Origin of the sequence: Pseudomonas sp. GL-B-19, from assembly GCF_019956415.1 — a bacterium.
In the GTDB taxonomy this organism is placed as follows: domain Bacteria; phylum Pseudomonadota; class Gammaproteobacteria; order Pseudomonadales; family Pseudomonadaceae; genus Aquipseudomonas.
In genome coordinates this window covers 1-57,081 of record NZ_JAHBDK010000034.1, presented here as the reverse complement: position 1 = coordinate 57,081, position 57,081 = coordinate 1, and the positions used below count along the sequence as shown (strand labels likewise).

The 57,081-nt window shown below is 60.1% G+C and carries 52 protein-coding genes and 1 pseudogene; 26 read left to right on the top strand and 27 right to left on the bottom strand.

What is annotated here, in order from left to right:
* Positions 1 to 125: 125 nt before the first annotated feature.
* Both mgtA and KGB06_RS15000 read right to left on the bottom strand, forming a co-directional pair.
* Positions 126 to 2,846, bottom strand: a complete 2,721-nt coding sequence (gene mgtA / locus KGB06_RS15005) for a magnesium-translocating P-type ATPase (RefSeq protein WP_223516994.1) — start codon at positions 2,844 to 2,846, stop codon at positions 126 to 128.
* Between the two features lie 304 nt (positions 2,847 to 3,150).
* Positions 3,151 to 3,414: a hypothetical protein gene (locus KGB06_RS15000; RefSeq protein WP_223516993.1), complete on the bottom strand. Its 264-nt coding sequence runs from the start codon at positions 3,412 to 3,414 to the stop codon at positions 3,151 to 3,153.
* A 430-nt stretch (positions 3,415 to 3,844) separates the two neighbouring features.
* On the opposite strand from KGB06_RS15000, the gene KGB06_RS14995 reads away from it, so the two are divergent.
* On the top strand, positions 3,845 to 4,975 hold the full coding sequence (locus tag KGB06_RS14995) for an NAD(P)/FAD-dependent oxidoreductase (protein WP_223516992.1): 1,131 nt from the start codon (positions 3,845 to 3,847) through the stop codon (positions 4,973 to 4,975).
* A gap of 281 nt (positions 4,976 to 5,256) precedes the next feature.
* On the top strand, positions 5,257 to 5,853 hold the full coding sequence (locus KGB06_RS14990; protein ID WP_223516991.1) for a DinB family protein: 597 nt from the start codon (positions 5,257 to 5,259) through the stop codon (positions 5,851 to 5,853).
* Here KGB06_RS14990 and KGB06_RS14985 read toward each other — a convergent pair.
* Positions 5,765 to 6,694, bottom strand: a complete 930-nt coding sequence (locus KGB06_RS14985; RefSeq protein WP_223516990.1) for a LysR substrate-binding domain-containing protein — start codon at positions 6,692 to 6,694, stop codon at positions 5,765 to 5,767. The two genes, KGB06_RS14990 and KGB06_RS14985, sit on opposite strands and share 89 nt — an antisense overlap.
* Before the next feature lie 405 nt (positions 6,695 to 7,099).
* On the opposite strand from KGB06_RS14985, the gene KGB06_RS14980 reads away from it, so the two are divergent.
* Positions 7,100 to 7,465, top strand: coding sequence for a DUF6124 family protein (locus KGB06_RS14980; protein ID WP_223516989.1), 366 nt, complete (start codon positions 7,100 to 7,102; stop codon positions 7,463 to 7,465).
* Positions 7,466 to 7,552: 87 nt separating this feature from the next.
* On the opposite strand, the gene KGB06_RS14975 is transcribed toward KGB06_RS14980, so the two are convergent.
* Positions 7,553 to 8,449, bottom strand: coding sequence for a LysR substrate-binding domain-containing protein (locus KGB06_RS14975; RefSeq protein WP_223516988.1), 897 nt, complete (start codon positions 8,447 to 8,449; stop codon positions 7,553 to 7,555).
* A gap of 117 nt (positions 8,450 to 8,566) precedes the next feature.
* On the opposite strand from KGB06_RS14975, the gene KGB06_RS14970 reads away from it, so the two are divergent.
* From KGB06_RS14970 to KGB06_RS14960, 3 genes are read left to right on the top strand one after another with little or no spacing between them, the layout of a single operon-like run.
* A complete protein-coding gene (locus KGB06_RS14970) occupies positions 8,567 to 9,583 on the top strand; it encodes an aldo/keto reductase (protein ID WP_223516987.1) in 1,017 nt (338 codons plus the stop codon).
* A 2-nt stretch (positions 9,584 to 9,585) separates the two neighbouring features.
* Complete coding sequence (locus KGB06_RS14965; protein WP_223516986.1) at positions 9,586 to 10,383, top strand: SDR family NAD(P)-dependent oxidoreductase; 798 nt, start codon at positions 9,586 to 9,588, stop codon at positions 10,381 to 10,383.
* A 27-nt stretch (positions 10,384 to 10,410) separates the two neighbouring features.
* Positions 10,411 to 10,821: an SRPBCC family protein gene (locus tag KGB06_RS14960; protein ID WP_223516984.1), complete on the top strand. Its 411-nt coding sequence runs from the start codon at positions 10,411 to 10,413 to the stop codon at positions 10,819 to 10,821.
* Between the two features lie 158 nt (positions 10,822 to 10,979).
* Here KGB06_RS14960 and KGB06_RS14955 read toward each other — a convergent pair whose 3' ends face one another.
* From KGB06_RS14955 to KGB06_RS14935, 5 genes are all read right to left on the bottom strand, one after another.
* On the bottom strand, positions 10,980 to 12,377 hold the full coding sequence (locus tag KGB06_RS14955) for a sensor histidine kinase (protein ID WP_223516982.1): 1,398 nt from the start codon (positions 12,375 to 12,377) through the stop codon (positions 10,980 to 10,982).
* Positions 12,355 to 13,038 (bottom strand): response regulator transcription factor, encoded by a 684-nt coding sequence (locus KGB06_RS14950; protein ID WP_223516981.1) that lies wholly within the window; start codon positions 13,036 to 13,038, stop codon positions 12,355 to 12,357. The genes KGB06_RS14955 and KGB06_RS14950 overlap by 23 nt, the downstream gene beginning before the upstream one ends.
* A 465-nt stretch (positions 13,039 to 13,503) precedes the next feature.
* Entirely contained in the window at positions 13,504 to 15,315 is a 1,812-nt protein-coding gene (locus KGB06_RS14945) for a monovalent cation:proton antiporter-2 (CPA2) family protein (RefSeq protein ID WP_223516979.1), read from the bottom strand.
* A 313-nt stretch (positions 15,316 to 15,628) separates the two neighbouring features.
* Positions 15,629 to 16,234 (bottom strand): DJ-1/PfpI family protein, encoded by a 606-nt coding sequence (locus tag KGB06_RS14940; RefSeq protein ID WP_223516977.1) that lies wholly within the window; start codon positions 16,232 to 16,234, stop codon positions 15,629 to 15,631.
* Between the two features lie 136 nt (positions 16,235 to 16,370).
* Positions 16,371 to 17,444, bottom strand: a complete 1,074-nt coding sequence (locus KGB06_RS14935) for a sensor domain-containing diguanylate cyclase (RefSeq protein ID WP_223516975.1) — start codon at positions 17,442 to 17,444, stop codon at positions 16,371 to 16,373.
* A 214-nt stretch (positions 17,445 to 17,658) separates the two neighbouring features.
* Here KGB06_RS14935 and KGB06_RS14930 point away from each other — a divergent pair, with 214 nt between their 5' ends.
* On the top strand, positions 17,659 to 17,997 hold the full coding sequence (locus KGB06_RS14930; RefSeq protein WP_223516973.1) for an FKBP-type peptidyl-prolyl cis-trans isomerase: 339 nt from the start codon (positions 17,659 to 17,661) through the stop codon (positions 17,995 to 17,997).
* Positions 17,998 to 18,053: 56 nt separating this feature from the next.
* On the opposite strand, the pseudogene KGB06_RS14925 reads toward KGB06_RS14930, so the two are convergent.
* Positions 18,054 to 19,084 (bottom strand): annotated as a pseudogene (locus KGB06_RS14925) (D-cysteine desulfhydrase family protein).
* A gap of 199 nt (positions 19,085 to 19,283) precedes the next feature.
* Here KGB06_RS14925 and KGB06_RS14920 point away from each other — a divergent pair.
* Positions 19,284 to 19,757, top strand: coding sequence for an MEKHLA domain-containing protein (locus KGB06_RS14920; protein ID WP_223516972.1), 474 nt, complete (start codon positions 19,284 to 19,286; stop codon positions 19,755 to 19,757).
* Positions 19,758 to 19,801: 44 nt separating this feature from the next.
* Here KGB06_RS14920 and KGB06_RS14915 read toward each other — a convergent pair whose 3' ends face one another.
* Positions 19,802 to 20,908 carry a cytochrome P450 gene (locus tag KGB06_RS14915; RefSeq protein WP_223516970.1) on the bottom strand — a complete coding sequence of 369 codons (1,107 nt, stop codon included), beginning with the start codon at positions 20,906 to 20,908 and terminating at the stop codon, positions 19,802 to 19,804.
* Positions 20,909 to 20,990: 82 nt separating this feature from the next.
* Between KGB06_RS14915 and KGB06_RS14910 the strand changes: the two genes are divergently transcribed.
* Positions 20,991 to 21,746, top strand: a complete 756-nt coding sequence (locus KGB06_RS14910) for an ArsR/SmtB family transcription factor (protein WP_223516968.1) — start codon at positions 20,991 to 20,993, stop codon at positions 21,744 to 21,746.
* A 96-nt stretch (positions 21,747 to 21,842) separates the two neighbouring features.
* Here KGB06_RS14910 and KGB06_RS14905 read toward each other — a convergent pair whose 3' ends face one another.
* The 5 genes from KGB06_RS14905 to KGB06_RS14885 all read right to left on the bottom strand — a co-directional run bounded on the left by KGB06_RS14905 (position 21,843) and on the right by KGB06_RS14885 (position 28,115).
* Complete coding sequence (locus KGB06_RS14905) at positions 21,843 to 22,862, bottom strand: branched-chain amino acid aminotransferase (protein ID WP_223516966.1); 1,020 nt, start codon at positions 22,860 to 22,862, stop codon at positions 21,843 to 21,845.
* A gap of 299 nt (positions 22,863 to 23,161) precedes the next feature.
* On the bottom strand, positions 23,162 to 24,544 hold the full coding sequence (lpdA, locus tag KGB06_RS14900) for a dihydrolipoyl dehydrogenase (RefSeq protein WP_223516964.1): 1,383 nt from the start codon (positions 24,542 to 24,544) through the stop codon (positions 23,162 to 23,164).
* Between the two features lie 3 nt (positions 24,545 to 24,547).
* The gene (locus KGB06_RS14895; protein WP_223516962.1) at positions 24,548 to 25,819 is read right to left on the bottom strand and encodes a dihydrolipoamide acetyltransferase family protein; all 1,272 of its coding nucleotides are present in this window, start codon (positions 25,817 to 25,819) and stop codon (positions 24,548 to 24,550) included.
* On the bottom strand, positions 25,820 to 26,878 hold the full coding sequence (locus tag KGB06_RS14890) for an alpha-ketoacid dehydrogenase subunit beta (protein WP_007948485.1): 1,059 nt from the start codon (positions 26,876 to 26,878) through the stop codon (positions 25,820 to 25,822). It lies immediately after the preceding gene.
* 1 nt (position 26,879) lies between these two features.
* Positions 26,880 to 28,115 (bottom strand): 3-methyl-2-oxobutanoate dehydrogenase (2-methylpropanoyl-transferring) subunit alpha, encoded by a 1,236-nt coding sequence (locus KGB06_RS14885; protein ID WP_223516960.1) that lies wholly within the window; start codon positions 28,113 to 28,115, stop codon positions 26,880 to 26,882.
* 185 nt (positions 28,116 to 28,300) lie between these two features.
* Here KGB06_RS14885 and bkdR point away from each other — a divergent pair, with 185 nt between their 5' ends.
* Positions 28,301 to 28,789, top strand: a complete 489-nt coding sequence (gene bkdR / locus KGB06_RS14880; protein WP_223516958.1) for a Bkd operon transcriptional regulator BkdR — start codon at positions 28,301 to 28,303, stop codon at positions 28,787 to 28,789.
* 242 nt (positions 28,790 to 29,031) lie between these two features.
* Here bkdR and KGB06_RS14875 read toward each other — a convergent pair whose 3' ends face one another.
* The gene (locus KGB06_RS14875; protein WP_223516956.1) at positions 29,032 to 29,895 is read right to left on the bottom strand and encodes an MBL fold metallo-hydrolase; all 864 of its coding nucleotides are present in this window, start codon (positions 29,893 to 29,895) and stop codon (positions 29,032 to 29,034) included.
* A 162-nt stretch (positions 29,896 to 30,057) separates the two neighbouring features.
* On the opposite strand from KGB06_RS14875, the gene KGB06_RS14870 reads away from it, so the two are divergent.
* The 3 genes from KGB06_RS14870 (at position 30,058) to nahK (ending at position 34,749) form a co-directional block, all read left to right on the top strand.
* Positions 30,058 to 30,864 (top strand): sulfite exporter TauE/SafE family protein, encoded by an 807-nt coding sequence (locus KGB06_RS14870; RefSeq protein WP_223516955.1) that lies wholly within the window; start codon positions 30,058 to 30,060, stop codon positions 30,862 to 30,864.
* A gap of 158 nt (positions 30,865 to 31,022) precedes the next feature.
* Positions 31,023 to 32,186: a nitric oxide-sensing protein NosP gene (nosP, locus tag KGB06_RS14865; RefSeq protein WP_223516953.1), complete on the top strand. Its 1,164-nt coding sequence runs from the start codon at positions 31,023 to 31,025 to the stop codon at positions 32,184 to 32,186.
* Positions 32,116 to 34,749, top strand: a complete 2,634-nt coding sequence (nahK, locus tag KGB06_RS14860) for a hybrid sensor histidine kinase/response regulator NahK/ErcS' (RefSeq protein WP_223516951.1) — start codon at positions 32,116 to 32,118, stop codon at positions 34,747 to 34,749. The genes nosP and nahK overlap by 71 nt, the downstream gene beginning before the upstream one ends.
* A gap of 141 nt (positions 34,750 to 34,890) precedes the next feature.
* Here the strand turns inward: nahK and KGB06_RS14855 are convergent, their stop codons facing one another.
* The 6 genes from KGB06_RS14855 to KGB06_RS14830 form a co-directional block, all read right to left on the bottom strand.
* Complete coding sequence (locus KGB06_RS14855; protein ID WP_223516949.1) at positions 34,891 to 35,556, bottom strand: response regulator; 666 nt, start codon at positions 35,554 to 35,556, stop codon at positions 34,891 to 34,893.
* Between the two features lie 56 nt (positions 35,557 to 35,612).
* Positions 35,613 to 36,170, bottom strand: coding sequence for a PQQ-dependent catabolism-associated CXXCW motif protein (locus KGB06_RS14850; protein WP_223516947.1), 558 nt, complete (start codon positions 36,168 to 36,170; stop codon positions 35,613 to 35,615).
* Between the two features lie 226 nt (positions 36,171 to 36,396).
* Entirely contained in the window at positions 36,397 to 37,188 is a 792-nt protein-coding gene (locus KGB06_RS14845) for an ABC transporter permease (RefSeq protein ID WP_223516945.1), read from the bottom strand.
* Positions 37,185 to 37,916: an ATP-binding cassette domain-containing protein gene (locus KGB06_RS14840; protein ID WP_223516943.1), complete on the bottom strand. Its 732-nt coding sequence runs from the start codon at positions 37,914 to 37,916 to the stop codon at positions 37,185 to 37,187. The genes KGB06_RS14845 and KGB06_RS14840 overlap by 4 nt, the downstream gene beginning before the upstream one ends.
* Complete coding sequence (locus KGB06_RS14835) at positions 37,913 to 38,872, bottom strand: YVTN family beta-propeller repeat protein (protein WP_223516941.1); 960 nt, start codon at positions 38,870 to 38,872, stop codon at positions 37,913 to 37,915. The genes KGB06_RS14840 and KGB06_RS14835 overlap by 4 nt, the downstream gene beginning before the upstream one ends.
* 40 nt (positions 38,873 to 38,912) lie before the next feature.
* A complete protein-coding gene (locus KGB06_RS14830; RefSeq protein ID WP_223516939.1) occupies positions 38,913 to 40,097 on the bottom strand; it encodes an ABC transporter substrate-binding protein in 1,185 nt (394 codons plus the stop codon).
* Positions 40,098 to 40,392: 295 nt separating this feature from the next.
* Between KGB06_RS14830 and pedF the strand changes: the two genes are divergently transcribed.
* The 13 genes from pedF (at position 40,393) to KGB06_RS14765 (ending at position 53,737) form a co-directional block, all read left to right on the top strand.
* Positions 40,393 to 40,854: a cytochrome c-550 PedF gene (pedF, locus tag KGB06_RS14825; RefSeq protein WP_223516938.1), complete on the top strand. Its 462-nt coding sequence runs from the start codon at positions 40,393 to 40,395 to the stop codon at positions 40,852 to 40,854.
* Between the two features lie 4 nt (positions 40,855 to 40,858).
* On the top strand, positions 40,859 to 41,734 hold the full coding sequence (locus KGB06_RS14820; protein ID WP_223516936.1) for a substrate-binding periplasmic protein: 876 nt from the start codon (positions 40,859 to 40,861) through the stop codon (positions 41,732 to 41,734).
* 9 nt (positions 41,735 to 41,743) lie between these two features.
* Positions 41,744 to 42,505, top strand: coding sequence for a quinoprotein dehydrogenase-associated SoxYZ-like carrier (locus KGB06_RS14815; protein WP_223516935.1), 762 nt, complete (start codon positions 41,744 to 41,746; stop codon positions 42,503 to 42,505).
* A gap of 16 nt (positions 42,506 to 42,521) precedes the next feature.
* A complete protein-coding gene (locus KGB06_RS14810) occupies positions 42,522 to 43,460 on the top strand; it encodes a quinoprotein relay system zinc metallohydrolase 1 (RefSeq protein WP_223516933.1) in 939 nt (312 codons plus the stop codon).
* A gap of 143 nt (positions 43,461 to 43,603) precedes the next feature.
* Positions 43,604 to 45,379: a PQQ-dependent methanol/ethanol family dehydrogenase gene (locus tag KGB06_RS14805; protein WP_223516932.1), complete on the top strand. Its 1,776-nt coding sequence runs from the start codon at positions 43,604 to 43,606 to the stop codon at positions 45,377 to 45,379.
* Positions 45,380 to 45,581: 202 nt separating this feature from the next.
* Positions 45,582 to 47,102 carry an aldehyde dehydrogenase family protein gene (locus KGB06_RS14800; RefSeq protein ID WP_007949298.1) on the top strand — a complete coding sequence of 507 codons (1,521 nt, stop codon included), beginning with the start codon at positions 45,582 to 45,584 and terminating at the stop codon, positions 47,100 to 47,102.
* 223 nt (positions 47,103 to 47,325) lie between these two features.
* Entirely contained in the window at positions 47,326 to 47,397 is a 72-nt protein-coding gene (gene pqqA, locus KGB06_RS14795; protein ID WP_003253598.1) for a pyrroloquinoline quinone precursor peptide PqqA, read from the top strand.
* Positions 47,398 to 47,451: 54 nt separating this feature from the next.
* Positions 47,452 to 48,366, top strand: coding sequence for a pyrroloquinoline quinone biosynthesis protein PqqB (gene pqqB, locus KGB06_RS14790; RefSeq protein ID WP_223516930.1), 915 nt, complete (start codon positions 47,452 to 47,454; stop codon positions 48,364 to 48,366).
* 117 nt (positions 48,367 to 48,483) lie between these two features.
* Positions 48,484 to 49,236: a pyrroloquinoline-quinone synthase PqqC gene (gene pqqC, locus KGB06_RS14785; protein ID WP_223516928.1), complete on the top strand. Its 753-nt coding sequence runs from the start codon at positions 48,484 to 48,486 to the stop codon at positions 49,234 to 49,236.
* A complete protein-coding gene (gene pqqD / locus KGB06_RS14780) occupies positions 49,233 to 49,505 on the top strand; it encodes a pyrroloquinoline quinone biosynthesis peptide chaperone PqqD (RefSeq protein WP_223516927.1) in 273 nt (90 codons plus the stop codon). Before pqqC ends, pqqD begins: the two co-directional genes overlap by 4 nt.
* On the top strand, positions 49,483 to 50,625 hold the full coding sequence (pqqE, locus tag KGB06_RS14775; RefSeq protein ID WP_223516925.1) for a pyrroloquinoline quinone biosynthesis protein PqqE: 1,143 nt from the start codon (positions 49,483 to 49,485) through the stop codon (positions 50,623 to 50,625). The genes pqqD and pqqE overlap by 23 nt, the downstream gene beginning before the upstream one ends.
* A gap of 237 nt (positions 50,626 to 50,862) precedes the next feature.
* On the top strand, positions 50,863 to 52,026 hold the full coding sequence (gene ercA, locus KGB06_RS14770; RefSeq protein ID WP_223516924.1) for an alcohol dehydrogenase-like regulatory protein ErcA: 1,164 nt from the start codon (positions 50,863 to 50,865) through the stop codon (positions 52,024 to 52,026).
* Positions 52,010 to 53,737, top strand: a complete 1,728-nt coding sequence (locus KGB06_RS14765) for a NahK/ErcS family hybrid sensor histidine kinase/response regulator (protein ID WP_223516922.1) — start codon at positions 52,010 to 52,012, stop codon at positions 53,735 to 53,737. The genes ercA and KGB06_RS14765 overlap by 17 nt, the downstream gene beginning before the upstream one ends.
* A gap of 5 nt (positions 53,738 to 53,742) precedes the next feature.
* Here the strand turns inward: KGB06_RS14765 and KGB06_RS14760 are convergent, their stop codons facing one another.
* The 4 genes from KGB06_RS14760 to KGB06_RS14745 all read right to left on the bottom strand — a co-directional run.
* Positions 53,743 to 54,615, bottom strand: coding sequence for an aldose 1-epimerase (locus KGB06_RS14760; protein WP_223516921.1), 873 nt, complete (start codon positions 54,613 to 54,615; stop codon positions 53,743 to 53,745).
* Positions 54,616 to 54,827: 212 nt separating this feature from the next.
* The gene (locus KGB06_RS14755; RefSeq protein ID WP_223516919.1) at positions 54,828 to 55,715 is read right to left on the bottom strand and encodes an SMP-30/gluconolactonase/LRE family protein; all 888 of its coding nucleotides are present in this window, start codon (positions 55,713 to 55,715) and stop codon (positions 54,828 to 54,830) included.
* A gap of 53 nt (positions 55,716 to 55,768) precedes the next feature.
* A complete protein-coding gene (locus KGB06_RS14750; RefSeq protein ID WP_223516918.1) occupies positions 55,769 to 56,593 on the bottom strand; it encodes an NAD-dependent epimerase/dehydratase family protein in 825 nt (274 codons plus the stop codon).
* 309 nt (positions 56,594 to 56,902) lie between these two features.
* Positions 56,903 to 57,081: OprD family outer membrane porin (locus KGB06_RS14745; protein WP_223517017.1), on the bottom strand; the 179-nt coding region annotated here is incomplete at its 5' end.

The window sequence follows — 57,081 nt, the reverse complement described above, 5'->3', positions numbered from 1 at the left end:
GCCGCGCCCAAAAACCTGTAGGAGCTGAGCTTGCTCGCGATAGCGGCAGACCAGCCGATATTGGTGTCGACTGACACACCGCTATCGCGAGCAAGCTCGGCTCCTACAAGGGGGTGTTCAAGCCATCAGAACCACTGCTTGAAGCGGCGGATGTAGATCGTTTTCATGACCTGCGCGAAGACGCAGTAGCTGAGCAAGGTGCCCACCAACCAAGGGAAGTACGCCCACGGCAATGGCTGCAAACCGACCAGCGTGCCCAGCGGCGAGAACGGAATGTAGATGCCCAGCACCATCACCAACCCGGTCATCAGAGTCACCGGCAACGCCGCCGTGCTCTGGAAGAACGGGATCTTCTGTGTGCGCAGCATGTGCACCACCAGCGTCTGGGACAGCAGCCCTTCGATGAACCAGCCGGACTGGAACAGGCTCTGCATTTCCACGCTATTGGCAGCGAACACGTACCACATCAGCGCAAACGTGGTGATGTCGAACACCGACGAGGTCGGCCCGATCCACAGCATGAAACGGCCGATGTTCTTCGCGTCCCACTTGCGCGGTTTGCTCAGGAACTCCTTGTCCATCTTGTCCCAGGGCAGCGCCAGCTGAGAGATGTCGTACATGAGGTTTTGCAGCAGCAGGTGAATCGACAGCATCGGCAAAAACGGGATGAACGCACTGGCCACCAGCACCGAAAACACGTTGCCGAAATTGGAACTGGCGGTCATGTTCAGGTACTTCATGATATTGCCGAAGGTTTCACGGCCCTTGAGCACGCCTTCTTCGAGCACCATCAGGCTCTTTTCCAACAGGATGATGTCGGCCGACTCCTTGGCAATGTCAGTGCCACTGTCCACCGAAATACCGACGTCGGCATCGCGCAGGGCAGGGGCATCGTTGATGCCGTCACCGAGGAAACCCACGGTGTGACCGTTGGCTTGCAACGCCTTCAGCACCCGGGACTTTTGCAGCGGCGTCAGCTTGGCAAACACCGTACGTTCTTCGACACGCAGCTTGAGGGTGGTGTCGTCCATGTTTTCGATGTCCTGGCCGAGCAGCGGGGTGCCCGGTTCCAGGCCGACGTCGCGGCAGATCTTGCAGGTGACGACAGCGTTGTCGCCGGTCAGCACCTTGACCGTCACGCCCATGTCCCGCAGCGCCGCAATGGCCGGGCCTGCGGTTTCCTTGGGCGGATCGAGGAAGGTCAGGAAGCCGCGAATCACCAGCTCGCGCTCATCCTCGGTGGTGTACTGGTTTTTGCTCTGCGCTTTCGGGATCTCGCGGGTGGCAACCAGCAATACGCGGAAGCCGTCCTCGTTGTATTCGTTGGCCAGGGCCAGCAGGTCTTTGCGGCGCTGATCATCGAGGGCGACGACGCTGCCGTTTTCATGGAGGTGACTGGCGATGGACAGCATTTCCTCGACCGCGCCTTTGCACACCATCAGGTGATCGTCGCGGCTGTCCTTGACGATGATCGACAGGCGCCGACGGACGAAGTCGAACGGCAACTCATCAACCTTGCTGTAGGCAAACGGCACCCGAAACTTTGGGTTGCTGTTGGCGAATTGAACCACCGCCTGGTCCATCAGGTTTTTCAGGCCGCTTTGGTGATGACTGTTGAGCCACGCCAGTTCGAGGATCGCGTCGTCGCGCCGGCCGTGGCTGTCGACGTGGTGCTCCAGAATGATCTTGTCCTGGGTCAGGGTGCCGGTCTTGTCCGTGCACAGCACGTCCATCGAACCGAAGTTCTGGATCGCATTGAGTCGCTTGACCACCACTTTGCGCTTGGCCATGGCCATCGCGCCTTTAGCGAGGTTGGCGCTGACAATCATCGGCAGCATTTCCGGGGTCAGCCCGACCGCCACAGCCAGTGCAAACAGAAACGCGTCGCTCCAGTCGCCCTTTGAGAAGCCGTTGAGCAGGAACACGATCGGCACCATCACCAGCATGAAACGGATCAACAGCCAGCTGACACTGTTCACCCCACGGTCGAACGCCGTTTGTACCCGCGAGCCGACAATGGCTTTGGCCAGCGAGCCGAAGTAGGTGCGCGAGCCGGTCGCGACCACCACGGCATTGGCGGTGCCGCTGACCACGTTGGTGCCCATGAAGCAGATGTTCGGCAGGTCGAGCAGGTTCGACTGATCGGCTGCGTTACCGGTCGCGGATTTCTGTGCGACGTTACCCAGCGTGTCGTATTTCTCCACCGGCAAGGCTTCACCGGTGAGTACCGCCTGACTGATGAACAGGTCGCGGGATTCGATCAGGCGAATGTCCGCCGGGATCATGTCACCGGCGCTGAGTTGCACGATATCGCCGGCCACCAGCTCGCGCATCGGTACTTCACGCGGCACCGCACGGCTGCCGCTTTGCTCGCGCCGCAGCACGGTCGCGGTGGTGCGCACCATGGCCTTCAACGTTTCGGCAGACTTGGCGGAACGGTATTCCTGCCAGAACCGCAGCAGGCTGCTCAAGGTGACCATGGTCATGATGATAATGACCTTGGTCAGGTCGGCTTCGTCGCCTTCGCCCTGACTGATCGGCAGCCAGTAATCGGTGAAGAAACTGATGCCGGCCAGAGTCAGCAGGACATAGATGAAGGGATTGTGCAGGGCTTTGAGCAGTTGGACGAGGGCGTGAGGCGGCTTGTCGTGGGCCACTTCGTTGTAGCCCCCACGCGCCAGCCGGCCTTCGGCTTCCAGTTCGGTCAGGCCGTCAGCGGTTGCATTGAGGTTGGCGAGGGTCACGGCCAGGCCATTTTGGGCTTCTCGTGCGGCGCGCATCGACAGTTTGGCGATGTCGCTGCTGGCACCTTTGGCGCGGGTATTCGGGGATTTTACTGTGGTCATCGCGTGTGCTCCTGCCGCTGACTTGCGGCACGACACACAGCCGGCTCACCCAACTACAGGCGAGCGAATGTATGTCGAGCCGCAAACAAGCGATCGATGTCAGAAGTAATGTTTTGTTGTTTTAACGTTCGCTGGCTATCAATGGAAAAGTGATAGGCAGCGAACCGTCTACTGGCTTCGTCCATAACTAACTCCAATTAACTGGTGTTTTAAAAGGCAATAAGAAGTTGTCAGTTTCCATTCTCGGGGAACCGTTATAGGAAGGACTTTAAAGTGCCTTCAAATCAACTGAATGTGCGGCCTGTCAGGCTCGGCTTCGCAGCCGGAAGCGGCGCGCGATGCGTCGACTCGGTGGTTCCGGGCTGTCGTCCAGGCTCCAGCGTTGCTGAAGCCTACCCGTCATCGGGCAGACGCGCCAGTTGGCACGCGGGAGTGCCCTGGCAGGGGAAGAAGGGCTGGAAAGCGGCGCAATGGCGCGGTTCGCGAGCGTAGGCTCACGGCTGGGCTTGACCCGCATGGTCGAAGCAAAGGCGCGTACGCCGGGCATTACAGTGGTGGTGAAGTTCATAACATGCCTCTGGACCGGACGGACGCCGGTGAGGCAAGTTACGGTGGAGCATCAAGCTCTAGCGCAGCTCACCCGACCGAAAAGTCGAGTCCCGTCATTTTCTGGGTTATGTGCCAGATTCTGCAGTTTCGCAGTAACCCGACAGCGACTAGATACTGTGTCCATTGGATTCTTTTGTGAGTTGAAAAAAGGCCTTCGTCGAAGGCCCGGGCAATTTACTCAGGGTGGTTGGATACGTCAACCTTAAATGCCCGATTAGTAGTGTATTAAATGGAAAAAGCGGCGGGCTCTATGATTGATTCAGCTAAATGACAGAGAGTTGTCGTTCATGTGACGGAAGCGGAAGAACTTGCTGGCGGCCGATAACAAGTTTCCGTCGGCTCCCTTCAATGCAGTGCTAACGTTAGGGCCTTCGCAAAGTCAGGAGCAATTGAGCGTGGATATCGAGTGCGTGGTGGTCGGCGCCGGTGTGGTCGGGTTGGCGGTGGCCAGGGCGTTGGCCCGTAGTGGTCGGGAAGTGATCGTGGTCGAAGCGGGCGAGGGCATTGGGGGAGGGATCAGCTCACGTAACTCGGAAGTGATTCACGCCGGAATCTACTACCCGACTGGCAGCCTCAAGGCGCAGTTGTGCGTGGAGGGCAAGCAGCGTTTGTATGCCTTCTGCGATGAACACGGGGTTGATTATCAGCGTTTGGGCAAACTGATCGTGGCCACCGATGACCGCGAGTGTGCGGCCTTGCGCGTGTTGTTGGAGCAGGGCCGGCGCAATGGCGTCGATGACTTGCAATGGCTGGATGCGGCGCGAGCCCGGACGCTTGAACCGGCGCTGTCCTGCGTGGCTGCGCTGTGGTCGCCTTCCACCGGGATTATCGACTCTCATGCGCTGATGCTCGCACTTCAGGCCGATGCTGAGGCCGGCGGCGCGTCGGTTGTCTTGCGCACACCACTGGAGTCAGTCCGTTGCACCGGGCAAGGTTTCGAGTTGCAGTTGGGCGGCGTACAGCCGATGACCCTGAGCTGCCGTGAGTTGATCAATTGCGCTGGATTGTCCGCGCCGCCGTTGGCGAGTCGCATCGAAGGCCTGGCGCCGCAGCACGTTCCAACCGCCCGGCTGTGCAAGGGCAGTTATTTCAGCTTGAGTGGCCGGGCGCCGTTTCGGCATCTGGTCTATCCGGCGCCGGAAAGTGCCGGGCTGGGTGTGCACATGACCCTCGACCTTGGCGGTCAAGCGCGCTTCGGCCCGGACGTCGAATGGGTCGACCATATCGATTACCGCGTCGACCCGCGCCGGTCCGAGGGTTTTTATGAGGCCATTCGACGTTACTGGCCTGGTCTGCCCGATAACAGTCTGCAACCCGCGTACAGTGGCATTCGCCCGAAAATAAATGGCCCTAATGAACCGGCCGCCGACTTCACTATCAGCGGCCCGGCCGAGCATGGCGTGCCGGGGCTGGTGAACCTGTTTGGCATCGAATCACCGGGCCTGACCAGTTGCCTGGCGCTGGCCGATCGGGTGGTGGAGCGCCTTTCCCCCAAGTCAGTCGACGACACAATCCTGTAGCAGCTGCCGAGCACCGCGAGGCTGCGTCCGGCTCGGTCCGCGCTCGGGCGAAGCAGTCGTAAACCCTGCACACGCGGCCTTTCTGAAACACCGCGTCGCCTGATTTCACGACTGCTTCGCCCGAGCGCGGACCGAGCCGGACGCAGCCTCGCGCTGCTCGACAGCTGCTACACGGCGGCTACACAGAACGCATCGCGAAGGTGCCGGTTATCAGCCTTTGCGATGCCGCCCGCCGAGCGGGCTATGCTTTGCAGTGCGCCCATCACCATGGGAGATCTCTCATGATCAACGTACGCACTGCCCGCATGCTTGCCGATTACAAAAACTGGGCCGACCAGCGCCTCTTTGACAGCCTGGCCGCATTGCCGGCGGGGGAGGTCAGTAAAGAACGCGTCTCGGTGTTCAAAAACATGATCGGCACCCTGAACCACATCTACGTGGTGGACTGCATCTGGCAAGCTCACCTCGAAGGCCGAGGGCACGGCTTCAAAACCTCACATGATCTGTTGCATGCCGACCTTGGCGAACTGCGCATGGCACAACGGGAGATCGATCACTGGTACTGTGACTGGAGCGAACGGCAGACCGAGGCGTCGCTGGATAAAACCGTCGAGTTTTCGTTTGTGTCGGGCGAAAGCGGCACCATGAGCGCAGGCGCGATACTGATGCACGTGGTCAATCACGCCAGCTATCACCGTGGTTGGGTGATCCAGATGTACTTCGAAATCCCGGCCATGCCACCGGTCACGGACCTGCCGGTGTACCTGCGCGAGACCCAACCGACAGCGTTCACGTTGCTGCATGCCCCGGCAGTGGAGCCGACATGTAGTGTGCAATTTTCGAACGCAACCAGCGTTCTGCCGGATCGTTATCGTTGACGCCGTTCCAGACCATGGACAGCTCGGACAGCACGATGTCAAACGGCGGGTCGTCGGCACGCAACTGGCTACTGCCTTCGATCAACGCACACGCGGCGTAATCCGGCACCGTGGCCAGCATGTCGGTGCCGGCCAGCAGCGCCCTTAACCCAGCGAATTGCGGCACCGCCAATACCACCCGCCGTGAGCGACCGATACGGGCCAGGTCGTTGTCGATGGCCCCGGTCAAGTCCCCGGAAAACGACACCAGTGCATGCGGCCGGTCGCAGAACTCGTCCAGCGTCAGGGGCCCGGGCCGGTTATCACCGCGCAAAATCTTCACACTCAAGTCGCGCAACTTCTTGCGCTTGGCGTTGGCCGGCAGCTCCGTGGTGTAACTGATCCCGACAGAAATTTCGCCGCTGGCGAGCATCGATGACATCAGCAGATAATTCACCCGGCGCACCACCACCACAACGTTCTGCGCCTCCTCGCGAATCTGCTTGAGCAGCGGCGGAAACAGGCCGAACTCGGCGTCATCGGACAGGCCGATGCGAAACACATCACGGCTGGTGGCCGGGTCGAAATCCTTGGCCCGACTGACCGCACCGGAAATGGTGTCCATCGCCGGTTGCAACTCCTTCAGAATCACCAGCGCACGCGGGGTTGGCTCCAGTGTGCGACCGTTGCGCACCAGCAACGGGTCGTCGAACAGGTCGCGCAATTTCGCCAGTGAGGCACTGACGGCGGGCTGGCCGAGGAACAGCTTCTCCCCGGCGCGGGTCAGGTTTTTCTCGAACATCAGGGTTTCGAAAATCACCAACAGGTTCATGTCCACGCGGCGCAGGTCGTTGCGGTTCATGTTGGAGGCTCGCAGGATTTGAGGGTCTGTTCAGTAAAGCATCAAACCTGAGAGGGTCATTAAACGGCGATGTTTAACACACATCTCCAGACACTCTGTGAGGCTACACAACCTTGCGCCGTTGCCTACGACTGCGCCAGAATCCGCCGGCTTGTGCGCCTTGGGCCGGGACTTTACTGTTTGCCGGTCGCTGAAAAACAGCGATCGGGTTTGGTAGCCCGGCTGACTTAGTGCATAGCACACCTGATGCAGCCCCTGCGGTCTGCGTCTTTATGGTGGCCATGCGCAGGGCGCTTTCGAGCGCGCCGGTTTCCAAGTCACCGGTCTACCAACCCGCGTATGGTCACCACCTCTTCGTTTGGTAGCGAAAGTGATGGCTCCTCTGTTCTGATTTGGAGTTTCACTATGTTCAAGATCACACCTAACCCGCCAGAAACCGACACCGACGACGTTTCCCCCTACGAATCCACCGATTCCAAAAAGCTCAACACCGCCGCCGACCGCGCCCTCGATTACTACCTCAAACCGGTCATCCCCAAAGACACGCCACGCAAACCCAGCACCATCTACTTCGTCGGCCCCGACACCGATAACGAATCCCTGCTGGTCAACGCCTGTGAGACGTTGGCGTCAGCGAGTGTCATGTTGAGCGATTTCGCGGGGCAACTGAACGGTACACAGCGCCACACCTTGCTTGGCATTCAACATTCCGTGATGTTGGGTGAACTGGCGGTGAACCGGATGCTGGATAACTTCGATCCGCAAAGCTAAGGCCACAACTGCATGGCTGATAGCTGAGTTTTGCGGTGCTTGTCCGGGCCTTATCGCGAGCAGGCTCACTCCTACACTGATCTCGGCTCAAGCCGAATCCGGTTCCGTCAGCACCTTCCTGAACGTCTCCACCAACGGCCGCAAATTAATCCGGTGCCACGCTGCCCACAACGGCGTGGTAAACGAAATCCACGGCACTTCCCGCAGCACTACACCCGGTGGTGCATTGCGGCTCAGGCCTTTCTGAATCATCGCTATCCCCAACCCTGACGCCACCAGCCCCAATGCGGTGAACGGTTCGGTGGCTTCCATGCGGATGTCCGGGGTGAAGCCGGCGCGGATACAGGCGCTGACGAAGTCGTCGCGGCTGGTGACGTTCTGGCGGTGTTGCACGCCGATCCATTCCTGATCGGCCAGGTCGGCCGGGGTCAGTTCCGACTGGTGGGCGAGGGGATGGTGCTCGGGCAGGGCCAGCAGCATCGGATCGTCCAGCACCTGAAAACCCAGAAGATCCGGATCATCAGCGACGGGCGGTTCGCCGACCAGGGCGATATCCAGACTACGCTGGCGCAGTCCTTCGAGTTGCTCGACGGAGCTCAGGTTGTACAGCGCGACATGCACGTTCGGCCGGTCGACGCGCAACACGCGCAAGGCATTCGGCAGCACGCCGGCATGCATGGCGTTTTCGATGTAGCCGATGCATAAGCCGCCTTCTTCGCCGCGACCGAGGCGTTTGCCGAGGGATTCGAGGCGATTTGCATGGGTCAGCAGGGCACGGGTTTCAGCGAGAAACGTCTGGCCGTCGCGGGTCAGGCGGATGCGTTGCTGGCTGCGTTCGAACAGGGTCAGGCCCAGGCGTTCTTCGAGCTGGGCGATCTGCCGGCTCAGCGGCGATTGGGAAATGTGCAGGCGTTCGGCGGCGCGACCGACGTGTTCTTCTTCGGCGACGGCGAGGAAGTAGCGCAATTGGCGAATGTCGATCATGTCAGACCTATAGGGACTCAAGTGCTGCGCATTATGTCTTGGACGGTCCGACTGTCGCAATCTAGGATCTGCTCAACGGTCAGGCAACTGACCACTGAAACTGACGAGGATTGAATCATGAGCTTGAAAGACAAACTGCCCGGCGCGCTGGGTTTCGGCACGGCGCCATTGGGCAATATGTTTCGCGCCATTCCTGAAGAAGAGGCGCTGGCCACTGTGCACGCCGCCTGGGATGCCGGCGTACGTTACTTCGACACCGCGCCGTTCTACGGTTCGGGCCTGTCGGAAATCCGCTTGGGCAACGCGCTGGCCCAGTACAACCGCGACGACTATGTGCTGAGCAGCAAAGTCGGCCGGGTCATTCTTGATGAGGTCGAAGACGCCGCGGCCCGTGATCTGGGTGAGAAGAGCGGGGTGTTCGAACACGGTCGCCCGAACAAGATCGTCAACGACTACAGCGCCGACGCCACACTGCGCTCCATCGAAGACAGCCTCAAGCGTCTGCAAACCGACCGTCTGGACATCGTCTGGGTGCATGACATCGCGCAGGACTTTTATGGCGATCAATGGCTGGAATACTTCAATCAGGCCCGCACCGGCGCGTTCAAAGTGCTAACCCGTTTGCGCGAAGAAGGCGTGATCAAGGGCTGGGGGTTGGGCGTGAACAAGGTCGAGCCGTGCGAGCTGACCCTTGATCTGACCGAAGCCCAACCCGACGGCTTCCTGCTAGCGGGTCGCTACACTCTTCTCGACCACGATCGAGCGTTGCAACGTTTGATGGACGCCGCCCTGGCGCAGAAGGTCGAGATCGTGGTCGGTGGTCCTTACAGTTCGGGCATTCTGGCTGGCGGTGCGCACTTCGAATACCAGAAGGCCAGCCCGGCGATCATCAACAAAGTCGAGCACATCAAACGCATCGCCGCCGCTCATGGTGTCGACATCAAGGCTGCGGCGTTGCAGTTCTCGTTGGCCAACCCGGCCGTGGCGGCGGTGATTCCGGGGTCCAGCCGTCCGGAGCGAATTGCTGAAGACGTGGCGGCGCTGTCGGCGGTTATTCCCGCAGCTTTCTGGCAGGCGATGCGCGACGCAAAACTGGTGTCCGACCGCGCGCCATTGCCGATCACAGGAGTTTGAGCATGAAGATTGATCTGAGTGGAAAACTCGCCATTGTCAGCGGCAGCACCGCCGGCATTGGCCTGGGCATCAGCAAGGCGCTGGCCGAATCCGGCGCCACGGTGGTGGTGATCGGCCGTGAGACGGTCAAGGTCGAGCAGGCGCTGGCGAGCATTCGTCAGAGCGTGCCGGGTGCGCAATTGCGCGGCCTGACCGCCGACCTGGGTACTGCCGAAGGCGCCGAGCTGTTGTTTGCTGCCGAACCGCGCGCCGACATTTTGGTGAACAACCTCGGGATCTTTAACGAGGTGGATTTCTTCGACACGCCAGACAGCGAGTGGACGCGGTTTTATGAGGTCAATGTAATCTCCGGCGTACGCCTGTCCCGGCATTACGTGCCGGACATGGTCAAGCAGGGCTGGGGCCGGGTGATTTTCCTGTCCTCGGAATCCGGGATCGCGATCCCGGCCGACATGCTCAACTATGGCGTGACCAAAAGCGCCAACCTGGCGGTGTCCCATGGCCTGGCCAAACGCCTGGCGGGCACTGGCGTGACGGTCAATGCGATTCTGCCCGGCCCGACGCTGACCGATGGCCTGGAGCAGATGCTCAAGGACGCTACTGCCGAATCCGGCCGCAGTGTTCGCGAAGAAGCTGATGCGTTCGTGCGCAAGGCGCGGCCGACGTCGATTATCCAGCGAGTGGCGAATGTCGAAGAAGTCGCCAATTTGGTGGCTTACATCGCTTCGCCGCTGTCCTCGGCCACGACCGGCGCGGCATTACGCGTCGATGGCGGTGTCGTCGACAGCATGGCGATTTGAAAACTATTCATTTAGAGAGAGCTTTACATGGCGACTGCATCAGCGTTTATCGATATCCCGGCCTCGGCCGATGAAGTGTGGCAATTGATCGGCGGCTTCAACTCGCTGCCGGACTGGCTGCCGTTTATTCCCAAAAGCGAGTTGAGCGAAGGCGGGCGCGTGCGCAGTCTGCAAACCGCGGACGGCGCGGTGGTGGTTGAGCGGCTGGAGGTGTTTGACAACGCCGGGAAGACGTACAGCTATTCGATTCTGCAGGCGCCGTTTCCGGCTACTGAGTATCTGGCAACTATCCGTGTTGAAGCGCAGGGGCAGGGGGCTCGGGTTACGTGGTCGGGGCGGTTTGAACCGGTGGGTGTGAGTGAGGAAGAAGTGGTGGCGTTGTTCAACGGGATTTATCAGGGCGGGCTGCAGGCACTGCGGGCCAATTACCCGGCCTAGAAATACGAGTTGACCTTGTAGCAGCTGCCGAGCCTGCGAGGCTGCGTTCGGCTGCGAAGCAGTCGTGAAATCAGGCAACGCGGTGTATCTGACAGACCGCGTGCTCAAGTTTTACGACTGCTCCGCAGCCGAACGCAGCCTCGCAGGCTCGGCGGCTGCTACAAGGGTTGTGTCAGGGCTGAGTTTTTGCAATCAAGCACCAACCGCGCGCCACCGAGTTCGCTGCTACCCACCTCCAGCGCAAACCCATGCAGGCTGGCAATCGCCGCGACAATCGACAATCCCAAACCAAACCCGCTTTTCTGATGGCCCCCCTCAGCACGATAGAAGCGTTGAAACACCGCCTCGCGTTCGGCCTCTGGAATGCCCGGGCCGGAGTCGAGCACTTCGATTCGCGTAAATCCACCTTCACGGACCCCGCGCAATATCACCTCGCCCCCCGGCGGTGTGAACTTGATCGAGTTACTCAGCAAATTCGCCACAGCTTCGAACAACAGCGCTCGATCCCCGTTAAGCGCTGGCAAGCTCGCTGGCAATTGCAGGGTGAAATTCAGTTCGCCTTCTTCTGCCAGCGGCAGGTAAAAGTCGTGCAGCTCTTGCAGCAACGGCACCGGGTCCAGTTGCACAAAACCTGACCGACGCTGGCGATCTTCCAACTCGGAAATCCGCAGCAACCCGCGAAAGCGCGCCATCAGTGTGTCCGCTTCACCGAGCACGGAATCCAGTTGCACGGCCAGCGTCGAGCCGTCTTCAGCCTGTTGCTGAATCCGGTACAGCTGCGCCCGCAGGCGTGTCAGCGGGGTGCGCAGGTCGTGGGCGATGTTGTCGCAGACACCCTTGACCTCGTGCATCAACCGCTCGATGCGTTCCAGCATGGCGTTGACGATGGCGGCGAGCATGTCCAGTTCATCGCGGCGATTGGACAAGGGCAGGCGTCGGGTCAAATCACCGGCGACGATGGCTTCGGCGCTGGCCTGGATCGCACGGATACGTCGCAGGGGGCGGCGCCGCAACAAGTGCCAACCGACAATGCCAGGAATGATCGTCAGCGTGACGCCCCAGAGCAACGCATGAAGGATGATCCGGGTGACAGCGAACAACGAACCGTTGTCGCGCACCAGCACTAGCCAGCGACCGTCCCGGGTCTGGGTCGCGACCGCGTCGCAGCTGTCGGCGGGCAGGGTCGGGTCGTCGGAGTCGGCGCAATCGCTGAGCATGTGGATCTTGCCGTCCAGCGGCAGGCCTTCGGGCATTTGGCGAAGTGCACCGCTGAGGTAGCGGTGCTGAGCATCGAACAGGCCATAGGCGTCGATGCCGCGAATGTCGAAGGTCATGCTGACGGCGAGGGCGTCCGCCAATTGTTCGCCCTGAAAGTGCGAAAACAAATGCTGACGTTGCATCAGCGAATGCTTGGCCAGGTTGTCCAGGTAAGCGGACACCTCGTAGTACATGACGCCCATGAGGATCGCGCTCCAGACCACAAACAGCGAGCTGTAGAGCGCCAGCAAGCGGCTGCTGGAGGAACGCCAGCCGTTAGACGGGTTCGGCAATGACATAACCCGAGCCTCGCACGGTCCGAATCAGTGGGGCCTGGCCTTGTGGGTCAATTTTCTTGCGCAAACGGCCGATGTGCACGTCGATCAGGTTGGTGCCGGGGTCGAAGTGGTAGCCCCAGACTTCTTCAAAGATCATCATGCGCGACAGAATCTGCCCGGTGTTGCGCATCAGGAATTCGAGCAATTTGTACTCGGTCGGCAGCAGCGTCAGCAGCAGGCCGGCGCGGCTGGCTTCGTGGCTGATCAGGTTGAGTTCCAGGTCAGCCACTCGCAGTGTGGTGGCCTGGGCGGTCACGGTGTTCTGACGGCGCAGCAGCACTTCAACGCGGGCGGCCATTTCATCGGTGGCGAACGGCTTGGTCAGGTAATCGTCACCGCCCGCGCGCAAGCCCCGCACCCGCTCATCGACGTCGGAGAGGGCGCTGATCATCAGGATCGGCGTGGCCACGCCCATGGTCCGCAACGTGGTGACAATCGCCAGCCCATCGAGCTCCGGCAGCATTCGGTCGAGGGTGATCAGGTCGTAGTCGCCACTGACCGCACGCTCCAGGCCTTCACGGCCATTGTCGACCCAATCGACATCGAGGCCGTGGCTGCTCAATTCGGCGACGATTTCCCGGGCGGTCACGGCGTCGTCTTCGATGGTCAAGATGCGGGTCATAGGGCTGGCCTGATTAGCGGTTCTCAATGATGTGCAGCATTTTGCCAAGAAATGATTGAAGGCTTTCTAAATAAAACTTCATGCACTTATTATTTCATTCAATGCAGAAAACCCGTCGTGTTGACGTGTTCCTTGCAAATCGCATGAGAAATAGAAGTTAAATCTTTATAGGCTATTGAAAAACAACGATTTATTTAGTTTTTGCGTCTGGCACGGTGACTGCAATGCTCCATTCGAAGAGTTGTTACACCATCTTTCCTGCCTGGAGCGATACAACAATGAATAGATCTTCTGATGGTTTCTATCCGGTCGCAGAAGAAACAAGCACGCTCTCGAGTGTGTCCTGATTCGCTGAGGCTCATTGCCTCTGCCGCTTCTGCCTCTGGTGGAAGCGGCGTTTTGCTGTGTGCTTGACTGTAGGAGCATGGCTTGCCCGCGATGGCATCAGCACTGTCACCACAGGACTTAAACCTTACTCACTTCCTGCTCCTCCAACTGATCCGACTCAAACAATTTAGCCAGCTCAGCCCGCGCTTCCTGCGCGGTCTGCAACACCTTCGCGGCATCGTCATAAACGGCATGCTGCGCCTCCAGCACCTGCTCATCGTGATGCTTGAAGCGCTTGATCCGCGCATCGGCCTGGGCCTGGGTCAGCCCCAGGCCAACCAACGTGCGCCGGCTCATTTCCAGGCTCGAGTAATAGGTTTCTCGAATCGCCTCGGCGCCAAGATCCACCAGGCGATGCACATGCTGGCGGTTACGTGCTCGAGCAATGATTTTGATGTGCGGATACAACCGATGCACCACCTCGGCGGTCTTGATGTTGGTGTCCGGATCATCGGTGGCGATGACAAAATATTCGGCCTGTTCGACCTTGGCTGCGCTGAGGATTTCCGGGCGCATCGGGTCGCCATAGAACACCGGCACACCGCCGAAACTGCGGGACAGTTCGATGGTTTCCACCGAGGTGTCGAGCGCCACGAATTTGATGTTTTGCGCCCGCAGAATCCGCGCCACGATCTGCCCCATTCGGCCCATGCCGGCAATCACCACACGCGGCGCATCGGTGTCGATTTTACGAAATTTTTCCGGCACCACGACAGGTTGCACCTTGGGCGAATAGAGCCGTGCGCACAGCAGCAACAACAGCGGCGTCACCGCCATGGACAGGGTGATCGTCAGCACCAGCAAGTCGTACAGGTGCGGCTCGAACAAGCCCTGATCGCGGCCGATCTTGAACACCACAAATGCGAATTCACCACCAGCCGCCAACACGATGCCCAGACGCAGCGCATTGACATTGCCCAAGCCACCGGCCAATCGACCCACGATAAACAGCAGCGGCAGTTTGATTGCGATCAGCAGTAACGTCAGCCCGAGCACTGCAATCGGCGCGCTGAGCAGCAAGCTCAGGTTGGCCCCCATACCGACGCTGATGAAGAACAACCCCAGCAGTAGGCCTTTGAATGGTTCGATCTGCGCTTCCAGTTCATGCCGGTATTCGGAGTCCGCCAGCAGCAACCCGGCGAGGAACGCGCCAAGCGCCATGGACACGCCGACCAGGTCCATCAGCCACGCCGTACCGATCACCACCAGCAGCGCCGTCGCAGTGGACACCTCCGGCAAACGAGTCTTGGCAACCACGCGAAACACCGGGCGCAACAGATAGCGTCCGCCGATCACCACCACCGCAATGCTGGCCAACACTCGCAAACCATGATTCACATTGTCGGCCGCGGTGCTGGCGTGATCGCCACCCGCCAGCAGCGGGACCATGGCGATCAGCGGGATCGCGGCGATGTCCTGAAACAGCAGAATCGCAAACGCCAACCGGCCGTGAGGGCTGGTCAGTTCCTTGCGCTCAGCCAGGCTTTGCAAGCCAAACGCGGTGGACGACAAGGCTAGGCCAAGGCCCAGCACGATGGCGCTGTTCAGCGGCTGACCGAAGACGAACAGCGCCAGTACGCCAATCACCAAACCCGTCAGCAGCACCTGCGCCAGACCCACGCCGAACACTGATTTGCGCATCACCCACAAGCGTCGCGGCGACAGTTCCAGGCCGATGACGAACAACAGCAACACCACGCCGAGTTCAGAGATGTGGCTGACACTTTGCGGATTGCCAATCAACCCCAGCACGGACGGCCCGATGAGGACGCCGGCAAACAGATAACCCAGCACGGCTCCCAATTGCAGGCGCTTGGCCAAGGGCACGGTGAGCACCGCCGCGAACAGAAATACGACAGCGGCTTGCAACAGGTTGCCTTCATGGGGCATGACTTACTCCAACACTCGATACGGCGGGGCGCCAAGGATAAAGGCTGCGGCGAAATGCGTCAGCCTTTACGCGCCGATAAACGGCTATCGCTGGCAAGCCAGCTCCTACAGGAGAACGCGCTTACCTGTAGGAGCTGGCTTGCCAGCGAAGATGCTCGAGCAGACAACCGTGCAATCAAATAAATGCCCCGAGATGGGCCATCCCCCGAACCACGAATACCGCTATCGCGAGCAGGCTCGCTCCCACAGGGGAATGCGGTCACCTGTAGGAGCTGGCTTGCCAGCGAAGACGCCCGACCAGACAACCGTGCAATCAGATAAACGCCTCGATATGTGCCATCCCCCGAGCCACATACTCATCCTTCTCACCCACCGGCGCGAAGTTGTGCAACACCTCCCGAGCCGCTTCAGTGCCTTTCAGTCGAGCTAGAAACCACACCGCCAAATACTGCGCCGACAAACAACCACCTGCCGTCGCGACATTCCCATTGGCATAAAACGCCTGATTGACGACATTTACACCAGCCGCCTGCACCCACGGCTTGCTGATGGCATCGGTGCAAGCGGGGGCGTCGCCGAGCAAGCCGAGCTTTGCCAGTAAAAAGGTGCCAGAACATTGCGCAGCCAGTAACTGCCGGCCTGGATCGAAACGCAGTTGATCCATGATCGCCGAATTCTCAGCTACTTCACGAGTCTTGCGTCCGCTCCCAACCAGCACAGCATCCGCCTGGCAAGCCTCGGCCAGATCAATCTGCGCATCAATGGTCAAACCATTCATGGACGTGACACGCGGCGTCGGCGAAGCGATGCTCACGCGCCAGTCCATGTCTCCCAGCAGCGACACCCGGCTGAGCATGCCGTAAGCGATCAGGGAATCCAGTTCGTTGAAACCGTCGAAGGTCAGAATGGCAATGTGCATGGCGGTCAGTCCTGAGTGTGTTCACGCAGCCTACGCCGAGCCGAGGCGCAATCCCCGGTACAGTCAGGCGCAGAATCATCGCAACAGTAAGGAATGATTTTTCGCAAGCACAGTACCGCGGTGGAGCGTTCAAGCCCTATTGGCCGGGAGCTCGCACAGGGCTCTCGAAGCCCAACCGATACTGATTATTCCCACTGCGCTTGGCCTCATACATCGCCAGGTCCGCAATATGAATCAGCCGGTCCATGCTTGGCGCATGGTCCGGGTACACCGCGACCCCGAGACTGGTGCCGATGTGGCGCTGGTCGTTACCGATGATGATCGGCGGTGAAAGTTCGACGAAGATTTTCTGGCAGATGCTGCGCGCTTCATCCTGCAGGCAGATGTCCTGAGGCAATCCTTGGAGAATGACCACAAATTCGTCGCCGCCGATTCGGGCGACGGTGTCGGTGGAACGCAATATTTTTTTCAACCGGGCGGCCGTGGCGATCAGGACGCGGTCGCCGGCCGCATGGCCGTAGTGATCGTTGATGGCCTTGAAACCGTTGAGGTCGACAAACACCAGCACAACCCGTGTGGCGCCGATACGGGCTTGTTCCAGTGCCTCGGACAAACGTTCTTCCAGCACCAGTCGATTGGGCAGCCCGGTCAGTGGATCGTAATGAGCCAGGTATTGCAGGTAACTGGCGGAAGCTTTTTCCTCTGTGATGTCGCGCACTACGCCCATCATTTTGACGGTGGCATCGTGGTCGTTCTTGACCACGTTGCCGGTCTCTCGCAACCAATGGATGCTACCGTCGGGCCAGACGACGCGGTATTCCTCGTCATGGTTTTCGCCGGTTTCCAGGCAGCGCAATTCCCCGGCGCGCACGCTGGCGCGGTCCTCCGGGTGTACGCAGGAGCAAAACAGGGCGTAGGAGGGTGTCACTTCGCCGATCTTGAAGCCGAACATGCCGTAGATCGCGTCCGACCAGTAGAGCTTGTCGGTGTCGACGTCCCAGTCCCAGGTGCCGATACGGGCGAAGTATTGACTGCGTTTGAAGCGTTCGGCGTCGCCATTCTGACGCACGGACGGTCCCTCGGACAGGCTGGCAATCAGTGCACGACACTCGCCCAGTTGTTTTTTCAGCGAGCGCTCTCGATAGATCATCGCGATGAGCAGGGCAAGCATGACTGAGCCAATGGCTGCGCTGATCCAGAGCAGATTCATTCAGGGAGAGTCATTGGGTATTAAACCGAGGGAAACGTTGGTGCTTATGTTAGTTCACCGGACCGCTTGGTTGCAGTCGCTTTCTATCTAGCGAGCGCTAGACTTGATGTGCAGCGATTGTCCCATTCCGATAAAGGCACCTGAAGAGTTGCAAGCAGGATGATTTTCTGGGAAAACCACGACCCTCGAATACCGCAAACAGACCAACATCGTCATGAATGAACAACTGCAAATCATCGACCTCCAGCCAGGCGACGGCAAAGCCGCCGTCAAAGGCGCGCTGATCACCACCCAATATCGTGGCTGGCTGGAAGACGGCACCGAATTCGACTCGTCCTACAGCCGTGGCAAACCTTTCCAGTGCGTGATTGGCACTGGCCGGGTTATCAAAGGGTGGGATCAGGGGATTATGGGGATGCAGGTGGGCGGCAAGCGCAAATTGCTGGTGCCGGCGCATCTGGCCTATGGCGAACGGACGATGGGCAAGATTACGCCGAACTCGAACCTGATTTTCGAGATTGAACTGCTGGAAGTGCTGACGCGGGATGATTGACTGAGGCTTGGGATGAAAGGATTTTTTTGGCGAGGTGGCTTGTCGGGGACTAACCTTCAGCCCTGAAACGCCTCCCGATACGCATACAACCCCGGTGTACCGCCGGTCATCACAAACAGCACATTGTCACCGGATCGGAAGCCTCCTTGCGTGAGATCGGCCAGCAACCCGGCGAACGCTTTCCCGGAATATACCGGGTCGATCAACAGCCCTTCAGCGCGAGCCATCAAACGCACCGCGTCCAGCATGGCCGGTGTCGGCAGGCCGTATCCATCGCCCAACTGACTGCCGTCGATGACGATCTCTGAAGCCTGAACACTGGCGCTGCTGCCAAGTAAAGACAGTACATCCTGGGTCAGTTGCAGGGTTCTGGCCGCTGAGGTATCCCTGTCTGATAAAACCGAGTACGACTTCACCAGCGAAGTACCTCGATCCAGCAACTGAAACCCGGCCGCGAGCCCGGCGTGGGTGCCGGCGCTGCCGTTGGGTACCACGACCTGATTGAAGGTGAGGCCGAGTTCGGTTTCTTGTTGCGCAATCTCCTCCGCGCAGCGCGCATAGCCAAGAGCGCCCAGCGGTGTCGAGCCGCCCGTAGGAATCACCAGTACCTTGTGCCCGGAAGCCCGAAGGTGTTCGGCGCGTTTCTCGGCTTCGGCAAGTGAATCGCTGCCACCGGCCAGCACGCAGATGGAGGCGCCGAACAACTGGTCGAGCAGGACGTTGCCGTTGAGTTCGTAGCCCACTTCCGTTTTCGGGACTGATCGGGTGAGGATCAGTTCGCAGGCGATACCGAGGCGGGCACACACCGCAGCGGTCAGCCGCGCATGGTTGGATTGAAGGCCGCCGATGGTGATGACCGTTTCGACCCCGGCCCCAATGCTGCGCCGAGATGAAATTCGAGTTTGCGCAGTTTGTTGCCACCACCGCCAATCAGCATGTGATCATCGCGCTTGAGGAACAGGCCGATGCCTTGCGCCTTCAAACCCAACTGCTGCTCAAGGCGTTCAGCGCGCTGGATGGGCGTCGGGCCTTGCAGAAGGTCGGCCCGGGCAAAAGAACTTAATGACTTGTCCAGAAGGGTTTGCATCAATGCTGGCTCGATGTTCAATGTTATTACGGTGACTCTAGGGAGAAAGCCCCTGCGGATAAACACATCGCCGGTAACAACTCTTTTAACCTGATGTATTTAATGCAGGCATGATCATGGCCAAACTCAGGCCAATGGAAGTCTTCGTCGCGGTGGTCGAGGCGGGGAGCTTCACCGACGCCATGTTATGGGAGGGCGCGTGTCGCCAATCAACGAATATGCAGCTGTTCAACTGCTGGACGAGGCTTTTCGGCACTGGACCGGCCAGGGTCTGCCGGCCCCCGAATCACTGACCGGAACGGAACGCTTGCACTGGTTGCACGAGCACGCGCCTTACAGCCTGTTAGCCCATGGCACTGAAGACGATCCTCGTTTCTTCTATGCCAATGAACAGACGCTGGCCAGTTTCAAATACGATCGCTCGCAGTTCCTTGGTATGCCGTCACGGTTCAGCGCTTCACCGTTGGACCGAGCCATGCGCCAGACATTGCTGGAACAGGTCACGGTCAACGGAATTGCTCACGGCTATAGCGGCTGGCGGGTGGACAGGGACGGCAATGCCTTCATGATTTACGAAGGCAAAGTCTGGACCCTGATCGATCAGCACGGCGAGCATCGGGGGCAGGCAGCATTGTTCTGGCCGGATAGTTCGCGCGTTGGTGTAATTGATTGACAGGTTTTGAATGATGCGTCGTTTGTCATGACTTCTTCGCGGTCTCACGCCACATCACGAAACACCGGAATCCGCCCATTCAACGAAGGCCGGTACTCCCAGGCCAATCGTTCCGGCGCAGGCTGGTGCGCCAGAATCTCCCGCAACGTCGCACTGGCAATCCCCAACGCCAACAATTGCCCCGGACACTGATGCCGCCCCGCGCCAAAGGTAAAACTTCGGCGCTGCGGGCGATCCAGACGAAAGACGTCGGGGCTGTCATTCAGCTGCGGATCGCGATTGGCCGACGCCAACAGCACCAGAACCACATCGCCCGCATGCAGGCGCACGCCCTCAGTCTCACAGGGCGCGGCAACAAACCGGCGAGTGTTTTGCACCGACGGGTCAAAACGCTGGGTTTCGGCAATCAAATCATCTACGCAGCCCTGCTGAAGCGATGGATGTCGAATCACCGCCAACAGCGCATTGCCGATCAGCCCCGCAGTGGCTTCAAAGGTCTGGGAAAACAGGCCAATCAGATTGGCGATCAGCGTTTCCTGGTCGCCAGCGAAGCGCTCGCGAATCCCGGTGAGCAGTGGGCTTTTATTGTCCGGGTCGTCGAGCAACTCAATGAAGTAACCTCGTAAATGTTCAGCGGCAGCCTGTGCTGCGTTGAGTTGCGCCTGAACGCTGAGCGACGACAGGCATGCCACGAAATCCGCTGTCAGCTCGCTGATCGTCCGACCCTGAGCCGGCGTGAACCCCAGCAGTGCCGCCACCACGCACACCGGCCCGCGAAACATGGCGTTGTACAAACCGTCGACGTCCGGCGTGATCAATCGCGCCGCCACCAACGCATTGACTTCATCCCCATCAATCAACCCTAGCCCTGGCTCAATCGCCGACCTCGGGCAGCGCTGCCGTTCACCTTCATTCATCCGCATCAACTGCCCGAACACCTTGCCCGCCAGGCCGCCGGCAATCGCCTTGGGCACCGGTTCGGCGACCGGCCGGACATGGCAATCAGGGTGTGCCAGTACGGCGGCGACCGCTCGGGCGCTGCTGGCCACCCACATTTTCAGTCCTTCGTGAAAAATCAGTCCTCCTTGGTCACGCAATTGCGCGTAATAGGGATAAGGGTCGGCATGAGTCGCAGCGATGATCGGGTCCATGGGTCGCAGCCTCGTTCGGGGTGGGGAAAGTGTTGCTACTATCTCCAGTCCGAAAGGCCCTTGATTCGTCCGGGAGCGAAATATGAACGTAGAACAACACGACATCGGCGTCTCTCACGTAGCGGCAGCCATCGCGGAGCCGGCCCGGACGAAAATCCTCTGTTCGCTGATGGACGGCCACGCCCGCACCAGCACCGAACTGGCGGCGATTGCCGAGGTAAGCGCCTCCACCGCCAGCGCGCACTTGTCCAAACTCAAGGAACTGGCGCTGGTGCGGCTGCACGTGCAGGGCCGCCATCGTTATTACAGCCTGGCGGACAAACGCGTGGCCCAGGCACTGGAAGCGCTGATGGTGATCGGCCAGAACACCGCGCCGACGTTCAACTCGCGCACGCCGGATCGCCTGCAATTCGCTCGCACCTGCTACGACCACATGGCCGGCACGCTGGCGGTGTTGCTGCATGACCGGATGCTGGAAAAAGGCTGGTTGCTGGAAACCGATGAGCAGGCTTATCGGCTGAGTGACAGCGGCGAGGCGCTGTTTGAAGGATTGGGCATTGAGGTCAAGGACCTGAGTACGCTGCGTCGCCGTTTCGCCTGTCCGTGTCTGGACTGGAGCATGCGTCGGCCGCATCTGGGTGGCTCGTTGGGGGCGGCGTTGCTGCAATCCGCGATCAAACGTAAGTGGGTGACGCAGGACCTGGACAGCCGGGCGTTGACGTTGACGGCGGTGGGGCGCAAGGCGCTTGGCGCGCAGTTCGACCTGGCGCTGCCGTCTTCAAACGGATCATCAATACCTATTGATAAAAGGCATCAAGATATTTCCGTTACCCACTGAATTGTAAAAATAACTCTGACAAATCGAAGGCGAAAAAAAGCCCGGCTATCCAATCGATAGCCGGACTTTTTTGCTCGAGCGAACAGCCGCGTCAGATCAAACCTTGACGATCCAGCCCGCTGGCGCTTCGATGTCGCCGGTCTGTACACCGGTTAGCTCTTTGTAGAGCTTCTGGGTGACCGGGCCGACTTCGGTTTCGCTGTGGAACACGTGCAGGTGGTCGTTGTAGCTGATGCCGCCGATCGGGGTGATCACGGCCGCGGTACCGCAAGCGCCGGCTTCCTTGAAGTCCGAGAGCTTGTCGATGAACACGTCACCTTCAATCACTTCCATGCCCAGACGCGATTTGGCCAGTTCGATCAGCGACAGGCGGGTGATGCCTGGCAGGACCGACGGCGAGTTCGGGGTGACGAACTTGTTGTCGTGGGTGATCCCGAAGAAGTTGGCAGAACCGACTTCTTCGATCTTGGTGTGGGTCATCGGGTCCAGGTAGATGCAGTCAGCGTAGTGAGCTTTCTTGGCCTGGGAACCTGGCATCAGGCTGGCGGCGTAGTTGCCACCGACCTTAGCCGCGCCGGTGCCTTGTGGGGCTGCACGGTCGAAGCTGGAGATCAGGAAGTTGTGCGGGGTCAGGCCGCCCTTGAAGTAGGCGCCGACCGGAATGGCGAAGATCGAGAAGATGAACTCGGGGGCGGTACGTACGCCGATGTTGTCACCCACGCCGATCACGAACGGGCGCAGGTACAGCGCGCCGCCGGTGCCGTAAGGCGGGATGAAACGCTCGTTGGCGCGGACCACTGCTTTGCAGGCTTCGATGAACTGTTCGGTTTCGACGAACGGCATCAGCAGGCGTGCACAGCTGCGCTGCATGCGCAGGGCGTTCTGGTCCGGGCGGAACAGGTTGATCGAACCGTCCTTGCAACGATAGGCCTTCATGCCTTCGAAGCATTGCTGGCCATAGTGAAGGGCAGTGGAGCCTTCGCTGATGTGCAGCACGTTGTCTTCGGTCAGGGTGCCTTTGTCCCACTCGCCATTGCGCCAGTACGACAAGAAACGCTTGTCTGTCTTGATGTAGTCAAAACCCAGCTTGTCCCAATTGATGCTTTCGTTACCCATGACACCCTCTATCACTGAACAACCGCCGAAACGGTTCAAGGCTTCTGACGTTTTTTGGATGGGGACAACAATACTTCATTCCGAGGTGGTTTCGCAGCCTGCAATTCGATCTCTGCGACCATCGATACGTCCCGTGTAGCAGCTGTCGAGCCCCGCGAGGCAGCGTCCGGCGACGAAGTCGTCGCATTCCAGCTGGCTCGGTGTACCTGAAAGCACTGGGTGGCAGGTTTTGCGACGACTTCGTCGCCGGACGCTGCCTTGCGGTGCTCGTCAGCTGCTACAGGGTTTTGCGTCCGGATTTACAGGTGCAACGCATGGCCGAGGGCACGCAAAGCCGCTTCTTGAACAGCCTCGCCCAAGGTCGGATGCGCATGGATGGTGCCGCCGATGTCTTCCAGCCGCGCGCCCATTTCCAGGCTTTGCGCGAACGCCGTAGACAGTTCGGAAACCCCCACACCCACCGCTTGCCAGCCGACAATCACATGATTGTCCCGACGAGCGACAACCCGCACAAAGCCGCTTTTCGATTCCAGCGTCATCGCCCGGCCATTGGCCGCGAACGGGAAGCTTGCGACGATGCAGTCCAGACCGGCGGTCTCGGCCTCATCCGGGGTCTTGCCGACCACCACCAGTTCCGGGTCGGTAAAGCACACGGCCGCGATGGCGGTGGGGTTGAACTCGCGGGTTTTACCGCTGATCAGTTCGGCCACCATCTCGCCCTGAGCCATGGCCCGGTGCGCAAGCATCGGTTCGCCGCTCAGGTCGCCGATGGCGTATACGTTGCGCATGCTGGTCTGACAGCGGTGGTCGATCTTGATCGCCGAGCCGTTCATGTCCAGGTTCAGCGCTTCGAGGTTCCAGCCCTGAGTATTGGGTTTGCGACCGACGGCCACCAACACCTGATCGGTTTCCAGATTCAGAGTGTCGCCATCCGGACCCAATACTTTCAGTAAGTTGCTTTCTGAATCAAAGCCTTGAACGCTGTGCTTCAAGTAAAGCTTCACGCCGAGCTTTTTCAGTTCGTCGTGTACCGGCTGAGTCAGTTCGGCATCATAGGCGGGCAGGATGCGTTCCTGCGCCTCGACCACACTGACCTCGGCACCGAGCTTGCAATAGGCAATCCCCAGCTCCAGACCGATATAGCCGCCACCGACCACGGTCAGCCGTTTTGGCACGGACTTCGGCGCCAGGGCTTCGGTGGAGGAGATGATCGGGCCGCCAATCGGCAGCATCGGCAGGTTTACGCTTTTCGACCCGGTGGCCAGCACCAGGTGCTCGCACTGAATACGCGTGTCGCCGACGTCGACGGTTTTGCCGTCGACGACCTTGGCCCAGCCTTGAATCACCTGGACTTTGTTCTTTTTCAGTAGCGCCGCGACGCCAGTGGTCAGGCGATCAACGATGCCATCCTTCCACTCGACACTCATGGTGATGTCGAGGGTCGGCGCCGAAACGCTGATGCCCAAAGCCGAATGCTGGCTGTGGTGTTGCGTCTGGTGAAACTGCTCGGCCACGTGAATCAACGCCTTGGACGGGATGCAGCCGATGTTCAGGCAGGTGCCGCCCAGGGATTCGCCTTCTACCAAAATGGTGGAAATGCCCAGTTGACCGGCACGAATCGCCGTCACATATCCGCCAGGGCCGCCGCCGATGATCAGCAGTGTGGTGTTCAGAGATTGCATGCCTTACTCCACAAACAGGGTAGCGGGTTGTTCGAGCAAGCCGCGAACGGCCTGGATGAATTGCGCCGCGTCCATGCCATCGACCACGCGGTGATCGAAGGAGCTGGAGAGGTTCATCATCTTGCGAATCACGATCTGGCCTTTGACCACCATCGGGCGTTCGACGATTTTGTTGACGCCAACAATCGCCACTTCCGGCAGGTTCAGCACCGGGGTGCTGACGATGCCGCCCAAGGCGCCGAGGCTGGTCAAGGTAATGCTCGAACCGGACAATTCATCGCGGCTGGCCTTGCCATTGCGTGCGGCGGTGGCCAAACGGGAGATTTCTGCCGCGTTGTCCCACAGGCTGCGGGCTTCGGCATGACGGACGACCGGCACCATCAAACCGATGTCGGCCTGGGTGGCGATGCCCACATGCACCGCGCCGAGGCGGGTGATGACTTGGGCTTCGTCGTCGTAACGGGCGTTGATCTGCGGGAAGTCGCGCAGGGCGACAACCAGGGCGCGGACCAGGAACGGCAGCAAGGTCAGCTTGCCACGGGTTGCGCCGTGTTTTTCGTTCAGGTGTGCGCGCAGTTCTTCGACGGCGGTGACGTCGATTTCTTCGACGTAACTGAAGTGTGCCGCGCGCTGGGTGGCGTCCTGCATGCGCTGGGCGATCTTGCGGCGCATGCCGATGACCGGGATTTGCTCTTCGTCGTTACGCTGGGCGTAAGCGGAGGTCACGGTCGATGCATTCGACTGACCTTGCGCCAGATAGGCGTCGAGGTCTTCGTGCAACACGCGGCCGGCAGGGCCGCTGCCACGTACCAGACGCAATTGAATGCCGAGGTCCAGCGCATGTTTGCGCACGGCCGGGGAGGCCAGCGGACGTTCGTCGGCCTCGCGGGCCACCATCGGGCCTTGGCAGACAGCCACTCGCGGCGCTGCGGCAGCGACCGGTTTGCTTTCCACCACGGCTGCAACTTTAGGCGCTGCAACCGGCGCTTCTTTAACTGGAGCAGGCTGCGCCGACTCTTTAACGTTGCCCGCGCCTTCCACTTCAATGCTGATCAGGATGCTGCCAACCGCCATGACTTCGCCGGGCACACCGCCCAGCGCGATCACCTTGCCGTGGACCGGCGAAGGGATGTCGACCATCGCCTTGTCGGTCATCACATCGGCCAGCACCTGATCTTCGACGACCATGTCGCCGACCTTGACGTGCCATACCGACAATTCAACTTCTGCAATGCCTTCACCAATGTCCGGCATTTTAATAACGTGCGTGCCCATTCAGACCTCCATAACCCGATGCAAAGCCGCGCCCACACGGGACGGCCCAGGGAAATACGCCCACTCTTGCGCGTGCGGGTAGGGAGTGTCCCAACCGGTGACGCGTTCGATAGGCGCTTCCAGGTAGTGGAAGCAGTGCTCTTGCACCAGCGCGACCAGTTCGGCGCCGAAGCCACAGGTACGGGTCGCTTCGTGAACGATCACGCATCGGCCGGTTTTCTTCACCGATTTGACGATGGTGTCCAGGTCCAGCGGCCACAGGCTGCGCAGGTCGATGACTTCAGCGTCGATGCCGGTTTCTTCAGCCGCCACTTGCGACACATAAACGGTGGTGCCGTAAGTCAGGATAGTCACGTCCTTGCCCGGACGGGCAATGGCGGCGACGTCCAGCGGCACGGTGTAGTAACCGTCCGGAACCTGTGCGGCCGGGTGTTTCGACCAAGGGGTTACCGGGCGATCGTGATGGCCGTCGAACGGGCCGTTGTACAGGCGTTTTGGCTCAAGGAAGATCACCGGGTCATCGTTTTCGATGGAGGCGATCAGCAGACCTTTGGCGTCGTATGGGTTGGACGGCATGACCGTGCGCAGACCGCAAACCTGAGTGAACATCGCCTCGATGCTCTGGCTGTGGGTCTGGCCGCCATAGATGCCGCCGCCGCAAGGCATGCGCAGGGTCATCGGGGCGGTGAACTCGCCGGCCGAGCGATAACGCAGGCGGGCGGCTTCGGAAATGATCTGGTCCGACGCCGGGTAGACGTAGTCGGCGAACTGGATCTCGGCCACCGGGCGCAGACCGTAAGCGCCCATGCCCACGGCGACACCGACGATCCCGCTTTCGGAGATTGGCGCGTCGAACACACGGGAGGTGCCGTACTTGGTCTGCAGGCCTTCGGTGCAACGGAAGACGCCGCCGAAGTAGCCAACGTCCTGGCCGAAGACCACGACGTTGTCGTCACGCTCAAGCATCACATCCATGGCCGAGCGCAGGGCCTGGATCATGGTCATGGTGGTCGTAGTCATGGCGGTTTCCAGCTCAATTTTGTTGTTGTGGTCGTTCATGTCAGATCCCCAACTCTTGACGCTGGCGCTTCAAGTGCTCCGGCATCTCTTTGTAGACGTCTTCGAACATGGTCGCGGCGCTTGGAATCTGGCCACCGGCGAGGGTGCCGTACTGTTCGGCTTCTTTCTGTGCGGCAATGACTTCGGCTTCCAGCTCGGCGCTGACGGCGGTGTGTTCCTCTTCGGACCAGTGACCGACCTTGATCAGGTGCTGCTTGAGGCGCGCAATTGGGTCGCCCAACGGGAAGTAGCTCCAGTCGTCGGCAGGACGGTACTTGGACGGATCATCGGAGGTGGAGTGTGGGCCGGCGCGGTAGGTGACCCACTCGATCATGGTCGGGCCGAGGTTGCGGCGTGCACGTTCGGCGGCCCAGGCAGAGGCGGCGTAGACCGCGACGAAATCGTTGCCATCAACCCGCAGGGAGGCAATGCCGCAGCCGACGCCACGACCGGCAAACGTGGTGGCTTCACCGCCGGCAATGGCCTGGAAGGTGGAGATTGCCCACTGGTTGTTGACCACGTTGAGGATCACCGGCGCCCGGTACACGTGAGCGAAGGTGAGGGCGGTGTGGAAGTCGGATTCGGCGGTGGCGCCGTCGCCGATCCAGGCCGAGGCGATTTTGGTGTCGCCCTTGATCGCCGAGGCCATGCCCCAGCCCACGCCCTGTACAAATTGGGTGGCGAGGTTGCCGGAAATGGTGAAGAAGCCGGCGTCTTTCACCGAGTACATGATCGGCAACTGGCGGCCCTTGAGCGGATCGCGCTCGTTGGACAGCAGTTGGCAGATCAGGCCCACCAGCGGCACATCGCGGGCCATCAAGATGCTTTGCTGACGATAGGTGGGGAAGCACATGTCGTCGATGTTCAAGGCCAGGGCCTGGCCGCTGCCGATGGCTTCTTCGCCGAGGCTCTGCATGTAGAACGACATTTTTTTCTGACGCTGGGCGACGACCATGCGGTTGTCGTAGATCCGGGTCTTGAGCATGGCGCGCATGCCTTTACGCAGGATCTCGACCGGTACGTCTTCAGCCCACGGACCGTGGGCATTGCCCTGGTCGTCGAGCACGCGAATCAGGCCTTTGGCCAGGTCGGCGGTGTCGGCGGGTTCAACGTCGATGGAAGGTTTGCGCACCGTGCCGGCGTCGGTCAGACGCAGGTAGGAGAAGTCGGTTTTGCAGCCGGGACGGCCCGAGGGTTCGGGAACGTGCAGTTGCAGCGGTTCGTACGCTTGTTTCATGGCTTCTACGCTCGATCTTGTGAATTTCTTGTAGTGAGCTGACCGTCATTCCTCTGTGGAAGAATTCTTGTCCTACAACAATCATAGGCCCGGCGAAGAAGAATATTTATCTCTGTTTCGTTGCACTGAAGATCATTTAAGGATAAAAAATCTGAATAAACATAAAAAACAGGTGGTTTTGTCTCATGCGCAAACTGGACCGTACCGATATCGGCATTTTGAACAGCCTTCAAGAGAATGCGCGCATCACCAACGCCGACCTCGCACGCTCGGTCAATCTGTCGCCGACACCGTGCTTCAACCGGGTCAAGGCGATGGAAGAATTGGGCCTGATTCGCGAGCAAGTGACGCTGTTGGATGCGGACCTGTTGGGGCTGCACGTGAATGTGTTCATTCACGTCAGTCTGGAGAAACAGGTGGAAGAGGCGTTGCAGCATTTCGAGGAAGCGATTTCGGATCGCCCGGAAGTGATGGAATGCTATTTGATGGCCGGCGACCCGGACTATTTGATTCGGGTATTGGTGCCGACCATCCAGTCGCTGGAGCGCTTCATGATGGATTTCCTCACCAAAGTCCCTGGCGTGGCGAACATTCGTTCGAGCTTCGCCCTCAAGCAAGTGCGCTACAAAACCGCGCTGCCGTTGCCGGCGAATGGCCTGACCCTGTCCAACTAACCCCAATCCCGGCCATTGGGTTTTGTCTGGAAAATCGCAGACGCAGCCTCGCGTTGCTCGACAGCTGCTACGCGGAGGGTAGGGGGAGTCAGAGTTTGTTGGTGGGATTTGTAGCAGCTGTCGAGCCCCGCGAGGCAGCGTCCGGCGGCGCAGCCGTCGCAAACCCGGCAATCGAGTTTTGTCAGGCAAACCGCAGACGCAGCCTCGCGTTGCTCGACAGCTGCTACGCAGAGGGCGGGGCGTCATAGTTGGTTGATGGGGATTTTCAGGTAGGTCACGCCGTTACTCTCGGCTGGGGGCAAATTTCCGGCCCGCACATTCACCTGAATTGCTGGTAGCAACAGGTTTGGCATGCCCAACCCGGCATCGCGTCGAGTGCGCATTTCGACAAACGCCGCCTCATCAATACCGTCATGCACGTGAATGTTGCTTTTGCGCTGTTCGCCGACTGTGGTCATGCACAGGGATTTGCGACCTTCGGGCGGGTAATCGTGGCAGACGTACAGACTCACACTGGCCGGGAAGGCCAGCAGTTTACGAATCGAAGCATATAACTGGTTGGCGTTGCCGCCGGGAAAGTCGCAGCGTGCGGTGCCCACATCCGGCATGAACAAGGTGTCGCCGACCAGAATCACATCATCGTCAATCAGGTAAGCCATGTCCGCCGGGGTGTGGCCGGGCACATGCAGGGCGGTGGCCTTGAGATTACCGATCATGAACGACTCGCCCGGCGCGAACAGATGATCGAACTGCGAACCATCAATGCGAAATTCCGGCTCCAGGTTGAACAGGCTTTTGAACACGCCTTGAACCTTGCTGATCGACTCACCGATCGCTATTTTGCCGCCCAGTTCGCGGCGCAGATAAGGCGCGGCAGACAGGTGATCGGCATGGGCGTGGGTTTCCAGCAACCATTGCACCTGCAATTGATGTTCGCGGATGAACGCGATGATTTTGTCTGCCTGGACGGTGTGTGTCCTGCCGGCTGCCGGATCGTAGTCGAGCACCGGGTCGACGATGGCGCATTGGCCGCCATCGGCTTCGTAGATCACGTAACTGTAGGTCGACGAGGCGGGGTCGAGGAAAGCTTCAATCAAGACAGGCATGGTGAAAAATTCTATGTGAACAAGTACCGAGGGTAGATTCATTTTCCCTGCATTGACCAGCCCCGAATCAATTCAATTGATGAAAAAATTTGCGCGGGCTCTATCCTGTCTGTCATCGATACCGGGCGTTCCCGGCCTTTTTCCGCAGATCACGAGTGGTTTATGTTGCTGGCAAGTTTTTTTGGGATGGTCATGGGCCTGGTCCTCGGGTTGACCGGGGCCGGTGGCGGCATTCTTGCGGTGCCGGCCCTGGTACTGGGGTTGGGTTTGACCATGACCCAAGCGGCGCCCGTCGCCTTGTTTGCGGTAGGCAGTGCGGCGGCGGTCGGGGCGATTGACGGGTTGCGGCATGGCCTGGTGCGGTACCGCGCGGCGTTGCTGATCGCGCTGCTCGGCGCGGTGTTTTCCCCGGTCGGCATCTACTTCGCCCATCAGTTGCCGGAAAAAATCCTGATGATTCTGTTTAGCCTGCTGATGGTCATGGTCGCTTGGCGGATGCTGCGCCGTGAGCGTCAGGAAGCGGGGCCGAGCGATCACGGTCACGCCAACTGGGGGCAGAAAAACTGCATGCTCGATCAACAGACCGGGCGTTTTTCCTGGACCGCCAAATGTACCGCGACCTTGGCTTCGCTCGGCGCGGTGACGGGCGTGGTGTCCGGGCTGCTCGGCGTGGGCGGTGGTTTTCTGATCGTCCCGGCGTTCAAGCAACTGACCGACGTGCAGATGCGCGGGATCGTCGCCACGTCCTTGATGGTGATCAGCCTGATTTCCGCCATCGGCGTGATCGGCGCGTTTCAGGCCGGCGTACGCATCGATAGCCTCGGCGTCAGCTTTATCGTCGCCAGCATTGTCGGCATGATCATTGGCCGCAAGCTGTGCGCGAAGGTCCCGGCGCGGGCGTTGCAAGTTGGTTTTGCCAGCGTCTGCCTTGTGATTGCCGCTTATATGCTGTTCAGGGCCGGCGTCTAAAAACAATACCCTGCATGTGGGCCCGGTCGGGTCCACAGCGACGGTCACCACCACTCTCATCCCATCGAAGCGTCTGACTGCTACCCAAGTAGCATTCGTTGCGCTCCACGGGTTTCGTAAACTCCCTGCTCAACCATACGCACCTGCGGGAGGCGACGATGCAGCAGGTCCAGGGTGAAGGTGTTGTCAGCGCAATGTCCCAGGCCACCGATGCCCGGCAAGTGGCGCAGGAACTGGCGCGTCAATTGTTGCACCCGCATCTGGGCTTCGTGCTGTTTTTCTGTTCTGCCGAGTATGACTTGCAGGCGCTGGGCGAGGCCTTGAAACACAGTTTCGGAGGTATTCGTCTGGCGGGTTGCACCAGTGCCGGGGAAATCACCCCGTTGGGCTACGGACGCAATTGCGTGACGGCTGTGGGTTTCGATCACCGACACTTCTCCATTGCGCTCGAGTTGATCGACGAAATGGAACACTTCAGCCTGATCGATGCGCAACAGATGGTCGAGCGCCTGGTCAGCGGCTGTCGCAGTAACACCCTGGCACCGATAAAGGGCAACAGTTTTGCCCTGACCCTGCTCGATGGCTTGTCCAGTCGTGAAGAAATGGTCCTCGCGGCCTTGAGTGCCGCATTGGGCGACATTCCCCATTTCGGCGGCTCGGCCGGTGACGACAACTACCTGACCCATACCCATGTGTACTTCGATGGCGCATTTCACAGCGGCGCGGCGGTGGTCGTGCTGGTCAATACCTGGCTGGATTTCGAAGTGTTCACCACCCACCACATGCTGCCCAGAGCCGAAAAACTGGTGGTCACCGGGGCCGACAGCGCCTCGCGCCGTGTCTATGAACTCAACGCGGAACCCGCCGCCGCCGAATACGCCCGGCATATCGGCGTGCCAGTGAGTGAGCTGGATCACCGAATCTTCGCCGCGCACCCGTTGGCCGTGAGGATCAACGAGCAGTATTACGTGCGTGCGATTCAGCAGGTGCATGCGGACTTGAGCCTGAGTTTTTACTGCGCCGTGGAGAATGGCATCGTGCTCACCGCCATGACCCCTGGCCCCATGTTGCCTAACCTGAAAAGCTTGTTCGAGGGGCTGGAGGACCGTTTGGGTGACCTGTTGCTGACCATCGGTTGTGACTGTTTTCTCAGGCGACTGGAACTGGAAGACGACGGCCGTCTCGACGATATCGGGACGTTTTTGCGCGAACAACGGGTGATGGGTTTCAACACCTACGGAGAACAGTTCAATGGCATGCACATCAACCAGACCTTCACCGGCGTTGCCATTGCCCGCGGCCGTGCCCCAGGACATCGCTGAGCTGCAGGCCGAACTGGTCAGCCTGCGTCTCGACAACCATAAACTGCAGCGCATCAACGCTGCGCTGATCGAGCGTATCGAGTCCGGCATCACCCGGGGCAATGATCCGTACGCGGCGTTCCAGCATTCGGTGGTGCTGGCCGAGCAGGTCCGCGAGCGCACCGATGCCTTGAACCAGGCCATGGCCGAACTCAAGGCCGGTAACCATTTACTCAGCGAGGCACGCTTGCGTGCCGAAACGGCGCATCGACACCTGATCGATGCTATCGAGAGCATTTCCGATGCCTTTGTCTTGTTCGACGCCGAGCAGCGAATCGTCTTGTTCAACAGTCGCTTCAAGGCGTTCTGGCGCAATAGCCGGGTGCGGATCAACGCGGGCATGCGCCTGACCGAGGTTAAGCGCCTGATGATGAGCAATGGGCTCTTTACCGAAGAACCGCGCGGGCATGCCGACGAAAGCCTGCTTTACCGCTTGCAGAACGGGCGTTGGCTGCAAGTCAGCGAACGGCCGACTCAAGAAGGCGGACGGGTCATCCTGTTCACCGACATTACCGACGTCAAACTCAGTGAAACCGTACGCCGCGAACAGGCGGTGGCGCAGAAATCGCACCTGTTGCAGCGGGCGGTCGATAACCTGTCCCAAGGCGTGGCCATGGTCAACGCCGAGGGCATTCTGGAGTTGTGGAACCGGCGTTTCCTCGAATTGAGCGGGCTGGCGCCGGTCGCCGCCCATCGACCGTTTGCTGAAGTGATCGCCGATACCGAATTGAATCTGCTGACCCCGGCCAGTCGCGATGGCAATGGCAGGCCGGTACAGGAATGCGAACAACGCCTCTTTGATGGCCGGGTCCTGGAAATCCGTACGCATCCGTTGCCTACCGGCGGTTTCGTCAACACCTTCACTGACATCACCGAGCGTTACCAGCACGCCGAGACGCTGAGTGAAAGCGAGCGCTGGATTCGCCTGATCACCGACCACGTGCCGGCGCTGATCGCCTACCTCAATGCCGATCTGGTGTACGAGTTCACCAACAAGGTCTACGAAGAGTGGTATTGCTGGCCACGCGGCGTAATGCTCGGCCAAAGCCTGCGACAAGTGCACAGCGAACAGCATTACCAGCGCCTGGAGTCTTACGTCGCGAGGGCGCTGGCCGGCGAGAGCGTCACGTTCGAGTTCGCCGAGACCAACGTCAATAATCAGGAGCGCTACATGTTGCGCTCCTACGTGCCCAATCGCCTGGCCTCCGGGGAAGTGGTGGGGATTTTCGTGTTGATCCGCGACATCACCGAGCGCCGTCGCACTGCCGAGGCGCTGCATCAGGCGTATCAGAATCTGGAGTTGCGGGTGCGCGAACGCACGGCGGAGCTGACCACCCTCAATGGCCAGTTGTTGCGTGAAATCGAAGAGCGTCGCCAGGTGGAATCACGTTTGCGCGAGGCCAAGCTCGAAGCCGAGCAAGCCAACTTGTCCAAGACCAAGTTTCTGGCGGCCGTCAGCCACGACTTGCTGCAACCGCTCAACGCCGCACGCTTGTTTACCAGTGCGTTGCTGGAGCGACGCGAACCGATCTCCAACGAGACTCTGGTGCGCAATGTCAGTAACTCCCTGGAAGATGTGGAGAACCTGCTGGGGACTCTGGTGGACATTTCCAAACTCGATGCCGGAGTCATCAAAGCCGATATTGCGCCGTTCGCCCTCAGCGAGCTGCTGGAAAACCTTGCGGCTGAATACACCGAAGTGGCGCGTAGTGAGGGCCTTGAACTGCATTTCATTGCATGTTCGGCACTGGTGCGCAGTGACATCCAGTTACTGGCGCGGATCCTGCGCAACCTGTTGAGCAATGCGATTCGCTACACCTACAGCGGCCGCGTTGTACTCGGGTGCAGACGCATTCATCAGCGGTTGTTGATCCAGGTCTGGGACACCGGCATGGGCATCGCCGACAATCGCCTGGAAGAGATTTTCCAGGAGTTCAAACGCGGTGACGTGCAGCGTCCCGATCAGGATCGCGGCCTGGGGCTGGGCCTGGCCATAGTCGAGAAAATTGCCGGGATCCTCGGGCATCGCATTCATGTGCGCTCGTGGCCGGGCAAGGGCTCGATGTTCTCGGTCGAAGTACCGTTGAGCGCAACGGCACCGAAGCCGCTACCGACGTTGCAGATGAGCGAGCCGATGCTTGAGCGCCTGCGTGGGGCACGGGTGTGGGTGCTGGACAACGACGCCACCATTTGCGCCGGCATGCGCACCTTGCTCGAAGGGTGGGGCTGTTGGGTGGTGACGGCGCTGTCGGAAGAGGACCTGGCGCGACAAGTGGAGAACTTCCACGCCGAGGCGGACCTGTTGATCGCTGATTACCATCTGGACAACGATCAGAACGGTGTCGACGCCGTGGCCCGGATCAATGCGCGTCGTGCGTCACCCATCCCGGCCATGATGATCACCGCCAACTACAGCAACGAACTCAAACAGCAGATCCGCGAGCTGGGCCACACCCTGATGCACAAACCGGTACGGCCGATGAAACTCAAGACGGCGATGAGTCATTTGCTCGGCAGGCCTTGAGAGCCGCTGAGTCAGCACCACCGTCATCGCGAGCAGGCTCACTCCCACATTGGTTCTTGGATGTTCACAAATTCTGTGTTCACTGGAGATTAAATGTGGGAGTGAGCCTGCTCGCGATAGGGGCGATGCGGTTTCCCTGATTCAACGCCGCAAATACGACCCGAAATCAATATCCCCCGCACTCAAGATCGCCTGCACCCGGTTGTGCACGTTGAGTTTGCGCAGGATCGCCGAGACGTGGGCCTTGACGGTGGTTTCGGCAATTTCCAGGGTGTAGGCGATCTGTTTGTTCGACTCGCCTTTGGTCATGCGTTCAAGCACCTGCAATTGCTTGCGGGTCAGGGCCTGGAGCAATTCGGGGGGGAAGCTCGGGGTGTCGTTCATCCGGCGGGGGGTGTTGGTTCGGGTGGCGCGGATGATGTCCGGGGGCAAGTACACGTTGCCGTTGAGAATTTGCTGGATGGCCTCGGTCATTTGCGTGCGCGGTGACGACTTGGTGATGAAACCCACCGCACCGTAGGTAATGGCTTGCAGGACGATTTGTTTGTCCTGCTCGGCAGAGACAATCACCACCGGAATGGTCGGGGCCTCGTTGCGCAGATTGATCAGGCCGTTGAGCCCGTGCATGCCGGGCATGTTCAGGTCGAGCAGGATCAGGTCCAGGTCGTCGTGTTCCTGGGTGAGTGCCAGGGCACTGTCGAGGTCGGCGGTTTCCATGACTTCGCTACCGGGGAAACCATCGCTGATGACGTTATGAATGGCTTCGCGAAACAGCGGGTGATCGTCGGCAATCAGAATTTTGTACACGGCCTTTCACCTCATTATTTTGATTAGGGTGTGGCAACAACACGCCAGCGTAAAGATCAGGGGAAAGGTTCCGGCCGGGCGGGCGTCACGGGCAGGTTGGCCGCTTGCCAGGCGTCGAGTCCATCGCGGTACCAATACAACGTCTTATAGCCCATGGCGGACGCCCTTTTTACCGCGTTCCAGCTCAACCAGCAGTCGGCGCGGCAATAAAAGACCAGCGGTCGTACCGGATCCCCGGCGGTCAATGCCTTGAGGTTACGCGCAAAATAGCCTTGCCAGTCGGGCGTCAGGTCGCCGTCGCCGGTATTGGCCAGCCAGTGGCTGCCGGGCAGGTTTTCATGGAGCTGGTCTTCGATAAATTGCCCTTGCAGCCATTGGCGGCGGTAGACGTCGATCAGTACCGGTGTCGGGGTTTGACTGAGCAGGGTTTGCAGGGCAGGGGTGTCAACAATGGTCGCGCCTTGCAGGCTGTTCGGCGTCGGGCTGCGGTACAGGCCGATGCGATAGCCGTCGGCGGAAAACAGCGGTGATTCGGCGTGCGCGCTCCCCAGCAACAGGCTCAGCGACAGCGCAGCGAGAGTAGGGCGCAACAGGCAACGTTGGGCACGCGGCATGGGTTCGATCCTTATAGTTATGGACCTATTACATGCCAGGCGGATGGCTTTGGGAATGCGACGATAGACAGGGAAACCAGTACTAAAGTAGTAATTTTCCCCCCTGTTTATGGAGATCAATTGTGGGAGCGAGCCTGCTCGCGATAGCGGCTTACTGTTCAACTTAACCGTCGACTGACACACCGCAATCGCGAGCAGGCTCGCTCCTACAGTTGGATTTGCATTGTTAGTTGGATTTGCGCAGCGCCGCGTGCTGTGGGTTGAAAGTGAGCACGGCGAGTAGCGCGAATATGATCGTCAGCCCCACGCACACCATCAGTGCAAGCGGATTGAAGCGTTCATAGAGGGCAAACCGCACCAGCTCCACCGCATGGGTGAACGGGTTCACCGCGCACAGCCAGTACAACCACTCACTGGCCTCACGCATTTTCCACAACGGATACAGCGCCGAGGACAGGAAAAACAACGGGAAGATCACAAAATTCATGACCCCGGCAAAGTTCTCCAGCTGGCGTATGGCGTTGGACAGCAACAGACCCAAGGCACTGAGCATCAACGCCACCACCAGTAACGTCGGCAAGGCGATCAATAACCCCATGGCCGGCGGTTGCACGCCATAGACCCAGGCGATCGCCAAAAAGGCATACACCTGCAACAGGGAAATCAGCGACGTGGCCAGCAACTTGCTGCACAACAGAAAGGTCCGGGGCAGGGGGCTGGTCAGCAGCACGCGCATGCTGCCCATTTCGCGGTCGTAAACCATCGACAGCGAACCTTGCATGCCGTTGAACAGCAGGATCATGCAGGCAAGGCCGGGAATGATGTAGACCTCATACGGAATGTACGTGTCGTAGGGTGCGATTATCGCGATCCCCAAGGCCGCCCGGAAACCGGCCGCGAAGACCAGCAGCCATAACAGCGGCCGCACCAGCGCACTGAGAAACCGTGTGCGCTGCAACACAAATCGCAGCCATTCGCGCAGCACGATACCGCTGAAACATTGCCAGTACGCATTCATCGCGCAGCTCCTGAAGTAGTCAGGCGAGTGAAGGCTGAACCGAGGTCGCCGCCATGTTCCAGGCTCAGCGCATCGGCCTGTCCGCTGGCCACCAGTCGGCCTTGATGGAGGATCAGTAAATCGTCGCTGGCCTGCACTTCGTCCAGTAAATGGGTGGTCCAGAGCACGCTGATGGTGTGTTCGCGGCACAGGTTGCGCATGTGTTGATTGAGCGCCAGGCGACTGGCGGGATCGAGTCCGGCACTGGCTTCGTCGAGTAGTAACAGGCGCGGTTCATGCAGCAGGGCGCGGGCGATTTCCACCCGGCGACGATGGCCGCCATTGAGCTCGCGCACCCGTTCGCGACGGCGTTCGGTCAGGGTCTGGCGAGCCAGTTCGGCGTCCACTCGAATACCGGTCTGGCGCCGGGACAAACCATGCAACGCCGCGTGATACCGCAGGTTCTGCTCGACGCTGAGGTCCAGGTCCAGGGTGCTTTGCTGGAACACCACGCCCAACTGCTTGAGCGCCGGGCGCGGGGCATCGCGTAGTGAATAGCCGCCGACCCGGATGTCTCCGTGCTGCAGGTCATAGAGTCGGGTCAGCAAGGCGATCAGGGTCGATTTACCGGCGCCATTGGGCCCCAGCAGCGCGGCGAAACGTCCTGGGGCCAGATTGAAATTCACGTGGCGCAATGCTTCCCGAGCACCGTAGGCAAAACTCAGCTCGCTGGCTTCCAGGGCGTTCATGGCGTCACCACCACGCCCCAAGGGTAGCGTCCGACTTTCACCGATTTGCTGACCTTGAGGCTGTCGACATCAATTACCGACACGTCACCGCTGACGCCATTGGTGGCGAGCAGTTGCTTTTGATCCGGCGTGAACGCCAACTGCCAGACACGCCGCCCGACCAGCAGATAGTCGAGAATCTCGAACGTCCTGGCATCGATCACCGCCACATGATTGGCCGGGCCGAGCGCGACGAAAGCGTACTTGCCATCGGCGCTGAGCTTGATGCCCACGGGCTGCACCTTGTCCGGGTGCACGCCTTTGATCTGGAAGTTCAGGGTCTTGAGGGTCTTGCGGCTGGCGACGTCGAGAATCGTCACCGTGCCGCCGATTTCCGCTGATGCCCAGAGCTGCGAACCGTCCTGATTGAATTCGACAAAGCGTGGTCGCTGGTCCACCAGCGTGCTGTCGGCCAGGGTCTGGGTGCTGGTGTCGATCCAGTGCAGCATGTTGGTGGTTTCGCTGGTGTTCACCGCCCACTTGCCGTCGGGGCTGACGGCCATGCCTTCGGGCTCGACGCCGACGTTGATCTGGCTGAGCACTTTGGAGGTTTCGGTGTCGATCACCGTGACCAGTGCGTCGTCTTCGTTGGAGACGTACAACCAGCGGTTATTGGGGTGCAGGGCGAATTGCTCGGGGTCTTTTCCCGAGGGCAGCTCCTTGATGATCTTGCGCGTGGCCACGTCCATCACCTGGACCCGGTCCGAATCGCTGGCGCAGATGTACAGCAGCTTGTTGTCATGGGACAGCAGCAGGCCGCGTGGACGCTGGCCAACAGGTAGGGTGTCGGTGACTTGCAGGGTCTGCATGTCGATCAGGCTCAGGCTGTTGTCCTTTTCGTTGGAGACCCACGCGGTGCCGGCCGCGGCATGCCCGGCGGCGAGCAGCAGGGCACATGAAAGCAGGGTGCTGCGCATGGCGGATTCCTTTTTGTTGTAGTTCTTGTGGAAAGTTGGATCAGGGAAAGCGGCAGCTGACCTCGGGTTTGTCGTAACCCAGGCTGTCCATTTCGTTGAAGGGGTGCAGAAAGCCCTCTTGCGGCGAGGTGCTGACCAGTGCGCGGGGCTGGACGATGGGAATGGGTTGGCGCAACTGGCCGTTCCACGGGCGATAACTGAGCTTGCGGCCCTTGAAACCGTCCAGTGGCAATTGATCACTGATTTCCAGCTGACGGATCGCCATCGGCTCGGTCTGGCGCAGTTTGCTCACGGCGCTGGCGATGCTGCGTACGGCCATCCATGCAGCGAAGTCGCGGTCGTTCATCCAGCGGCCGGTCAGGGCTTCAAAACGCTTTTGCAACTGCGCGGCGCCGTAGGTTTCCACGGTTTTATGCCAACCCACCGGGGTCAGCCCTTGCGTGCCGGCGACGGGGCGCGGGTACCAGGTCTGGTAGGGCACGTATTCACCGAAGTCGCCGCGTTCATCGGCCACCAGCACCACGTCATATTCGGCGGTCTGGGTGAACAGCGGCATGTCCGCCTGGGCACTGCGACGTTGATCGTTATCAAAACTCCAGGCTTTCTCCGCCACCAGTTGCAGCCCGAATCGCTTTGCCGATCGGCGCAGGGCGGCGGCGTAGGCTTGATCGTCTGCGGTCGGGCCGACGATCAGCAGCGCGCGTTGCCATTTGCGGACCACCAGAAATTGCGCCAGTGCATCGGCGAGCATCGCCCGACTCGGCAGGCTGTGCAGCACGTTCGGCAGGCAGTCGGTGGTGCGCAAGCGATCATCGGGGCTGCCAGCGTTGAACAGCAGGCTGTCGGGCAAGGCGGCGCTGAGCTGGCGCAAACTGTCGGCCGGTGCGTTCACCACAAACAGACGCAGCCCCTTTGCGTGTTGGGTTTTGGCCGCGTCGAGCAACGCTTCAGGACTGTCGACGTTGGCGCTGACCAGGGTGTAACTGTGGTTGAGAAAACGCCCGGTGCTGTTGCTGTCGGTGATCGCCAATTCGGCGCCACGCATCCCGGCATCGGTCGGTTCGGGTATGACATTGGACAGTATCGGTCCCGGATCGGGGCGATAACCCAGGTAGCCGATCCGCACCTCTAGCGGCGCATCTGCAGCCTGGCTTTGGGTGGCCAGACCGGCGGCGCAGGCAATCGCCAGCAGGTACAGCAAGACGTAAGGGGCTAGCAGGCGCATAGGACGCTCCATTACAGGTAGCGCCAGCATAGGAAGCCTGTGGAGCAGAAGAAATATGCAGAAAGTACCGGTGAGCCAGTACCAAGGTAGTAACTCGTGTGAACCGGCGCGGTTTTAGCCTGGGCTTCAACGGTTATCGCCGTGGAGGAGAACTTGCGGTGTCCCTCTATCGCCTTACTACCAAGGGACTAGAAGGCGACCACCAAAGCAGCATGGGGTGATTGCGATGCCGTTTCTAAGATGGGTGCCATAGCCTCTGCCAAGAGGTTTTGCGTGCAATCCTGAGGGCATAACAATGACAACAATACGCAACGCTTTGCTCATGACCGGGCTGCTGGCCGGCTTTATCAGTGCAGGTTCCGTGTGGGCTCACGGCAACGTGGTACCTCAAGCCGTGGAAACCAATGGCCTGACCCCGATCAAGGACGCCGGTGTGCCGGTCGACGCTGATGGATGGGCGGCTGCCAACCCCTACCGCACCTCCCCGGAGCACGATAAGGCTCTGGAAATCGGCTCGTCGGCCTACAACCAGAACTGTGCGGCCTGTCATGGCCTGGAAGCCAAGTCCGGTGGGATCGCCCCCGACCTGCGCATGCTCGATGTCGGTGAGACAGGAGACGAGTGGTTCGTCGAACGCGTGCGTCATGGCGCGGTGCGTGACGGTCGGGTCTACATGCCAAAAATGGCCGACTACTTGAGTCAGGAAGCGTTGTGGGCGGTGCGCACTTACCTGGACAGCGTTCACGTCGAGGAGTGATCCCATGCGTCTGCTCGCGGTGTTGATCAGTGCTGTGTGGCTGTGCTGCCAGACGGTGCAGGCGCAGGTTCGCAACTATGACGAAATGATCGCCGCCGGGGAGCTGAAAGTGGCGGTGTACAAGGACTTCGCCCCCTACAGTTTCGAACAGGCCGGCCAGCCCCGAGGCGTGGATGTCGAACTCGCCGAGGCCTTGGCCAAGGCCCTGGGTGTACGCCTGACACTGATCTGGGCGCCCGCCGGAGAAAAACTCGATGACGATCTGCGCGATTACATCTGGCGCGCCAGTGCGTTGCATAACCAGCAACTGGCCGACCTGATGATGCGAGTGCCCTATGACCGTGACTACGCCCAGAAGCGCAACGAATTCGGCGAAATGGAAAACGGTCATGTGGTGATGTTCGGCCCCTACCAGACCGAACAATGGCAGGTGGCATACGATCAGCGCCGGCTGGACAAGGTCGGCAGCGTGGCCGTGTTCGAGCATCATCCGATTGGCGTCGAGGTCGACAGCGTGCCGTCGTTCTACCTGACTTCGGTGTTCAACGGCATGCTCGCCGGCAAGACCCACCACTATCCGGGCGTGCCCCAGGCGTTTGCCGCGATGAAGGCCGGTGAGGTCGACGCAGTCATGGCCATGCGTGGCGAAATTGACTGGCAGGTGCATGAGGCGGACGACCCGCAAGTGGCACTGGCGCAAAACGCCTACCCGAACATGGGCAAGCAGCTCTGGGAAATCGGCATGGCCGTGCACGAAAGCAATCGGCAACTGGCCTATGCCGTGGAAGAGGCACTGGAAGGCCTGATCCGTGAGGGTTCGGTGAAGGAAATCTACGGCCATTACGGCCTGCGGTATGACGTGCCGGAGATGTATCAATAGGAGCGGGTGATGAGCTGGCGAATGACGTGTCTGTTGGCCTGTTGGTTACCCTTGGCCGCGCACGCTGCGGACATCGATCCGGGCAAAGACCCGGTGCCATCGGTGATGTGGGCGTTCTATCACAAGCAAATGCTCGGCGACACACCCTTTGTCTTCGATGATCGGGTCAAGCTGCTGGCGCCGCCGTTTGCCGAAGATGCCCGGCAGGTGCCATTGGAAATTGATGCGCGGGCGTTCAAGGGCGAGGTGGTGAAAATCCTCGCCTGGGCTGAGCTCAATCCGTTGCCGAGGATCGTCGATTTCCAGCCGCTGGACCGGGTATTGCCGTGGCTGTCGATTCGTATCCGTATCGAACAGGCCACACCCTTGCGCGCGGCAGTCTTGACCCGCGACGGGGTGTGGCATGTCGGTTCGACCTTGATTGATGCCGCAGGTGGCGGCTGCACCGCACCGAGCGTCGTGCGCACCCAGCCCGGTTGGGAGGAGCACATCGGCGAAGTATTGGGCGGTCGCTATCCACGCAGTGAGTTCAGCCGATTGCGCGTGCAGGTGGCGCACCCGATGGACAACGGCATGGTCAGCGGCATCCCGGAGTTCTTCATCAACCATGCAGAACTGAGGGATCTGAACGATCAGCTGTTGGCGCAACTGGAGCTGTTTCCCGCCGTCAGCGAAAACCCCAACCTGGCCTTTGACATTGAAGGGGCAGGGCAGACGCGTCTGTTCATTCGGGACAACAGCGGCAATGAATTTGATGCGGCAATCCCCTGACCCAAAGGAGCGTGTCATGCGCTGGATACTGCTGATTATGTTGAGCGTCAGCCTGCCGGCCATGGCCGACCTTGAGTATTCGCTCAAGCCCCGGCAGATCGCCGAAGACACCTGGCTGCTGGAAGGCAGCACGGATAATTTCGCCAAGGTCAACGGCGGCAATATCGTCAACACCGCGTTCATCGTCACCGAGCGCGGCGTGGTGGTCATCGACACCGGGCCGTCGAAGCGTTACGGCGAGGCCATGCGCAAGACGATTGCCGCGATCACGGATAAACCGGTGATTCAGGTGTTCCTGACCCACCACCACCCGGACCATGTGCTGGGCAATCAGGCGTTTGCTGATGTGCCCATCGGCGCACTGGCGGGTACCACCGAGCTGTTGCATCAACAAGGTGATGCGATGGCCGAGAATATGTATCGAATGGTGGGTGACTGGATGCGTGGCACCGAAGTGGTGTTGCCCAATCAGGTCGTGACGCCAGGCGTACTCAGTTTTGGGAATCACGATTTACGCTTGCTGGGCCTGGGTGGGCATACGGGAGCGGATCTGGATATTCTCGACCAGCAAACCGGCGTGCTGTTTGCCGGGGATCTGGTGTTTTATCAACGGGCCCTGACCACTCCGAACAGTCCCGGACTGGCGGTGTGGCTGGCGGATATCGCCACCCTGCAGGGCTTGCCCTGGACGCTGATCGTGCCTGGCCACGGTCCGGTGGCCAGCGACCCAAAACCCTTCGAGCAAATGCGCGATTACCTGACCTGGCTCGACCAGCTGCTGCAAGACGGCGCGGCCAGCGGCAGCGACATGGCCGAGATGATCCGTAGTCCCATCCCTGAACGTTTCGCCGGGATCAATCTGAGCCGTTATGAATTGATCCGCAGCGTCAGTCATTTGTACCCGCGTTACGAGCGTTTGCAGATGAGCCGGGTGGATTCCGGCGCGGCCAAGTGACGCTTGAACTCATTCGACCCGCTACTAAGGGATTAGGAATCTCCATATTGCGGGTAATTGTTGTCGGGGCGGCGGCGCCCAAGAATCTGCACTACACCGGGAAACTCTCCCGCGAATAACAAAAAACCGCAGAGGTAGCCGTCATGACTCAACCCGCACGTCGCCAGCCCTTCGTCTTGAGCCTGCTGCTCAGTGCCATGCTGTTGTCCGGCCAGGCATTGGCCGCCGTCTCCGACCAGGACATTCTCCAGGACCCGAAAAACCCGGAGCAAGTCGTCACCAACGGCCTCGGCGTCCAGGGGCAGCGCTACAGCCCGCTGGATATTCTCAACGTCGACAACGTGAAGGAGCTGCGGCCAGCCTGGGCATTCTCTTTCGGCGGCGAAAAACAGCGAGGCCAGCAAGCACAGCCGATGGTCAAGGACGGCGTGATGTATATGACCGGTTCCTACTCACGGGTGTTCGCGGTGGATGCGCGCACCGGCAAGAAACTCTGGCAATACGATGCGCGCCTGCCGGATGACATCCGTCCGTGCTGCGACGTGATCAACCGTGGCGTGGCGCTGTATGGCGACCTGGTGATCTTTGGCACCCTTGACGCCAAGCTGGTGGCCCTGAACAAAGACACCGGCAAAGTGGTGTGGAGCAAGCAGGTGGCCGACCACAAGGAAGGCTATTCCATCAGCGCTGCGCCGTTGGTGATCAATGGCAAACTGATTACCGGCGTGGCCGGTGGCGAATTCGGTGTGGTGGGCAAGATCTCGGCGTACGACCCGAAAAATGGCGAGCTGTTGTGGGTCCGCCCGACCGTCGAAGGTCACATGGGCTACGTCTACAAGGACGGCAAGGCCATCGAGAACGGCATCTCCGGTGGTGAAGCAGGCAAGACCTGGCCGGGTGATCTGTGGAAGACCGGCGGCGCCGCGCCCTGGCTCGGCGGTTACTACGACCCGGAAACCAATCTGCTGCTGTTCGGCACAGGCAACCCGGCGCCGTGGAACTCGCATTTGCGTCCTGGCGATAACCTCTACTCGTCGTCGCGCCTGGCGCTCAACCCGGACGACGGCACCATCAAATGGCACTTCCAGAGCACGCCCCACGACGGTTGGGACTATGACGGCGTCAACGAGTTGGTCTCGTTCAACTACACCGAGGGCGGCAAGGAAATCAAAGCGGCGGCCACGGCGGACCGCAACGGTTTCTTCTATGTGCTGGACCGTACCAACGGCAAGTTCATTCGCGGTTTCCCGTTTGTGGACAAGATCACCTGGGCCAGCGGCCTGGATAAAGACGGCCGGCCGATCTACAACGAAGCCAGTCGCCCCGGCGCCCCGGGCACTGAGCCCAAGGGCAGTTCGGTATTCGTAGCGCCTGCATTCCTTGGCGCGAAAAACTGGATGCCGATGGCCTACAACCGCGACACCGGGCTGTTTTACGTGCCGTCCAACGAGTGGGGCATGGACATCTGGAACGAAGGCATCGCCTACAAAAAAGGCGCGGCATTCCTCGGCGCCGGTTTCACCATCAAACCGTTGAATGAAGACTACATCGGCGTGTTGCGCGCCATTGACCCGAAAACCGGCAAGGAAGTCTGGCGCCACAAGAACTACGCGCCGCTGTGGGGCGGGGTGCTGACCACCAAGGGCAATCTGGTGTTCACCGGCACGCCGGAAGGCTTCCTCCAGGCGTTCAACGCCAAGACCGGCGAGAAAGTCTGGGAATTCCAGACCGGTTCCGGCGTACTCGGCTCACCCGTGACCTGGGAAATGGACGGCGAACAATACGTGTCGGTCCTCTCCGGCTGGGGCGGCGCCGTACCGTTGTGGGGCGGGGAAGTGGCCAAGCGCGTGAAGGACTTCAACCAGGGCGGCATGCTCTGGACCTTCAAGCTGCCGAAAGACCTGGTGGCCAAGCACTGACCCCAAGTCCACCGCATTACCCCCTGTGGGAGCGAGCCTGCTCGCGATAGCGTTCTGACAGCCAACACCTTTGGTGAATGTGCTGGCCTCATCGCGAGCAGGCTCGCTCCCACAAGGGGACTTGTGTGAAACCTACTACCAAATAACGTATCGATTCATCGCCTGTCGCCACGACAGGCATCGACCCAGACAGAGGCCCACCATGATCTACGCACAACCCGGAACCCCAGGCGCCGTTGTTTCCTTCAAGCCGCGCTATGGCAACTTCATCGGCGGCGAGTTTGTCGCGCCAGTCAATGGCGAATACTTCACCAACACCTCGCCGGTTACCGGTGAGGTAATTGCCGAATTCCCACGCTCCAGCGCCGCCGACATCGAAAAGGCCCTCGACGCGGCGCATGCCGCTGCGGATGCCTGGGGCAAGACCTCGGCCCAGGACCGCTCGCTGGTGCTGTTGAAAATCGCCGACCGCATCGAGCAAAACCTGGAAATCCTCGCGGTCACCGAAACCTGGGACAACGGTAAGGCCGTGCGCGAAACCCTCAACGCCGACGTGCCGTTGGCCGCTGACCATTTCCGTTACTTTGCTGGCTGCATCCGCGCCCAGGAAGGCGGCGCTGCCGAGATCAACGAGCTGACCACTGCCTATCACTTTCACGAGCCTTTGGGCGTGGTCGGACAAATCATTCCGTGGAATTTCCCGCTGCTGATGGCGGCCTGGAAACTCGCCCCGGCCCTGGCCGCCGGCAACTGCATCGTGCTCAAACCTGCCGAGCAGACACCGCTGTCGATCATGGTGTTCGCCGAGCTGATCGCTGATCTTCTGCCAGCGGGCGTGTTGAACATCGTTCAAGGCTTCGGTCGTGAAGCCGGCGAAGCGCTGGCCACCAGCAAGCGCATCGCCAAGATCGCCTTCACCGGTTCAACCCCGGTGGGCGCGCACATCATGCATTGTGCCGCCGAGAACATCATCCCAAGCACGGTCGAACTGGGCGGCAAGTCGCCGAACATCTTCTTCGAAGACATCATGAACGCCGAGCCTCAGTTCATCGAGAAAGCGGCCGAAGGTCTGGTGCTGGCGTTCTTCAATCAGGGCGAAGTGTGCACCTGCCCATCGCGGGCGCTGGTGCAAGAATCGATCTACGAGCCGTTCATGGCCGAGGTGATGAAAAAGATCGTCAAGATCAAGCGCGGCAACCCGCTGGACACCGAGACCATGGTCGGCGCCCAGGCGTCCGAACAGCAATACGACAAGATCCTCTCGTACCTCAAAATCGCTCAGGAGGAGGGGGCTGAACTGCTCACCGGTGGCGCCGCCGAGCGTCTTGAAGGTGACTTGTCCAGCGGCTATTACATCCAGCCGACGCTGCTCAAGGGCCACAACAAGATGCGCGTGTTCCAGGAAGAAATCTTCGGCCCGGTGGTGGGTGTCACTACCTTCAAGGACGAAGCCGAAGCGCTGGCAATTGCCAACGACAGCGAGTTCGGCCTCGGTGCCGGCCTCTGGACCCGCGACATCAACCGCGCCTACCGCATGGGCCGGGCGATCAAGGCCGGGCGCGTGTGGACCAACTGCTATCACCTGTACCCGGCACACGCGGCGTTCGGTGGCTACAAGAAGTCCGGCGTCGGTCGGGAAAACCACAAGATGATGCTCGACCACTACCAGCAAACCAAGAACCTGCTGGTCAGCTACGACATCAATCCGCTGGGGTTCTTCTGATTCGACTCGAAATCGGGTAACGGCCTTCGCTGGCAAGCCAGCTCCTACAGGTTTGCGTAATACCTGTAGGAGCTGGCTTGCCAGCGAATGGCTGTATCTGACACCGCGCATACCCCCTACCAAATCACCCCCACTGCTCCTTCGAAAGTAGCATTCGGGCGTTCGACGCCCCGTGCATTAATGGCTTTACCGGAATCGCCCGGCACAAGAAGAGGATTGACCCATGTGGACTAAACCCGCGTTTACCGATCTGCGCATTGGCTTCGAAGTGACGATGTATTTCGCCAACCGTTGATGGTTCACCCGGCCAGCCGATGTGTTGGCCGGGCCTGCCTTTGGAGCCTCATTCATGCACATTCGCGTTCTCGGTTCCGCCGCTGGTGGCGGCTTCCCGCAGTGGAATTGCAACTGCTACCAGTGCGCCGGGATGCGCAATGCCAGCCTGCGAGCACAACCGCGCACGCAGTCCTCGATTGCCCTGAGCGACAATGGAGTGGATTGGGTACTGTGCAATGCATCACCGGATATTCGCGCGCAACTCGCGAGTTTTCCGCTGTTGCAACCGGCTCGCCGGTTGCGTGACAGCGCCATCGCTGGCGTCGTGTTGCTGGACAGTCAGATCGATCACTGCACCGGCCTGCTGAGTCTGCGCGAAGGCTGTCCGCACGCAGTCTGGTGCACCGAACGGGTTCACCAGGACCTGAGCAGCGGCTTCCCGCTGTTCAACATGTTGCGCCACTGGAACGGCGGCTTGCAGTGGCAACCGATCGGGCTGGATCGGCAGCCGTTCAGCATTCCTGCCTGCCAGCACTTGCGATGGCGTGCGATTCCCCTGGTGAGCAACGCACCACCGTACTCGCCTAATCGCGGCAATCCGCAACCGGGCGACACCATTGGCTTGTTCATTGAAGACCGGCGCAGCGGCGCATCACTGTTTTACGCGCCGGGGCTGGGGCAAGTCGATGACGAAGTGCTGGGCTGGATGCAGCGTGCCGATTGCCTGCTGCTGGACGGCACCTTGTGGCGTGACGACGAAATGCGCGTCTGCGAAGTCGGCCAGAGCCTGGGCAGTGAAATGGGGCATCTGTCGCAAAGCGGCCCCGGCGGCATGCTTGAGGTGCTGGAAGGTTTTACCCGCCAGCGCAAGGTGCTGATCCACATCAACAACACCAACCCGATCCTCGACGAAGACTCGGCCGAGCGGGCCTTGCTGGAGCGGCGCGGGATCGAAGTGGCGTTTGACGGCATGAGTATTGAGTTGTAGCCGATGACCCCATCGCGAGCAGGCTCGCTCCCACAGGGATCACCTCGAACCTTGTGGGAGCGAGCCTGCTCGCGATGAGGACAGTCCGGGCACCGCAGAACGCGAAGGAGAATAAAAATGACTGACACACCCCTGACCCCCACCGAATTCGAAGCGGCCCTGCGCGCCAAAGGCGCCTACTACCATATTCATCATCCGTTCCACCAAGCCATGTACGCCGGGCACTCCAGCCGCGAGCAGATTCAAGGCTGGGTCGCCAATCGTTTCTATTACCAAGTGAACATTCCGCTCAAGGATGCTGCCATCCTCGCCAACTGCCCGGACCGCGACGTGCGCCGTGAATGGCTGCAACGGATTCTCGACCACGACGGCGTGCCCGGCAGTGAGGGCGGCATCGAAGCCTGGCTGCGTCTGGGCGAAGCGGTGGGGCTGGATCGCGAGCAGATTCTGTCCCAGGAGTTGGTGTTGCCCGGCGTGCGGTTCGCCGTGGATGCCTACGTCAATTTCGCCCGTCGGGCCTGCTGGCAGGAAGCGGCGAGCAGTTCGCTGACCGAGCTGTTCGCCCCCCAGATCCACCAGTCCCGACTCGACGCCTGGCCAACTCATTACCCGTGGATCGACGTGGCCGGCTACGACTATTTCCGCAGCCGTTTGAGTCAGGCCCGGCGAGACGTGGAGCACGGCTTGCGCATCACGTTGGCCCACTACGTCACGCTCCAGGCGCAGCAACGCATGCTGGACATCCTGCAATTCAAACTCGACGTGCTGTGGAGCATGCTTGACGCCATGAGCATGGCCTACGAACTGGAACGCCCGCCGTATCACACCGTCACCACCGACAATGTCTGGCACCGGGGGATTGCCCTGTGAGCCTGATCAATCGCGAGCTATTACCGTCGTTGCGTCAGGGTTTTCGTTTGCAATGGGAGCCCCGTCAAGACTGTCACGTGCTGCTGTACCCCGAAGGCATGATCAAACTCAACGGCAGTGCCGGGCAGATCCTCGGTCTGGTGAACGGTCAGCGCAGCGTCGCGGCGATCATTGAGCAACTGGCCGCGAATTTTCCCGGTGTGCCGGGGGTCGACGAGGATGTGCTGGCGTTTCTGGAGGTGGCCCATGCTCAATTCTGGATTGAATGATGCACCTGTAGGCCCACCGTTGTGGCTGCTGGCGGAACTGACCTACCGGTGCCCGCTGCAATGCCCGTATTGCTCCAACCCACTGGATTTTGCCCGGCACGGCGAGGAGCTGAGCACTGAGGAGTGGATTCGGGTGTTTCGCGAGGCCCGCGAAATGGGCGCAGCGCAGTTGGGTTTTTCCGGTGGCGAGCCACTGGTGCGACAGGACCTGGCCGAACTGATCAAGGCCGCGCGAGATATGGGTTACTACACCAACCTGATCACCTCGGGCATCGGCCTGACCGAGCAGAAAGTCCGCGACTTCAAGGTGGCCGGGCTGGACCACATCCAGATCAGCTTTCAGGCCGCGGACGAAGCGGTCAACAACATGCTCGCCGGCTCCCGCAAGGCCTTTGCCCAGAAGCTGGCCATGGCCCGTGCGGTGAAAGCCCAGGGTTACCCCATGGTGCTGAACTTCGTGACCCATCGGCACAACATCGACCAGATCGCGCAGATCATCGACTTGTGCCTGGAGCTGGAAGCGGATTTTGTCGAGTTGGCCACGTGTCAATTCTACGGCTGGGCCGAACTCAATCGCGTAGGCCTGCTGCCGACCCGCGAACAACTGCAACGCGCCGAGCGCATCACTAACGAATATCGCGCGCGGCTTGAGGCCCAGGGCCATCCGTGCAAGCTGATCTTCGTCACCCCGGACTACTACGAAGAACGCCCTAAAACCTGCATGAACGGCTGGGCCAATCTGTTTCTCGACATCACCCCGGACGGTACCGCTCTGCCTTGCCACAGCGCCCGACAGTTGCCGGTGCAGTTTCCCAACGTGCGCGAGCACAGTGTCGAGCACATCTGGACGGACTCGTTTGGCTTCAACCGTTTTCGCGGTAATGACTGGATGAAGGAACCGTGCCGCTCGTGCGATGAAAAGCATAAGGATCTGGGTGGATGCCGCTGCCAGGCGTTCATGCTCACTGGCGATGCCGCCAATGCCGACCCGGTGTGCAGCAAGTCACCGCACCACGACGTGATCCTCAAGGCCCGCGAAGAAGCCGAGGCGCCGGGGCAGGGCATGGAACACCTGACGTTGCGCAACGAGAAAGCGTCGCGGCTGATCTATCGCGGATGAGCCTAACGACACAAATCCCCTGTGGGAGCGAGCCTGCTCGCGATAGTGGTTCAACATTCAGCATCTATGTTGACTGACACTCCGTCATCGCGAGCAGGCTCGCTCCCACAGTAGGTCGGCGGTGAATACACAATCCGGGTACAACCCCGGCAGCAGTGTTCTTTGGTCTGATTGCATTCACTGTCGGATGGTTTAGTGTGGTTCCTATCTTCCAAAACAATAAAAACAGGCTTTCCAATGAGCCAGAGTCTCAGCCAGCTGCGTAAATTCGTTTCACCTGAAATCATCTTCGGTGCCGGCTGCCGGCACAACGTCGGCAATTGCGCCAAGACCTTCGGTGCCCGCAAAGTCCTGCTGGTCAGTGACCCCGGGGTGATTGCGGCCGGTTGGGTCGCCGATGTCGAGGCCAGCCTGCAAGCCTTGGGTATCGACTACTTCCTGTACAGCGATGTCTCGCCTAACCCACGGGTCGAAGAAGTCATGCGCGGCGCCGAGCTGTACCGGGAAAACCATTGCGATGTGATCGTCGCCGTCGGCGGTGGCAGCCCGATGGATTGCGGCAAAGGCATCGGTATTGTCGTTGCTCACGGACGCAGCATTCTCGAATTCGAAGGCGTGGACACCATCCGCGTGCCCAGCCCGCCCCTGATCCTGATTCCGACCACGGCCGGTACCTCGGCCGATGTTTCGCAATTCGTGATCATTTCCAACCAGCAAGAGCGTATGAAGTTCTCCATCGTCAGCAAAGCGGTGGTGCCGGACGTGTCGTTGATCGACCCGGAAACGACCCTGAGCATGGACCCGTTCCTGTCGGCCTGTACCGGCATCGACGCGTTGGTGCATGCCATCGAGGCTTTCGTCTCCACGGGCCACGGGCCCCTGACCGATCCGCATGCACTGGAGGCGATGCGCTTGATCAACGGCAATTTGGTACAAATGATCGCCAACCCGACGGACATCGCCCTGCGCGAGAAGATCATGCTCGGCAGCATGCAGGCCGGTCTCGCTTTCTCCAACGCGATACTCGGTGCGGTGCACGCCATGTCCCACAGTTTGGGCGGGTTTCTCGATCTGCCGCATGGCTTATGCAACGCTGTGCTGGTGGAACACGTGGTGGCGTTCAATTACAGCTCGGCACCGGATCGCTTCAAAGTGATCGCCGAGACTTTCGGCATCGATTGCCGTGGCCTGAACCACCGGCAGATTTGCGGGCGGCTGGTCGAGCATTTGATCGCCCTCAAACACGCCATCGGCTTCCATGAGACCCTTGGTTTGCATGGGGTCAGTACGGCGGACATTCCGTTCCTGTCGCAACACGCCATGCACGACCCGTGCATCCTGACCAATCCGCGCGAATCCAGTCAGCGTGATGTCGAGGTCGTCTATGGCGAAGCCCTCTGACGATCAGCAACGGGCACTGGCGGGACTACTGGGATTAGGCAGCCATTCGGCGCGCAAGAGTCACTACCCGGAACTGGCTGCGCGACTCGACGAACTGGAAGCCGAGCGCAATCGATACAAATGGTTGTTCGAAAACGCGGTCCAGGGGATTTTCCAGGCCAGCCTGCAAGAAGGCATGCGGGCCGCCAACCCGGCGTTGGCGCACATGCTCGGTTATCAGGACCCGCAGGAAGTGCTGTTTTCGCTGGCCGATCTGGCGAGCAACCTGTTTGTCGGCGGCGCCGCCGAGCTGGAAAACATTGGCGAAATCCTCAAGCATCAACGCAGCCTGCACGGTTATGAAACCCAGTTGCGGCGTAAGGACGGCAGCAGCCTCGATGTGTTGATGAACCTGTTGCTCAAACCCGATCAGGAAGGCCTGGTGGAAGGGTTTGTCGCTGACATCACCGAACGCAAGCTGGCCCAGCAACGTCTGCAACAACTCAACGATGAACTGGAGCAGCGAGTCACCGCGCGCACCGATGAATTGCTGGAAGCCAACCGCAACCTGCAACAGCAAATCACCCAGCGTAAACAGATCGCCGAAGCCTTGCGCGATGCCCGCGACGCCGCCGAGGCCGCCAATCGCAGCAAGGACAAGTACCTTGCCGCCGCCAGCCACGACCTGTTGCAACCACTTAATGCTGCGCGTTTGCTGATCTCGACGTTGCGTGAACGAAAACTGCCTGACGTTGAACAGGTCCTGGTCGAACGCACTCATCAGGCGTTGGAAGGGGCGGAAGATTTGCTCACTGATTTGCTGGATATTTCCCGGCTCGATCAGGCGGCGGTCAAACCAGACGTTGCCCTCTATCGTCTCGACGAATTGCTCGGGCCGCTGGTGTCGGAGTTTCAGTCAGTCGCCGAAGCAGCCGGGTTGAACCTGCGCGTGCATGTGGGCGATTACGCCATCAGCACCGACTTGCGCCTGATGACGCGCATTCTGCGTAACTTCCTCAGTAACGCCTGCCGCTACACGGACGAGGGCAGCATCCTGCTGGCGGCAAGACGGCGCGGCGAGGTGCTGCGCCTGGAAGTCTGGGACACCGGGCGCGGGATCGCCGCGGACCGTCTGGATTCGATTTTCCTGGAGTTCAACCAACTCGACGTCGGACGTGCCGCCGATCGCAAAGGCGTGGGGCTGGGGCTGGCCATCGTCGAACGCATCGCGAAGATTCTGGGTTATCAGGTTCGGGTGCAATCGTTGCCGGGACGTGGCTCGATGTTCAGCATTGACGTACCGATTTCCCATGAGGTTCCACTGCCTATCAGTCAGGCCGCGCCTCAGTTGGGCACCGGTAATCCCTTGCCGGGCCGACGTTTGCTGGTGCTGGACAACGAAGTGAGCATTCTCGAGAGCATGAGCGCGCTGCTCGAGCAGTGGGGGTGCGAGGTGGTCACGGCCACGGATGAATCCTCCGCGCTGGCGGCCCTGCGCGGGCAAGCGCCGGAATTGATTCTGGCGGACTATCACCTCGATCACGGTGTGGTGGGCTGTGATGTGGTCAGGCATTTGCGTGAGCATTTCAGCCAGGTCATCCCGGCGGTGATCATCACGGCGGACCGCACTGATCAATGTCGACGCTCATTGCAGAGACTCGGCGCACCGCTGCTGAACAAACCGGTCAAGCCCGGCAAGTTGCGCGCAGTGCTGAGTCAGATGCTCGGGTAGTGGCGTTATCCAAGAGTACGATACTGCAGGCTGAACCCGAGTTCAGCCGACTGACCTTGCTCCAGCAACCGCAACCCCGGCCGACCGGGCAAGTGATGCGCGTTGACCGGGTGGCTGACCGGTTCGATGCAGAAAAACTCCAGACCGACCGGGCAGTAGAGCAGGTAGTAATCGCTGCCGGTGGCCTGGCATTCCAGTGCATACCCGAGGTCGGGTTGCTGGATCAGGCAATGGCCGTCCCAGTGGCAGAAGCCGTTATCGACCAGAGAAGCGGGTAAGGCGCCCGGTTGACGAAAGTCCCAGTCGGCAGGCAGCGCAATCAATTCTGTTGGCAATTTCGAGCCATCGCACAGCCAGACTTGCTCGGCCCTGGCCTGTAGCTGCGTGTTCGCGGTGCGCGGAAAGTAGGGGTGCAAACCGAGCCCATGCCACGCGGCGCGGTCGGCCAAGTGAGTGACTTGCAGTTCGATGCTCAATTGCCCCTTGTTTAGATGGAAGCGTTGCCGGGCGCGATAAGCGAACGGTGTGGTGCTGTCGAGTTGCAGGACGACTTCGTTGGTTGATTGCGACACCACTTGCCACGGTTGTTGCCAGGCGCTGCCGTGGATGGGCAGCGGATCGGTGAGGCTGTTGGGCGTCAGGGCCAGCCAGCCATCGGGGCAATCGAAGCCACCTTCGGCGATGCGGTTGGACCAGGGGGCCAGGGGATAGCAACCGAGTTTGCCCGGCAGACCGGTGTTCAGGGCATGGGAATCATTGTGGCGTAGCAGCGGTTGACCGGTGCTGAGAACGGTCCAGTTGACGATACTGCCGCCGAGCTCGGGGGCGAGGGTGAGGTGGGTCAGTTCGTCTTTGAGTTCGAGAATTTTTGGCGTCATTCAAGTTGGCTCCAATATGAGAACACCGCAAACCTTGTAGCAGCTGGCGAAGCCTGCGTCAGGCTCGGGCCGCGATCGGACGCAGCAGTCGTAAAACCATATTGCACGGTGTATCAGGAAGACCGCATTCACCGGATTGACGACTGCTGCGTCCGATCGCGGCCCGAGCCTGACGCAGGCTTCGCCAGCTGCTACAGGTGATCGGCGGTGGCTCATGCGTTGAACTTGGGTTCCGGCAATCCGGTGACGCCAGGATTGAGGGCGAACACTCCGCCGGCCAGGGACTGTTCGTCATGGTCGTCACCGGGGCGGATCGAGGTCACGAACAGCGTGTCCAGTCGACTGCCACCGAAGGCGCACATGGTGGGTTTTTTCACCGGGACGGCGAGCGAGCGATCCAGTCGGCCATCGGGGGTAAAACGGTGAATCAGCCCGGCATCATTGCCGCAGATCCAGTAGCAACCTTCGGCATCGACAGCCGCACCGTCGGGGCGGCCGGGGAACTGATTCATGTCGACGAACAACCGCCGATTCGACGGCGTGCCGCTGTCGACATCGTAGTCAAAGGCCCAGATCTGCTGGACCAAGGGATGAGAGTCGGACAGGTACATCGTGCGGCCATCCGGGCTGAAGCCCAGACCGTTCGGGACAATAAATCCGCCCAGTTGCGCCTCAAGTGGCCCGCTTTGACCGGCGCTGTAGCGGTAAAGGGCGCCGTCGGCGACGTTGGCGCCCATGTTCAACACCATGCTGCTCGCCCAGAAACGGCCCTGACGGTCACAACGGCCATCGTTCAGGCGCATGTCGGTCCGGGCGTGGTCGACGTGCGCCAGCAAGTGACTGTCGAGGCTGCCGTCGTTGTGCGGGTGCAGATGGAAGAAACCGCTTTCCATCCCGGCCACCCAGCCACCGTCACGGTGGCGGGTGATGCACGCGAGCATTTGCGGGGCTTTCCACGAATGGACATGACCGCTGTTGGCACTCCAGCGTTGCAGGCCCCCGGCAGGAATATCAACCCAGTACAGGGCGTTTTCCTCGGGAACCCACACCGGGCATTCACCGACGGCGTTACGGGCATCAACAATCAATTCGGCTTGCATGGCAACTCATTCCCTTGGGTTTTTGTTGTGGGGATCAAGCGGGAAGCAGGGCTTCAATCGCCGAACGGGCCGGCCGCGCAAAAGGCACCGCCCTGATAGACGCGGGCCGGATCATCGGCGGCCGGCATCGGTTGGGTTTCGACTTTTTCGCGGAACACTTCGGAGGTGTCCTGCGGCGCGTAGCCCAAGGCAGTGGCGTAACGGTTGTCCCACCAGATGTCTTTGTTATCGGACATGCCGTACACCACAGTGTGGCCGACATTTGGGGTGTACAGCGCACGTTCGAGCAGTTGGGTAAGGTCGCCGAAGCTCAACCAGGTGCTCATCATCCGGCGGTTTTGCGGTTCCGGGAACGAGGAGCCGATGCGCACGCTGACGGTTTCGATGCCATAGCGATTGAAGTAGAACGTGGCCATGTCCTCGCCGTAGGACTTGGACAAACCGTAATAGCTGTCCGGTTGGTGAGGGGAGTGGGCGTCGATGATTTGGTCTTGCTTGTAGAAACCGATGACGTGGTTGGAACTGGCGAAGATCACCCGCTTCACACCGTGGCGGCGCGCAGCTTCATAGATGTGGAACACGCCGCAGATGTTGGCGCCGAGAATCTCTTCGAACGAGCGCTCTACCGACACACCGCCGAAGTGCAGGATCGCGTCCACGCCTTCGACCAATTGGTGCACGGCTTGCTTGTCCGCCAGATCGCACGGCACGACTTCTTCGCGGTCATCGATAGCCGGGGCCATGGTGGCGATGTCCGACAGGCGAATGACGTTGGCGTAGGGGCGCAGACTTTCGCGCAAGACTTTACCCAGGCCACCGGCGGCACCGGTCAGCAGCAGGCGATTGAAAGGGGAGCGGGCGGTTGCAGTGGTCGTCATTGGGGAATCCTGTACAAGCAGTTGTTGTTATTAAATTGTTGTAAGTTGTCGTACGACTTTGTTGGAGTATCGTAAGGCAATCCGGGTCTTGTCAACGCGACATTGGTTGAAATGGACGGAGGGTCATTTCATACATCGACAGCGGTAAAAAACCTTCAGACTGGAAAGCGCCATTGTGGGAGCGAGCCTGCTCGCGATGGCGGTGGATCAGACAGCAAAATTACTGGCTGGGAAACCGCTTTCGTCGGAGCGCCGCCCGGAGCCGGCTCGCTCCCACAGAGGTTGTGTTCATTCCGATAACTGTGGGTGTTACAGCAACGAAATCGGGTAGTTGATGATGATACGGTTTTCATCGAATTCGTTGGTGCTGAAGCTCTTGCGGATGCTCGCGTTGCGCCATTTGACGTTGAAGCTCTTCAACGGGCCGCTTTGTATGGTGTAGGCCAGTTCCGATTCGCGGCCCCATTCCGTGCCGTCGGTGATGGTGC

Coding starts and splice junctions, on each gene's coding strand:
- KGB06_RS14985 (WP_223516990.1), bottom strand. CDS start 6,694: ATGAACCGCAACGACCTGCGCCGCGTGGACATGAACCTGTTGGTGATT.
- KGB06_RS14800 (WP_007949298.1), top strand. CDS start 45,582: ATGATCTACGCACAACCCGGAACCCCAGGCGCCGTTGTTTCCTTCAAG.
- KGB06_RS14875 (WP_223516956.1), bottom strand. CDS start 29,895: ATGCCTGTCTTGATTGAAGCTTTCCTCGACCCCGCCTCGTCGACCTAC.
- KGB06_RS14850 (WP_223516947.1), bottom strand. CDS start 36,170: ATGCCGCGTGCCCAACGTTGCCTGTTGCGCCCTACTCTCGCTGCGCTG.
- pedF (WP_223516938.1), top strand. CDS start 40,393: ATGACAACAATACGCAACGCTTTGCTCATGACCGGGCTGCTGGCCGGC.
- KGB06_RS14805 (WP_223516932.1), top strand. CDS start 43,604: ATGACTCAACCCGCACGTCGCCAGCCCTTCGTCTTGAGCCTGCTGCTC.
- KGB06_RS14820 (WP_223516936.1), top strand. CDS start 40,859: ATGCGTCTGCTCGCGGTGTTGATCAGTGCTGTGTGGCTGTGCTGCCAG.
- KGB06_RS14815 (WP_223516935.1), top strand. CDS start 41,744: ATGAGCTGGCGAATGACGTGTCTGTTGGCCTGTTGGTTACCCTTGGCC.
- pqqC (WP_223516928.1), top strand. CDS start 48,484: ATGACTGACACACCCCTGACCCCCACCGAATTCGAAGCGGCCCTGCGC.
- KGB06_RS14810 (WP_223516933.1), top strand. CDS start 42,522: ATGCGCTGGATACTGCTGATTATGTTGAGCGTCAGCCTGCCGGCCATG.
- pqqB (WP_223516930.1), top strand. CDS start 47,452: ATGCACATTCGCGTTCTCGGTTCCGCCGCTGGTGGCGGCTTCCCGCAG.
- KGB06_RS14845 (WP_223516945.1), bottom strand. CDS start 37,188: ATGAATGCGTACTGGCAATGTTTCAGCGGTATCGTGCTGCGCGAATGG.
- KGB06_RS14910 (WP_223516968.1), top strand. CDS start 20,991: ATGAACGTAGAACAACACGACATCGGCGTCTCTCACGTAGCGGCAGCC.
- pqqE (WP_223516925.1), top strand. CDS start 49,483: ATGCTCAATTCTGGATTGAATGATGCACCTGTAGGCCCACCGTTGTGG.
- KGB06_RS14990 (WP_223516991.1), top strand. CDS start 5,257: ATGATCAACGTACGCACTGCCCGCATGCTTGCCGATTACAAAAACTGG.
- KGB06_RS14955 (WP_223516982.1), bottom strand. CDS start 12,377: ATGTCATTGCCGAACCCGTCTAACGGCTGGCGTTCCTCCAGCAGCCGC.
- KGB06_RS14885 (WP_223516960.1), bottom strand. CDS start 28,115: ATGAAACAAGCGTACGAACCGCTGCAACTGCACGTTCCCGAACCCTCG.
- KGB06_RS14930 (WP_223516973.1), top strand. CDS start 17,659: ATGAATGAACAACTGCAAATCATCGACCTCCAGCCAGGCGACGGCAAA.
- nosP (WP_223516953.1), top strand. CDS start 31,023: ATGCAGCAGGTCCAGGGTGAAGGTGTTGTCAGCGCAATGTCCCAGGCC.
- KGB06_RS14945 (WP_223516979.1), bottom strand. CDS start 15,315: ATGCCCCATGAAGGCAACCTGTTGCAAGCCGCTGTCGTATTTCTGTTC.
- KGB06_RS14950 (WP_223516981.1), bottom strand. CDS start 13,038: ATGACCCGCATCTTGACCATCGAAGACGACGCCGTGACCGCCCGGGAA.
- KGB06_RS14750 (WP_223516918.1), bottom strand. CDS start 56,593: ATGACGACCACTGCAACCGCCCGCTCCCCTTTCAATCGCCTGCTGCTG.
- KGB06_RS14940 (WP_223516977.1), bottom strand. CDS start 16,234: ATGCACATTGCCATTCTGACCTTCGACGGTTTCAACGAACTGGATTCC.
- KGB06_RS14980 (WP_223516989.1), top strand. CDS start 7,100: ATGTTCAAGATCACACCTAACCCGCCAGAAACCGACACCGACGACGTT.
- mgtA (WP_223516994.1), bottom strand. CDS start 2,846: ATGACCACAGTAAAATCCCCGAATACCCGCGCCAAAGGTGCCAGCAGC.
- KGB06_RS14765 (WP_223516922.1), top strand. CDS start 52,010: ATGGCGAAGCCCTCTGACGATCAGCAACGGGCACTGGCGGGACTACTG.
- KGB06_RS14840 (WP_223516943.1), bottom strand. CDS start 37,916: ATGAACGCCCTGGAAGCCAGCGAGCTGAGTTTTGCCTACGGTGCTCGG.
- KGB06_RS15000 (WP_223516993.1), bottom strand. CDS start 3,414: ATGAACTTCACCACCACTGTAATGCCCGGCGTACGCGCCTTTGCTTCG.
- KGB06_RS14905 (WP_223516966.1), bottom strand. CDS start 22,862: ATGGGTAACGAAAGCATCAATTGGGACAAGCTGGGTTTTGACTACATC.
- KGB06_RS14830 (WP_223516939.1), bottom strand. CDS start 40,097: ATGCGCCTGCTAGCCCCTTACGTCTTGCTGTACCTGCTGGCGATTGCC.
- bkdR (WP_223516958.1), top strand. CDS start 28,301: ATGCGCAAACTGGACCGTACCGATATCGGCATTTTGAACAGCCTTCAA.
- KGB06_RS14890 (WP_007948485.1), bottom strand. CDS start 26,878: ATGAACGACCACAACAACAAAATTGAGCTGGAAACCGCCATGACTACG.
- lpdA (WP_223516964.1), bottom strand. CDS start 24,544: ATGCAATCTCTGAACACCACACTGCTGATCATCGGCGGCGGCCCTGGC.
- nahK (WP_223516951.1), top strand. CDS start 32,116: ATGGCATGCACATCAACCAGACCTTCACCGGCGTTGCCATTGCCCGCG.
- ercA (WP_223516924.1), top strand. CDS start 50,863: ATGAGCCAGAGTCTCAGCCAGCTGCGTAAATTCGTTTCACCTGAAATC.
- KGB06_RS14975 (WP_223516988.1), bottom strand. CDS start 8,449: ATGATCGACATTCGCCAATTGCGCTACTTCCTCGCCGTCGCCGAAGAA.
- KGB06_RS14870 (WP_223516955.1), top strand. CDS start 30,058: ATGTTGCTGGCAAGTTTTTTTGGGATGGTCATGGGCCTGGTCCTCGGG.
- KGB06_RS14755 (WP_223516919.1), bottom strand. CDS start 55,715: ATGCAAGCCGAATTGATTGTTGATGCCCGTAACGCCGTCGGTGAATGC.
- KGB06_RS14970 (WP_223516987.1), top strand. CDS start 8,567: ATGAGCTTGAAAGACAAACTGCCCGGCGCGCTGGGTTTCGGCACGGCG.
- KGB06_RS14915 (WP_223516970.1), bottom strand. CDS start 20,908: ATGGACCCGATCATCGCTGCGACTCATGCCGACCCTTATCCCTATTAC.
- KGB06_RS14965 (WP_223516986.1), top strand. CDS start 9,586: ATGAAGATTGATCTGAGTGGAAAACTCGCCATTGTCAGCGGCAGCACC.
- KGB06_RS14895 (WP_223516962.1), bottom strand. CDS start 25,819: ATGGGCACGCACGTTATTAAAATGCCGGACATTGGTGAAGGCATTGCA.
- KGB06_RS14935 (WP_223516975.1), bottom strand. CDS start 17,444: ATGAATCTGCTCTGGATCAGCGCAGCCATTGGCTCAGTCATGCTTGCC.
- KGB06_RS14835 (WP_223516941.1), bottom strand. CDS start 38,872: ATGCGCAGCACCCTGCTTTCATGTGCCCTGCTGCTCGCCGCCGGGCAT.
- KGB06_RS14960 (WP_223516984.1), top strand. CDS start 10,411: ATGGCGACTGCATCAGCGTTTATCGATATCCCGGCCTCGGCCGATGAA.
- KGB06_RS14760 (WP_223516921.1), bottom strand. CDS start 54,615: ATGACGCCAAAAATTCTCGAACTCAAAGACGAACTGACCCACCTCACC.